59 protein-coding genes and 3 pseudogenes (1 of these 62 cut by a window edge) are annotated in these 56,152 nt (G+C 58.4%); 31 read left to right on the plus strand and 31 right to left on the minus strand.

Annotation, left to right across the window (positions count from 1 at the left end; genetic code table 11):
* Positions 1 to 1,506: 1,506 nt before the first annotated feature.
* Positions 1,507 to 1,839: a DUF982 domain-containing protein gene (locus CPY51_RS33990; RefSeq protein ID WP_420820672.1), complete on the plus strand. Its 333-nt coding sequence runs from the start codon at positions 1,507 to 1,509 to the stop codon at positions 1,837 to 1,839.
* On the opposite strand, the pseudogene CPY51_RS33995 reads toward CPY51_RS33990, so the two are convergent.
* The 8 genes and pseudogenes from CPY51_RS33995 to CPY51_RS05870 form a co-directional block, all read right to left on the minus strand.
* Positions 1,826 to 1,964 (minus strand): annotated as a pseudogene (locus tag CPY51_RS33995) (IS6 family transposase); the annotation flags it as partial. The gene CPY51_RS33990 and the pseudogene CPY51_RS33995 overlap by 14 nt on opposite strands.
* Positions 1,965 to 2,555: 591 nt before the next feature.
* Positions 2,556 to 2,792 carry a YjiS-like domain-containing protein gene (locus CPY51_RS05840; RefSeq protein ID WP_111159302.1) on the minus strand — a complete coding sequence of 79 codons (237 nt, stop codon included), beginning with the start codon at positions 2,790 to 2,792 and terminating at the stop codon, positions 2,556 to 2,558.
* A gap of 537 nt (positions 2,793 to 3,329) precedes the next feature.
* Positions 3,330 to 4,112: a glucose 1-dehydrogenase gene (locus CPY51_RS05845; protein ID WP_111159304.1), complete on the minus strand. Its 783-nt coding sequence runs from the start codon at positions 4,110 to 4,112 to the stop codon at positions 3,330 to 3,332.
* Positions 4,113 to 4,287: 175 nt separating this feature from the next.
* Positions 4,288 to 4,782 (minus strand): triose-phosphate isomerase family protein, encoded by a 495-nt coding sequence (locus CPY51_RS05850; protein WP_244598477.1) that lies wholly within the window; start codon positions 4,780 to 4,782, stop codon positions 4,288 to 4,290.
* Between the two features lie 5 nt (positions 4,783 to 4,787).
* Positions 4,788 to 5,576, minus strand: a complete 789-nt coding sequence (locus CPY51_RS05855; protein WP_111159306.1) for an SDR family oxidoreductase — start codon at positions 5,574 to 5,576, stop codon at positions 4,788 to 4,790.
* A 22-nt stretch (positions 5,577 to 5,598) separates the two neighbouring features.
* A complete protein-coding gene (locus CPY51_RS05860) occupies positions 5,599 to 7,077 on the minus strand; it encodes a sugar ABC transporter ATP-binding protein (RefSeq protein ID WP_111159308.1) in 1,479 nt (492 codons plus the stop codon).
* Positions 7,078 to 7,097: 20 nt separating this feature from the next.
* Complete coding sequence (locus tag CPY51_RS05865; protein ID WP_111159310.1) at positions 7,098 to 8,027, minus strand: sugar ABC transporter substrate-binding protein; 930 nt, start codon at positions 8,025 to 8,027, stop codon at positions 7,098 to 7,100.
* A 113-nt stretch (positions 8,028 to 8,140) separates the two neighbouring features.
* A complete protein-coding gene (locus CPY51_RS05870; RefSeq protein ID WP_111159312.1) occupies positions 8,141 to 9,124 on the minus strand; it encodes an ABC transporter permease in 984 nt (327 codons plus the stop codon).
* 216 nt (positions 9,125 to 9,340) lie between these two features.
* On the opposite strand from CPY51_RS05870, the gene CPY51_RS05875 reads away from it, so the two are divergent.
* From CPY51_RS05875 to CPY51_RS05890, 4 genes are all read left to right on the plus strand, one after another.
* The gene (locus CPY51_RS05875; protein WP_111159314.1) at positions 9,341 to 10,150 is read left to right on the plus strand and encodes a transketolase; all 810 of its coding nucleotides are present in this window, start codon (positions 9,341 to 9,343) and stop codon (positions 10,148 to 10,150) included.
* Positions 10,150 to 11,106 (plus strand): transketolase family protein, encoded by a 957-nt coding sequence (locus CPY51_RS05880; RefSeq protein ID WP_111159316.1) that lies wholly within the window; start codon positions 10,150 to 10,152, stop codon positions 11,104 to 11,106. The genes CPY51_RS05875 and CPY51_RS05880 overlap by 1 nt, the downstream gene beginning before the upstream one ends.
* Positions 11,107 to 11,172: 66 nt before the next feature.
* On the plus strand, positions 11,173 to 12,639 hold the full coding sequence (locus CPY51_RS05885) for an FGGY family carbohydrate kinase (RefSeq protein ID WP_111159434.1): 1,467 nt from the start codon (positions 11,173 to 11,175) through the stop codon (positions 12,637 to 12,639).
* A 19-nt stretch (positions 12,640 to 12,658) separates the two neighbouring features.
* A complete protein-coding gene (locus CPY51_RS05890) occupies positions 12,659 to 13,612 on the plus strand; it encodes a sugar-binding transcriptional regulator (protein ID WP_111159318.1) in 954 nt (317 codons plus the stop codon).
* Between the two features lie 431 nt (positions 13,613 to 14,043).
* Here the strand turns inward: CPY51_RS05890 and CPY51_RS05895 are convergent, their stop codons facing one another.
* The 5 genes from CPY51_RS05895 to CPY51_RS05915 are packed head-to-tail and all read right to left on the minus strand — an operon-like array spanning position 14,044 to position 17,723.
* On the minus strand, positions 14,044 to 14,766 hold the full coding sequence (locus CPY51_RS05895) for an amino acid ABC transporter permease (RefSeq protein WP_111159320.1): 723 nt from the start codon (positions 14,764 to 14,766) through the stop codon (positions 14,044 to 14,046).
* On the minus strand, positions 14,763 to 15,413 hold the full coding sequence (locus CPY51_RS05900) for an amino acid ABC transporter permease (RefSeq protein WP_111159322.1): 651 nt from the start codon (positions 15,411 to 15,413) through the stop codon (positions 14,763 to 14,765). The genes CPY51_RS05895 and CPY51_RS05900 overlap by 4 nt, the downstream gene beginning before the upstream one ends.
* A complete protein-coding gene (locus CPY51_RS05905) occupies positions 15,406 to 16,185 on the minus strand; it encodes an amino acid ABC transporter ATP-binding protein (protein ID WP_111159324.1) in 780 nt (259 codons plus the stop codon). Before CPY51_RS05905 ends, CPY51_RS05900 begins: the two co-directional genes overlap by 8 nt.
* Positions 16,186 to 16,243: 58 nt before the next feature.
* Entirely contained in the window at positions 16,244 to 17,125 is an 882-nt protein-coding gene (locus CPY51_RS05910; RefSeq protein WP_111159326.1) for a substrate-binding periplasmic protein, read from the minus strand.
* A gap of 28 nt (positions 17,126 to 17,153) precedes the next feature.
* Complete coding sequence (locus CPY51_RS05915) at positions 17,154 to 17,723, minus strand: NAD(P)/FAD-dependent oxidoreductase (RefSeq protein ID WP_338049408.1); 570 nt, start codon at positions 17,721 to 17,723, stop codon at positions 17,154 to 17,156.
* A 106-nt stretch (positions 17,724 to 17,829) separates the two neighbouring features.
* Here CPY51_RS05915 and CPY51_RS05920 point away from each other — a divergent pair, with 106 nt between their 5' ends.
* The gene (locus CPY51_RS05920) at positions 17,830 to 18,276 is read left to right on the plus strand and encodes a helix-turn-helix domain-containing protein (protein WP_111159328.1); all 447 of its coding nucleotides are present in this window, start codon (positions 17,830 to 17,832) and stop codon (positions 18,274 to 18,276) included.
* 129 nt (positions 18,277 to 18,405) lie between these two features.
* Here CPY51_RS05920 and CPY51_RS05925 read toward each other — a convergent pair whose 3' ends face one another.
* Positions 18,406 to 18,612, minus strand: coding sequence for a hypothetical protein (locus tag CPY51_RS05925; protein ID WP_111159330.1), 207 nt, complete (start codon positions 18,610 to 18,612; stop codon positions 18,406 to 18,408).
* Positions 18,613 to 18,858: 246 nt separating this feature from the next.
* Between CPY51_RS05925 and CPY51_RS05930 the strand changes: the two genes are divergently transcribed.
* Positions 18,859 to 19,188: a hypothetical protein gene (locus CPY51_RS05930; RefSeq protein WP_111159332.1), complete on the plus strand. Its 330-nt coding sequence runs from the start codon at positions 18,859 to 18,861 to the stop codon at positions 19,186 to 19,188.
* Here CPY51_RS05930 and CPY51_RS05935 read toward each other — a convergent pair.
* From CPY51_RS05935 to CPY51_RS05955, 5 genes are all read right to left on the minus strand, one after another.
* Positions 19,169 to 19,687, minus strand: coding sequence for a helix-turn-helix domain-containing protein (locus CPY51_RS05935; RefSeq protein ID WP_111159334.1), 519 nt, complete (start codon positions 19,685 to 19,687; stop codon positions 19,169 to 19,171). The genes CPY51_RS05930 and CPY51_RS05935 overlap by 20 nt on opposite strands.
* A gap of 128 nt (positions 19,688 to 19,815) precedes the next feature.
* Entirely contained in the window at positions 19,816 to 20,367 is a 552-nt protein-coding gene (locus tag CPY51_RS05940; RefSeq protein ID WP_244598479.1) for a hypothetical protein, read from the minus strand.
* A gap of 26 nt (positions 20,368 to 20,393) precedes the next feature.
* Positions 20,394 to 21,065, minus strand: a complete 672-nt coding sequence (locus CPY51_RS05945) for a thermonuclease family protein (protein ID WP_111159338.1) — start codon at positions 21,063 to 21,065, stop codon at positions 20,394 to 20,396.
* Positions 21,062 to 21,601: a thermonuclease family protein gene (locus CPY51_RS05950; RefSeq protein ID WP_111159340.1), complete on the minus strand. Its 540-nt coding sequence runs from the start codon at positions 21,599 to 21,601 to the stop codon at positions 21,062 to 21,064. Before CPY51_RS05950 ends, CPY51_RS05945 begins: the two co-directional genes overlap by 4 nt.
* Positions 21,598 to 22,230 (minus strand): hypothetical protein, encoded by a 633-nt coding sequence (locus CPY51_RS05955; RefSeq protein ID WP_111159435.1) that lies wholly within the window; start codon positions 22,228 to 22,230, stop codon positions 21,598 to 21,600. The genes CPY51_RS05950 and CPY51_RS05955 overlap by 4 nt, the downstream gene beginning before the upstream one ends.
* 169 nt (positions 22,231 to 22,399) lie before the next feature.
* Here CPY51_RS05955 and CPY51_RS05960 point away from each other — a divergent pair, with 169 nt between their 5' ends.
* The 15 genes and pseudogenes from CPY51_RS05960 to CPY51_RS06035 all read left to right on the plus strand — a co-directional run bounded on the left by CPY51_RS05960 (position 22,400) and on the right by CPY51_RS06035 (position 36,601).
* A complete protein-coding gene (locus CPY51_RS05960) occupies positions 22,400 to 23,314 on the plus strand; it encodes a lytic transglycosylase domain-containing protein (protein ID WP_244598481.1) in 915 nt (304 codons plus the stop codon).
* On the plus strand, positions 23,275 to 23,619 hold the full coding sequence (locus CPY51_RS05965; protein WP_111159436.1) for a TrbC/VirB2 family type IV secretion system protein: 345 nt from the start codon (positions 23,275 to 23,277) through the stop codon (positions 23,617 to 23,619). The genes CPY51_RS05960 and CPY51_RS05965 overlap by 40 nt, the downstream gene beginning before the upstream one ends.
* Entirely contained in the window at positions 23,616 to 23,915 is a 300-nt protein-coding gene (locus tag CPY51_RS05970; RefSeq protein ID WP_111159344.1) for a VirB3 family type IV secretion system protein, read from the plus strand. The genes CPY51_RS05965 and CPY51_RS05970 overlap by 4 nt, the downstream gene beginning before the upstream one ends.
* A 6-nt stretch (positions 23,916 to 23,921) precedes the next feature.
* Positions 23,922 to 26,336, plus strand: coding sequence for a VirB4 family type IV secretion/conjugal transfer ATPase (locus CPY51_RS05975; RefSeq protein WP_111159346.1), 2,415 nt, complete (start codon positions 23,922 to 23,924; stop codon positions 26,334 to 26,336).
* On the plus strand, positions 26,333 to 27,415 hold the full coding sequence (locus CPY51_RS05980) for a lytic transglycosylase domain-containing protein (protein ID WP_111159348.1): 1,083 nt from the start codon (positions 26,333 to 26,335) through the stop codon (positions 27,413 to 27,415). Before CPY51_RS05975 ends, CPY51_RS05980 begins: the two co-directional genes overlap by 4 nt.
* A gap of 9 nt (positions 27,416 to 27,424) precedes the next feature.
* The gene (locus CPY51_RS05985) at positions 27,425 to 28,126 is read left to right on the plus strand and encodes a type IV secretion system protein (RefSeq protein ID WP_111159350.1); all 702 of its coding nucleotides are present in this window, start codon (positions 27,425 to 27,427) and stop codon (positions 28,124 to 28,126) included.
* Positions 28,116 to 28,328 carry a hypothetical protein gene (locus CPY51_RS33175; protein WP_111159352.1) on the plus strand — a complete coding sequence of 71 codons (213 nt, stop codon included), beginning with the start codon at positions 28,116 to 28,118 and terminating at the stop codon, positions 28,326 to 28,328. Before CPY51_RS05985 ends, CPY51_RS33175 begins: the two co-directional genes overlap by 11 nt.
* Before the next feature lie 9 nt (positions 28,329 to 28,337).
* A complete protein-coding gene (locus CPY51_RS05995; protein ID WP_111159354.1) occupies positions 28,338 to 29,354 on the plus strand; it encodes a TrbL/VirB6 family protein in 1,017 nt (338 codons plus the stop codon).
* 34 nt (positions 29,355 to 29,388) lie between these two features.
* Entirely contained in the window at positions 29,389 to 30,081 is a 693-nt protein-coding gene (locus CPY51_RS06000; protein WP_111159356.1) for a VirB8 family type IV secretion system protein, read from the plus strand.
* Positions 30,081 to 30,890, plus strand: coding sequence for a TrbG/VirB9 family P-type conjugative transfer protein (locus tag CPY51_RS06005; protein ID WP_111159358.1), 810 nt, complete (start codon positions 30,081 to 30,083; stop codon positions 30,888 to 30,890). The genes CPY51_RS06000 and CPY51_RS06005 overlap by 1 nt, the downstream gene beginning before the upstream one ends.
* A pseudogene (gene virB10, locus CPY51_RS06010) lies at positions 30,890 to 32,141 on the plus strand (type IV secretion system protein VirB10). Before CPY51_RS06005 ends, virB10 begins: the two are co-directional and overlap by 1 nt.
* Entirely contained in the window at positions 32,107 to 33,135 is a 1,029-nt protein-coding gene (virB11, locus tag CPY51_RS06015) for a P-type DNA transfer ATPase VirB11 (RefSeq protein WP_111159360.1), read from the plus strand. Before virB10 ends, virB11 begins: the two are co-directional and overlap by 35 nt.
* Positions 33,132 to 35,159: a type IV secretory system conjugative DNA transfer family protein gene (locus CPY51_RS06020; protein WP_111159362.1), complete on the plus strand. Its 2,028-nt coding sequence runs from the start codon at positions 33,132 to 33,134 to the stop codon at positions 35,157 to 35,159. Before virB11 ends, CPY51_RS06020 begins: the two co-directional genes overlap by 4 nt.
* A 311-nt stretch (positions 35,160 to 35,470) precedes the next feature.
* The gene (locus CPY51_RS06030; RefSeq protein ID WP_111159366.1) at positions 35,471 to 36,079 is read left to right on the plus strand and encodes a carbonic anhydrase; all 609 of its coding nucleotides are present in this window, start codon (positions 35,471 to 35,473) and stop codon (positions 36,077 to 36,079) included.
* Between the two features lie 306 nt (positions 36,080 to 36,385).
* On the plus strand, positions 36,386 to 36,601 hold the full coding sequence (locus CPY51_RS06035; protein WP_111159368.1) for a hypervirulence associated TUDOR domain-containing protein: 216 nt from the start codon (positions 36,386 to 36,388) through the stop codon (positions 36,599 to 36,601).
* 682 nt (positions 36,602 to 37,283) lie between these two features.
* Here the strand turns inward: CPY51_RS06035 and pdxR are convergent.
* On the minus strand, positions 37,284 to 38,723 hold the full coding sequence (gene pdxR, locus CPY51_RS06040) for a MocR-like pyridoxine biosynthesis transcription factor PdxR (RefSeq protein WP_111159437.1): 1,440 nt from the start codon (positions 38,721 to 38,723) through the stop codon (positions 37,284 to 37,286).
* 90 nt (positions 38,724 to 38,813) lie between these two features.
* Here pdxR and CPY51_RS06045 point away from each other — a divergent pair, with 90 nt between their 5' ends.
* From CPY51_RS06045 to CPY51_RS06070, 6 genes are all read left to right on the plus strand, one after another.
* Complete coding sequence (locus tag CPY51_RS06045; RefSeq protein WP_111159370.1) at positions 38,814 to 39,233, plus strand: cupin domain-containing protein; 420 nt, start codon at positions 38,814 to 38,816, stop codon at positions 39,231 to 39,233.
* Positions 39,234 to 39,252: 19 nt separating this feature from the next.
* Positions 39,253 to 39,708, plus strand: a complete 456-nt coding sequence (locus tag CPY51_RS06050) for a carboxymuconolactone decarboxylase family protein (protein ID WP_111159371.1) — start codon at positions 39,253 to 39,255, stop codon at positions 39,706 to 39,708.
* A 52-nt stretch (positions 39,709 to 39,760) separates the two neighbouring features.
* Entirely contained in the window at positions 39,761 to 40,438 is a 678-nt protein-coding gene (locus tag CPY51_RS06055) for an HD domain-containing protein (protein ID WP_111159373.1), read from the plus strand.
* A gap of 17 nt (positions 40,439 to 40,455) precedes the next feature.
* Positions 40,456 to 41,100, plus strand: coding sequence for an HD domain-containing protein (locus CPY51_RS06060; protein ID WP_111159375.1), 645 nt, complete (start codon positions 40,456 to 40,458; stop codon positions 41,098 to 41,100).
* Between the two features lie 838 nt (positions 41,101 to 41,938).
* Positions 41,939 to 42,805, plus strand: coding sequence for an SDR family oxidoreductase (locus CPY51_RS06065; protein ID WP_195909436.1), 867 nt, complete (start codon positions 41,939 to 41,941; stop codon positions 42,803 to 42,805).
* Between the two features lie 12 nt (positions 42,806 to 42,817).
* Entirely contained in the window at positions 42,818 to 43,063 is a 246-nt protein-coding gene (locus tag CPY51_RS06070) for a hypothetical protein (RefSeq protein WP_338049409.1), read from the plus strand.
* A gap of 761 nt (positions 43,064 to 43,824) precedes the next feature.
* On the opposite strand, the gene CPY51_RS06075 is transcribed toward CPY51_RS06070, so the two are convergent.
* Positions 43,825 to 44,049, minus strand: coding sequence for a hypothetical protein (locus CPY51_RS06075; protein ID WP_111159379.1), 225 nt, complete (start codon positions 44,047 to 44,049; stop codon positions 43,825 to 43,827).
* A gap of 51 nt (positions 44,050 to 44,100) precedes the next feature.
* Positions 44,101 to 44,424, minus strand: a complete 324-nt coding sequence (locus CPY51_RS06080) for an oxidoreductase (RefSeq protein WP_111159381.1) — start codon at positions 44,422 to 44,424, stop codon at positions 44,101 to 44,103.
* 348 nt (positions 44,425 to 44,772) lie between these two features.
* On the opposite strand from CPY51_RS06080, the pseudogene CPY51_RS34000 reads away from it, so the two are divergent.
* Positions 44,773 to 44,935: pseudogene (locus CPY51_RS34000) on the plus strand (IS30 family transposase); the annotation flags it as partial.
* 429 nt (positions 44,936 to 45,364) lie between these two features.
* Here CPY51_RS34000 and CPY51_RS06090 read toward each other — a convergent pair.
* Complete coding sequence (locus tag CPY51_RS06090; RefSeq protein WP_111159383.1) at positions 45,365 to 45,577, minus strand: hypothetical protein; 213 nt, start codon at positions 45,575 to 45,577, stop codon at positions 45,365 to 45,367.
* 989 nt (positions 45,578 to 46,566) lie between these two features.
* A complete protein-coding gene (locus CPY51_RS06095; RefSeq protein WP_111159385.1) occupies positions 46,567 to 46,989 on the minus strand; it encodes a hypothetical protein in 423 nt (140 codons plus the stop codon).
* A 237-nt stretch (positions 46,990 to 47,226) separates the two neighbouring features.
* Between CPY51_RS06095 and CPY51_RS06100 the strand changes: the two genes are divergently transcribed.
* Positions 47,227 to 47,445, plus strand: coding sequence for a DUF982 domain-containing protein (locus tag CPY51_RS06100; RefSeq protein WP_420820671.1), 219 nt, complete (start codon positions 47,227 to 47,229; stop codon positions 47,443 to 47,445).
* A 493-nt stretch (positions 47,446 to 47,938) separates the two neighbouring features.
* On the opposite strand, the gene CPY51_RS06105 is transcribed toward CPY51_RS06100, so the two are convergent.
* From CPY51_RS06105 to CPY51_RS06120, 4 genes are all read right to left on the minus strand, one after another.
* Positions 47,939 to 48,991, minus strand: coding sequence for a zinc-binding alcohol dehydrogenase family protein (locus CPY51_RS06105; protein WP_111159389.1), 1,053 nt, complete (start codon positions 48,989 to 48,991; stop codon positions 47,939 to 47,941).
* Positions 48,992 to 49,089: 98 nt separating this feature from the next.
* Entirely contained in the window at positions 49,090 to 50,010 is a 921-nt protein-coding gene (locus tag CPY51_RS06110) for a sugar ABC transporter substrate-binding protein (protein WP_111159391.1), read from the minus strand.
* An 84-nt stretch (positions 50,011 to 50,094) separates the two neighbouring features.
* On the minus strand, positions 50,095 to 50,883 hold the full coding sequence (locus CPY51_RS06115; RefSeq protein WP_111159393.1) for an ATP-binding cassette domain-containing protein: 789 nt from the start codon (positions 50,881 to 50,883) through the stop codon (positions 50,095 to 50,097).
* On the minus strand, positions 50,880 to 51,812 hold the full coding sequence (locus CPY51_RS06120) for an ABC transporter permease (RefSeq protein WP_111159439.1): 933 nt from the start codon (positions 51,810 to 51,812) through the stop codon (positions 50,880 to 50,882). Before CPY51_RS06120 ends, CPY51_RS06115 begins: the two co-directional genes overlap by 4 nt.
* Positions 51,813 to 52,104: 292 nt before the next feature.
* Between CPY51_RS06120 and CPY51_RS06125 the strand changes: the two genes are divergently transcribed.
* Positions 52,105 to 52,998 carry a GntR family transcriptional regulator gene (locus CPY51_RS06125; protein WP_111159395.1) on the plus strand — a complete coding sequence of 298 codons (894 nt, stop codon included), beginning with the start codon at positions 52,105 to 52,107 and terminating at the stop codon, positions 52,996 to 52,998.
* A 114-nt stretch (positions 52,999 to 53,112) separates the two neighbouring features.
* On the opposite strand, the gene CPY51_RS06130 is transcribed toward CPY51_RS06125, so the two are convergent.
* From CPY51_RS06130 to CPY51_RS06140, 3 genes are all read right to left on the minus strand, one after another.
* Positions 53,113 to 53,748 (minus strand): TetR/AcrR family transcriptional regulator, encoded by a 636-nt coding sequence (locus CPY51_RS06130; protein ID WP_111159397.1) that lies wholly within the window; start codon positions 53,746 to 53,748, stop codon positions 53,113 to 53,115.
* Positions 53,749 to 53,809: 61 nt separating this feature from the next.
* Positions 53,810 to 55,057 (minus strand): alpha/beta hydrolase, encoded by a 1,248-nt coding sequence (locus tag CPY51_RS06135; RefSeq protein ID WP_111159399.1) that lies wholly within the window; start codon positions 55,055 to 55,057, stop codon positions 53,810 to 53,812.
* Position 55,058: 1 nt separating this feature from the next.
* Positions 55,059 to 56,152, minus strand: partial view of an efflux RND transporter permease subunit gene (locus CPY51_RS06140; RefSeq protein ID WP_111159401.1) — the final stretch only. 1,960 nt of this gene lie beyond the right edge of the window; 1,094 of the gene's 3,054 nt are visible here — the last part of the coding sequence; the start codon falls outside the window, past its right edge; its stop codon occupies positions 55,059 to 55,061.

Here is a 56,152-nt window from a genome sequence, read left to right on the forward strand (position 1 = left end):
GGCAATCCTGAAGCGCTCGAACTGGGTCGATCCGGTAGAGCGTCGCAACGCGTACACCGCGCAGGGCTGGTCGAAGTTCGACGACACGCTCGATCCGTACGGCCCTGAGCAGATTGCCCAGGAACGCAACCGATATCGCCAGCCGGGCGTTTAACCGGTCGAGGCTCCACATCGGTCGGTTTGGAGCCTCATCTTCACGCGAGAATTTGATGCGTCGCGGCATTCTTCCGCGGCTTTTCGGCATTCCGATTCCGATCATTATCCTGATCATGCTCTTTGCCCGATAGGAGAGCATCATGTCCGCAACCCGTCGGACGTAGGGCGCTCGAAGCCAGCGGTTCGCACGTCGAGCCAGCACTGCGAGAGGTAAACTGCACGGAAGCCTCACTTTGAAGAGCAGCGTCCGGCACTCGAAACTAGAAAAGCTGCCAGCGACAGCGAATCCGACCAGAATAACTGGCAAACAATTGGCTACAAAGATGCCGCCTAGCGCCGCGAGGACCGCCGTACCCATTACGCGACCATGCGAGCCGGTGCGGAGACGGATGCCACCAAATTGTTCAAACGCCTCGCATCGTATCACCGCCTGCGTATACGCAGCGAGACGTGCGCGAAGGGGTTCGTCTTTACACATCGGCTCGATCTAGTCAGCCGACGGCGCGCATTGTTGCTGGCCGAACACCATGTTCAACATCGTTGCCGCTCTGGCCGCTCCTTGCCCGATTTTCACGAAGTGGTTCCTCTGTATGGCCAAATGAGAAAGGACTGACCAGACCTGCCAGTGGCCAGCTAGCAAATGCAAGAGCACCGAATGATATTGTAATTTATGTTCTAGGGCCGCGACACTCACCCTTTGCGGAGCGGCTTGCTTGAATTCAATGATCGCGCCAACCGCCTCTTCTGCTTGACTTAAGTAATTGCAGGCGACGACGTCGCTAGGCTTGGCCCCTTTTTGCCAGCCGATCGCCGTGTTGGCCGAGTATCGTCAGACTTTCTCGAACGACGCCATTTGACCCTTTGGCTGGTCCGGCTACCAAAGTTCGCGACATCATCGACTTCGGCAAATTCGCCGGCGGCGTTACGGTTCGGCACCAAGTCTGTCTGTGTGCTCGCTTCGCGTAGTAAAGCGGCGGCGGCCACCTGCTTAGCTCCTTGTAGACTAGAAGCGCAACGTGCTGGGCGTCGTCCGCATCGATGTCATGATGCGTGATGACCGTGAACTTTGCCATTCAAATCCTGGCTCTTATGCTCCGCCGTTCTTACTTTGTGGCGATTTCCGTTGCGGCGTCGACTGCCGAAAATTCTGCAATCTCTGAAGTAACTGGTTAAATCCGCTTAACGTTCAACATAATTAGCATCGAAAGTTCGAATTATGTCGATATGGGCATTTCTGACAAGTATCTCATCGACAGACCTTGAGACAGCCAGCAGCACTTGCTTGAAAAAGCCATTCTCTCCAGCTTCGGCCAAGCAAACTTTGGCAAGGATATTTTCGATTGGAGCGATATGACTAATTCTCTTTGGAACAGACCCGTCAAAATTCGGCTTAAAGGGTGGGAGGCGATATGCATCCGTACCACTGCGGAAGCGGCGCGATGCCTGATCAACGACTGGCCAGCAAAAAAAGACAATATCTATCGTTTGGCAGTTGTCTCCTGCACAAACGCCTTGAGAGGCAGGTTGCCGGACATCGCGGCACGGATCCACTTCATTGCTGCCGCGCAGGCCGTAGATCTCGATCCAGTCATTTGCCCCGATATTAGGGAACCCGATCAATTCGTGGCAGACCTTTGCGAAACATGTGGCAGTTCAATATTTTCGCCTATCTGCGGCTCTTGACCGGAACGTCGAGGACGAAGCCATGCTCATCGACGGCGTGCCACGACCACTTTCCTTCCCTCAATGGTGATCACCATCTCGCCGAGGTACCGTTTGTCAAAGAGCCTGCCGGCTGAACGCTTGCGTTCTGTATGGCTAGTTTCGATTCCGCGCGGAGGAGCTCAGATGAAATGCGTGGACCCTACCGAAGCACGGAAGGCCAGAGACGTCGAAGACCGCGAGATAAAGGGCGCGTCTCCTAAACAGAACAACGCAAAGGGGTTTGCCAAATCTGCCTTGAAGAGGCTGCCGGTAAGGGCAAACACGGGCCGATGAAAACAAACGAGGCAGGCTACAAAGCTGCTGCTTTGCCCCTAAACGAGAGAAGTAGAGCAGTAGAACGCTGCAATATCACCGAATCCTGGCCGCCTGCTCCCGATCGGGAGCTGAGACGCGCAACCACGCTCAATCTAAAACGCTTGTAAGGCCACCAACAGCTTCAGCTTTGGCACAAAAAGGTCAGAAGCTTCTGGCCAAAGAACAGGAACTGCGATGAAATCGATGGGCAATGGAACGCTTTCCCGCTGCCCAGTCCGTATTGTCCGGGGTCGCGCCCGGAATCATCAGGGTGCGAACACCCCGACGGTCCCGTGCGCCACGGTAATCGCTGCCGGCAACGACCGAGCCGCGCTGCGAACGGCCTCTCGCCATGGCCGCCGCCTAGCGTCGACGGCATCCTAAAGCCGGATATCCCAAAGAGAAAATCTGACTTCCAAGAGCACGTCCTCCCTCTCCGGAAGGCCGATATCGCGACGCATGCGATTTGACAGTTCCGTGATCTGGTTCTTCGTTTGACGGTGCCGCCAGGCAGCCCGAAGCAGCGCACGCGCAGTCTTCCAGACACCGAATTTGAGGCACAGTTCATCCAACGTTGCCGCAGGCGTATCAACAGCTATAGATTGAATATCGCGCATGATTTCCTGTCCCGGCGCAACCAAGCAACCAGGTCCTCTTGAAGGTCAAAACGACGGGCGGACGCGGACGATGAAATACGAACAGTCGTCCGATCAGCCGGTCACGTCAGGTCAAGTGGGAAAATGCCAAATGGCAAAAATCCGGGACTTAGAAGCCTCGGTAGCAAATTCGGCCTGGGATAGATGCGCTTCGCATCGATGCCACAATAGCCGTCCCGCCAGAGAGGCGCAAAAACACTTGAATGGAATCCATGTCACGCCTCCTCTGATTTGAATTGCGAGCAACGCCAAAATACACGAGGCCGATTGATCGGCAAGTACACAATTTCGGCTTGCAGAAATCCAACGGGATTCGTTGCAACAGAGCAACACTCCGTTGCTGACCCCTCGACGTCGCACTGAAATGTTGTGCGTCAATGTCACTTCGTTTCGGAGGATCAACGCCATCCTTCGCACCTCGCAGCACGATGGTGCGGACGCCAATGCAAAGGCGTGCTCGGCAAGCGGAGGATCGACCTAAACGGCTGAACAGTCTGTTTATGACATGATCAGACCGCCATCGACATTGATGGTTTGCCCGGTGATATAGGCAGCGTCGTTGCTGGCAAGGAAGGTGACGAGGCCGGCGACGTCTTCCCCCGATCCTGCTCGCTTCATCGGAATTCCCGCGACCCATTCGCTCATCAGTTCTCCCGGAGCGTAATTGCCGAGCAATTTCCCCCAGACCTGATCATTATAGGCCCACATGTCGGTTTCGATGATGCCGGGGCAGAACGCATTGACTGTAATGCCGTCGGTCGCGACTTCCTTTGCCAGACTCTGGGTGATGCCGACGACGCCCATCTTGGAGGCGGCGTAATGCGGTGTGAAGATGAACCCGTCACGCGCCTGGCCGGAAGCGGTGTTGATGATGCGGCCACCGCGGCCGTGCTTGCGCATGCGCGCGATCGCTTCCTGGGCGCAGAGGAACACACCCTTGGTGTTGACGGCCATGACTTTGTCCCACTCGTCTTCCGTCATATCCTCGATGCGAGCGATGGTGATCACGCCGGCATTCTGGATCGAGACATCGACACTGCCGAAAGCCCCTTCAGCTGCATCATAGAGCGCCTTGACGCTCGCCTTGTCGGTAACGTCGCCGACAAAAGAAATGGCTTTTCCACCATCGGCCCTGATCTTCTCCGCGACGCCATGCACGAGCTCTTCATTGGCGGAGACCACGAGATTGGCCCCCTCGCGCGCAAAGCGCCTGGCGATCGCAGCACCGATACCGCGGCTTGCGCCGGTGATGACCACAGTCTTCGTTTCAAAGCGTTCCATTGTCGTCTCCTTTCAAGGGCGGGCCGCAGCGCTGGCCATTCCAATTTCAAACGGCTGCAGAAATGATAGCGGCAAACTCCGATGCCTCAGGGACGCGCCACCGACGAGCGCTCCGTTCACATCGCGGACCCCGAACATCGCTTTCGCGTTCGATGCCCAGTCCCGTCCCGATTGCTCAGACCGGTTCATCGGCAATGGCGAGGTTGCCGCAGGTCGCACCTGTCGGGATTGAACCTAGACGCTGTTCATCGACGACTTCAATCGCTCGACCTTCGTCCCGCTCACCTCCTGTCTCGCCCACGCACACGATCGGCACCAGGCCAGCACGATGGGCGGCAGCCACTTTTCTGGCGATCATTTCACCATCTTCGCCATGAGATGTGCGTCGCTCGGAATGTCCGAGGATAACATATCGAGCGCCGATTTCCGCGAGCATGTCGGCTGACACGTCTCCCGTGTAGGCGCCTTCAACCTCGGGATGGCAATCCTGCGCACCGATCGTGATCGTCGAGCCCTTGGAACATTCCATTGCCCTTCCAACCAGCGTCAAGGGCCGGCAGACGACGATGTCGCACGTCGTCTCGCCCGCCAGCCCCTTCAGCGCCTCGATCTCAGCCCGGGAGGAAGCGAGACCATTCATTTTCCAGTTGCCGGCGATCAGTTTGCGCATAGATCTCACCAGCAGCAGAAGCCACCGTCGACCAGGAGGTCGACGCCTGTCACGAAACTTGCGGCACCTGACAGCAGAAAGACGGCAGGTCCGACCATTTCGTCGACATCAGCCATGCGCTGCATCGGCGTCTGCTCTTCAAACAGTTTCGTCTGGTGGACCATCTCGGGGCGCGTATTCATCGGTGTGGCCGTGTATCCCGGGGAGATCGTGTTGACCCTGATACCGCGGCCGACCCACTCCATGGCGAGCGACTTCGTCATATGGATCACGCCCGCCTTGGAGGCATTGTAGTGGGCCTGGTTGAGCCCCCTGTTGACGATGACGCCCGACATGGACGCGATGTTGACAATAGCGCCGCGCCCGTTCTTCAGCATGGCACGCGCTTCTGCTTGGCAGGATAGGAAGACGCCCTTCAGATTGATGTCCATCAAAGTCTGATATTGGTCCTCATCCATTTCCTCGGCAGGATTGGCGTTGGCGATGCCGGCCGCGTTGACCGCAAGTGAAAGAGCGCCGAGCTCGGCTTCTGTGTGGGCCACGGCATCTGCAAGTGACGATTTGCTGGTGACGTCGGCGGCAATCTGGAGGGACCTTCGTCCCGCGGCGCGGATATGCCCGGCAGTATCGGCCAGACCGGTGTCGCTTCGGCGGTCGAGAAGCGCGACGTCGGCGCCGCACTGAGCAAGTCCGATGGCGATCCTCTGTCCGATGCCGCTGCCGGCGCCCGTGACAATGGCGACCTGGCCACTGAGATCGAATAGTTTCGGTGCGTTGAGAGAAATGTCGGACACCGCTCTGCCTTTCTATCTTTGCCTAGATTGTCGCCAATTCCATGACCGAGACATCATTGGCCTCGCCACGGGTCAAAATGCCTGCTTGCCTGCCTTGCGCCAGCACGAGGATGCGGTTCGAAACGCCGAGCACTTCCTCAAGGTCAGAGCTTACGACGATGACCGCCACCCCCTGTTTGGCGAGGTTGACGATGATGTCGTATATGCCGGCACGGGCGCCCACATCGATGCCGCGCGTCGGCTCGTCGAGCACCACCACCTTCGGTTCGCGCATCAGCCATTTGGCGATCACGACCTTCTGCTGGTTGCCGCCGGAGAGGTCCGAGGCATATTGCTCCGCACGGCCCTTGACGCCAAATTTGGCGACGGCCTTTTCCGCAAAGACGCGCTTCATACCCGCAGTGATCCAGCGCCCCCCCAGCTTGTCGAGATTGGCGTAGACGATGTTCTCGCTGATGCGATGTCCGACGACGAGACCCTGGTCCTTGCGGTCTTCCGGCACCATCACAATGCCCTTGGCGATGGCATCGGAAGGCGCCCGAAGCTTCAGTTCCATACCTTCCAGCCTGATCGAGCCGGCGCTGATCGGATCGGCGCCGGAAATCGCCCGCACAAGTTCCGTTCGGCCGGCGCCGACAAGCCCGGCAATCCCAAAAATCTCGCCGGCGTGAACCTCGAAGGTCACATCCCGGAAAGAACCGTCCGGCGATGAAAGTCCAGACACCTGAAGCACGGCTCGGCTGCTGGGCTCGGGGAGCGCGGGGAACATACGGTCAAGCGACCGACCGACCATGCTTTCGACTATCGTGCGCACGGGCGTCGAACTGTCGGCGAACTCGTGGACCCGTTCGCCGTCGCGCAAGACGACGATCCTGTCGGTGATTTTTCTGATCTCTTCCATGCGATGGGAGATATAGATGATGCCAACACCCTGCGAGCGCAGTTTGCGCACCTGCTCGAAGAGAGCTTCGGTTTCTGCTCCCCCAAGTGCAGCCGTGGGTTCATCAAGGATCAGCAGCCTTGCTTTGAGTGCCAGTGCTTTGGCAATCTCGATAAGCTGCTGATTGGCCGTCGAAAGGCCGGCGACTTTTCGGGTCGCCGGTATGTGGAGGTTCAGTCGTGCAAGCTGTTCCTGGGCGCGATGAACCATCTGCGCGCGATCAATCATGCCATTCTTCATCGGCCAGCGTCCGATGAAGACATTCTCAGCGATGGAAAGGTGCGGTAGAAGCTGCAGTTCCTGATGGATCAGCACGACGCCTTTGTCGATCGCGTCGCGTGGAGCGGCTGGGGCATAGGGCTGCCCCAGCCATGTCATCGTGCCGTCGGAGGGTGCGCGCGATCCGGCAATAATGCCGGAAAGCGTCGATTTTCCGGCGCCGTTTTCGCCGAGAAGAGCCACGACTTCGCCAGGATAGACGTCCAGGTCCACATTTTTCAGAACCTGGAGCGGTCCGTAACGCTTGGATATGCCCCTCAGGGATAGAACCGGCTCGGTCACTGCACACCTCCTCGACGTGACTACGGGTGATTGGCGATGAAGCCCGCCACGTTGTCCTTCGTTGTTAGCGTCGCGTCGAGAAGCTGAACTGGCGGCACCTTATCGCCCGAGGCAAGCTTGACGGCGTTTGCGACCGCTTCACGGCCCATCTTCTGCGTCTGTTGGGTCGCGGTCACATCGAATACGCCCTTGCTGAGCGCCTCAAGTGCTGCCGTGTCGCCATCGAAGCCGCCGAGCACAATCTTTTGCTGGGGGTTGGCGACCTTGATCGCTTGGGCAGCACCGAGCGCGAGGGCGTCAGCTTGTGCAAAGACGATCGTAACATCGGGATTGGCCTGAAGCATGTTCTGCATGATCTGGAAGCCTTCGTCCTGGGCCCAGATGTTCGAATACTGCTCGGCAACGACCTTGACGCCGGGATTGGCTTTTAGGGATTCTCCGCAACCCTTACTGCGGTCGACTTCCGGGGTGGTGCCCTTCTGGCCATGGATAATGACCATCTTGCCCTTGCCGCCGGCCTGCTTGAGGATGTAATCGCAAACAGCCTTCGCTGAGGCTACGGAATCGGTTGCAAGGAAGGTGTCGCCAGGAGCGCCATCGGCGTTCCGGTCGACGTTGACAACGGGGACGCCCGCGCTCTTTGCGAGCTTGACGGGCACAGATGCCGCAGCAGCACCTGCCGGGATATAGATAAGGGCATCGATGCTTTGGGTCAGAAGGTCCTGGATCTGATTGACCTGCGTCGGCCCGTCGCCCTTGGCATCGACGGTGACGACCTGAATGCCACGCTTCTTGGCTTCATCCTCGACTGACTGCTTGATCTGATTGAAGAAGTTTGCCTGTAGGTTGGCGACTGCAAGGCCGATTTTCTTGACTTCTTTTGCCTGAACCGAGCCCAGTGACATCGAGAGCACGGCAGCTGAAGCCAGAAGAATACGCGCGAAATTCATTTCAAATCCTCCGTTTTTGAGGCCCTTGGGTATTCCTCCCCCTCGGGCAGTTGTCCGCTCCAAACCTCTCGGAGAGGAATTCATGGCGGTCCGCGCCAGCGGACCCGTTGTTCTCAAGCTACCCTGCGCTTGCGGATGGTCTCCGCGCCGACGGCCAGGACGATGACAATGCCGATGATGACCTGCTGAAGGAAAGGCGAGACGTTGACAAGGTTCAGACCATTGCGCAACACGCCGATGATCAGCACACCGATCAAGGTTCCGCCGATGCCGCCGGCACCGCCCGAGAGCGACGTGCCGCCGATCACGACCGCCGCGATGGTGTCGAGTTCGTAGCCGAGGCCGCTCGACGGCTGCACGGAATCAAGGCGGGCGGCAAGCACGATGCCGGCAAGGCCCGCCAGAACACCGCTGGCCACATAGACAAGCACAGTCACCAATTGAACCTTGATGCCGGCAAGTCGGGCGACTTCGGGGTTGCCACCGATGGCATAGAGCATGCGGCCCTCAGACCTGAAATGCAGGAAAAGCCAGGCAACCGCGACCACTGCCAGCATCAGAAATACGGTGGCTGTCAGCACACCGAAATGGCGGTCGATCGCGAGCATCGTGAACCAGTCGGGAAAGCCGACAATCTGCTGACCGTCGGTGATCATGTTGGCCACACCGCGCACAGCTGACATCATCGCAAGTGTTGCGATAAATGCCGGGACCCGAAACATAGTGACCATCAAACCGACGATCAGGCCGCTGAGGCCCGACGCAATCAGGGCAAAGACGATGCCGACCCCGATGGGAAGACCCGCGATGTTCGCCGTCCAACCCATCACCATCATTGCCAGCGCGAGCACGGAACCGACCGAGAGGTCGATACCACCGATCAGGATCACGAACGTCATTCCGACCGCCATGATGCCGAGCACTGTGATTTGATCGAGGATGTTGAGGCCATTGCGCAGCGACAGAAAAGTATCGGTGCTGATCGTCAGAAAAATGCACAGTGCCAGAAGTCCGACGAGTGGGCCGGTCGCGCCAGTCAGCTTGCTTCGCCACGTCGTAGACGGGCGGCTTTGCTCATGAATGTCGATCGCCACCATCATTCCTCCCTGGAGACTAAGGGTCGCTATTGCCATATTCCTTCAGGCGAGAATAAATATGCACTCCTGCCGAAAAATTCATTAACAACTTGGAGAAAGGCTGTCAACTGGCCTTGTCTGGCTGCCTGGGCCAACGAGGGACGGGTGGGGGCTTGACTAATCCGGCGGCTGTGCAAAAATATCAGTACATGAATAAATATGCATTGTGAGGAAGCGATGGAAATTTCGGACCTTGAACGTATCGCTCGTGATATACGTCGACGCGATATTCAGGCCGTCTACGAGGCAGGCGCGGGTCACGTTGGAGGCGAGATGTCGGTCATCGACCTTCTTGCGGCGTTGTACTTTCATGTCCTGCGGATTTGGCCCGACCAGCCAAAGCATCCAGATCGGGACCGCTTCGTGCTGTCGAAAGGGCATACGGCCTGCGCGCTCTATGTCGTTCTCGCGGAACGGGGCTTCATTCCCGAAGATGAGATCTCGACCTTCCTGCAACCATACTCGCGGTTGAATGGCCATCCCAATTGCAACAAAGTGCCTGGCGTCGAAACCAATACCGGCCCTTTGGGTCACGGACTTCCGGTCGCCGTCGGCATGGCGAAAGCGGCCAAACTGTCGAGCGCGAACTACCACACCTACGTCATCACCGGCGATGGCGAAATGCAAGAAGGCTCCAACTGGGAAGCCATCATGGCAGCCGCACAATTCAAGCTCGACAATTTGACATTGATCATCGATCACAATCGCTTCCAGCAGGGGGCCTCGCTGTCGGAGACCAACGACGTGGCGCCGTTCCGGCCGAAGCTGGAAGCCTTCGGCTGGGAGGTCACCGAGATCAACGGCAACGCCATGGCCGAGATCGTTCCGGCCTTGGAGCACAGGGGTGGCCGTCCTCACTGTATCGTCGCCCATACCAACAAGGGCCACGGCATCTCCTTCATGCAGGACCGCGTCGACTGGCACCACAAGGTTCCGAGCAAGGAACAGTACGAACTCGCATTGGCTGAATTGTCGGAGGCACTTTAATGAACGCGCCAGTCAACACCCGGAAGCTTTACGACTGCCGTGATGCGTTCGCCGCAACGCTGGAGCGCCTGGCTGCGGAGAATGAAACGATCGTCGCCGTTTGCAACGACTCAGTCGGCTCATCGAAGCTGAACGGTTTCAAGGCGAAATTCCCTGATCGCCTTGTCAATGTCGGCATTGCTGAGCAGAATATGGTGGGCGTCGGCGCCGGTCTCGCCAACGGCGGACGGCTGCCTTACGTTTGCGGTGCAGCGCCGTTCCTGACAGGCAGGTCGCTCGAGCAGATCAAGGCCGACATTGCCTATTCCAATGCCAACGTCAAGCTTGTCGGCATCTCGTCTGGAATGGCCTATGGAGAACTCGGCCCGACACACCATTCGATCGAGGACTTCGCCTGGATGCGGGTACTGCCGAACCTTCCCGTGATTGCACCTTGCGACCGGATCGAGACCGCCGCAGCCGTCGAATGGGCCGCAAGCTACAATGGCCCCTGTTTCCTGCGCCTGTCGCGCGTCGGCGTTCCGGATCTGCTCCCGGAAGGTCATAGGTTCGAAGTCGGCAAGGCAAACCTGCTGCGCGAAGGCTCCGATGTCACGCTGATTGCCAACGGCACGCTGACCCATCGCATGGTCAAGGCTGCCGAGATCCTGGCCGAGCGCGGCATCAAGGCCCGCGTACTGAACATGGCGACCGTTCGTCCGATCGATGAGACCGCCATCATTGCCGCCGCCAACGAGACCGGAGCAATCGTGACGGCGGAGGAGCACTCTATCTTCGGTGGCTTAGGCTCAGCTGTCGCCGAAGTGGTCGTTGACAACGCCCCCGTGCCGATGAAGCGTCTTGGCGTTCCAGGCATCTTCGCACCCACCGGCTCCGCCGAATTCCTCCTGGACGAGTTCGGTATGGCACCGGCAGCGATCGCCGATGCCGCGGCGACGCTTATCAAGCGTAAATAGTCTGGTACCAAATATTTCCGACCGGGGTGCGCATCCGCCCCGGCCTATCGTTTCGAGGAGGCGATGATGCGGGCTATTCTGGCGATCGACCAGGGCACCACGAATTCCAAGGCTGTGCTTGTCTCGGAACGGGGAGATATCGTTGCAAGGGGCTCTGCCGCTGTCGGTATTTCCTATCCGAAGCCCGGCTGGGTGGAGCAGGACCCCAATCGCATCTATGCCTCAGTCTGCGAGGCGATTGACGCCTGCCTGGTCGATGTCGCCGATGTCGTGGTCGAAGCGGTGGCCATCTCAAACCAGCGTGAATCCGTAACCGTCTGGGACGCAGAAAGCGGCCAGGCGCTTGGCCCTGTATTGAGTTGGCAGTGCCGTCGAACGGCGGCCGATTGCGAGCAGCTCATCGTTGAAGGCCATCTGGAGCGTGTGCAGGCATTGACCGGCCTTCCTCTCGATCCGATGTTCCCGGGCTCGAAATTCCGTTGGCTGATCGATCGGGCTCCCGCCGGGCGCCGCCTGCGTCTCGGCACGATCGATAGTTGGCTGATCCATTGCCTGACAGATGGGGAGCGTCACGTCTGCGATGCTTCCAATGCGGCTCGCAGCCAGTTGTTCGATCTTCAGGCGCAGCGCTGGAGCGCCGAACTCGGCGACATCTTCGGTGTCGATGTTGGACTTCTTCCCGCAGTGCTCGACAGCTCCGCAGACTTCGGGACCACGCGGGGCGTCGCGGGCATTCCAGATGGTACGCCGATCCGCTCGGCCATCGGCGACAGCCATGCTGCGCTCTTCGGCCATGGTGCTTTCAGGCCGGGGGATGGGAAGGTGACGTTCGGCACGGGCTCGTCGGTCATGACCACCTTGCCGCACTTCATCGCTCCATTGGAAGGCATCACAACGACGGTCGCATGGCGTCTCGCCGGAACCCCGACCTTTGCCTTCGAAGGCAATATTCTTGTTTCGGCAGCAAGTCTTCCCTGGATGGCGAACATCCTGGGCCTGCCTGATGTCGCGGCCCTCGTCGACCTTGCGGCGACCGCTGAGCCGGGCGCACCGGGATTCGTGCCGGCCTTCGTCGGCCTCGGCGCTCCTCACTGGGATTCCGATGCCCGCGCGTTGTTTTCCCAGATTAATTTCAATACGACCCGTGCGCAGATGGCCCGCTCGGTTACGGATTCGATTGCCTGCCAGGTCCATGACGTCATCATGGCCATACGTGCCCACAGCGGCGCGGAACTCGGTGCCCTCTACGTCGACGGCGGCCCGAGCCAGAATCTGTTCCTCATGCAGTGCGTCGCAAACCTCATCCAACACCCGGTTATTCAATGTGAGGCCCCAGAGGCATCCGCGCTCGGCGCCGCTTATCTTGCGGGACTGTCACTTGGCATATGGACGGATCTTGCCGAGATCGCCGGCCTGCCCCGCGGCAGGCACATTATTCCGCCACAGCCCTCGGAGAGGCTCGCGCTGTTGACAGCGTGGAATGACGCGCTCTTTCGCTCGACGTCACGCCCGACACCAGCTAGATGTGAATAAAAATTCAACTGGAAAAGACATGGCCCGCCTGCACGAACTCCGCCTCATATCGAGAGTTGCTCAGATGTATCACATCGAGAAGCGGCGTCAGGCGGAAATCGCTCAGCATCTGCGCCTGTCTCAGGCGACCGTGTCGCGAATGCTGAAGCGCGCCGAAGCAGAGGATATCGTCCGCACAAGCGTCATCCCGCCGGTCGGTACCTATAGCGAATTGGAAGGCGCGCTCCGCACAAAATACGATCTACCTGAAGCGATTGTGGTCGAGTGTACCGAAGACCGCGACGCCGCGATCATGGCCCGCATCGGCGAGGCGGCGGCCCACCTGCTTGAGGTGACCCTCGCACCCGGTGAGATCATCGGGGTGTCGAGCTGGAGCCAGACGATCTTCAAAATGGTCGAGAACATTCATCCACAAAAAAGTGCACAGGTGAAATATGTCGTCCAGACCCTTGGCGGGATGGGCGACCCGTCGGTCCAGACCCATGCAACGCAATTGACGACACGGCTTGCGCGATTGACCGGGGCAGAACCGAAACTGCTGTCCGTCCAGGGGCTGGCAAGTTCACGGGAGGCCAAACTCCTGATGCTCGCCGACCCATTCGTCCGCGAAACCATGGATCTCTTCGGTTCCATCACCCTGGCGATCGTCGGAATAGGTGCGGTCGAACCGTCCGAGTTGCTCGCCCGGTCCGGCAACATCTTTTCGACAGGGGAACTTGCCGATCTTGCCGAAGCCGGAGCGGTCGGCGACATCTCGCTGCGGTTCTTCGACGCAAGGGGGCGGCCGGTCCGGACGCCCCTCGACGAGCGCGTCATCGGCCTTCCCCTGGAGAGCCTAGAGCGTGTCGATCGGGTGATTGCCCTTGCAGGCGGAGCGAAGAAAACAGCGGCCATAGCCGGCGCCTTGAGAGTGGGTGTCATCGACACGCTGATAACCGACAAATTCACAGCTGAGCGGCTCATCGGTCTTTGAGCATTGCCTGCTGCTTGGGGACTGCTAGGAAACAGCGTTGGTGCGGGGGATCGGGGTGCTTTCGGACTTCATTCTTTGATCCCGTCCTCAACCGAATGCTGGCACGCCACTTGGGTTAGCTTCTCCAAACAAAGTTGGAGTGTCCTGTTTCTGCAAACGTTGGAATGTCACGCTCCCCCCGTCTGAGTGGCGTCTGGGAGATTGCAGATGGGATTGATAACGATGAGCGAGCGCGACCGGCAGCGAATCGAGATTTTGTCGAAGGTCGTTGATGGCTGCATGACGCGAATGTTGACGGCGCATGTTCAGAACTGTTGGCGCGCGACCCAGCGAGCCTAAATGTCGTTCAATTTCTTCGCATCTACTCCCCTTTTGCTCGTATCCGTATCGTTTGAGCGGCTCCAGTTCCCAGGCAGGTTTGCGCAAGCCCTTCACTGCGCCGGGGCCGCTTCAGCCGCCAGCCCTGTTGACCTCGAGGTGGCCTGTTTCAAGGAACTTTGGGTAAGGCGGCGCTCGATCGCCCGGGAAATCAGAGAAGCCGGCCATGCCAAGGAAAAGTAGAAAATTGCAGTCAACACGAATACCTGCAGCGGCAGGAAGCTTTCTGCCATGATTTCCCGGGACACCAGCGTCAATTCCGGCACTGCAATCAGGGCACAGATCGAACTGTCCTTGAGAAGTGAAATCAGATTAATCAAGAGAGGCGCTAGGGTGTACCTGAGTGCCTGCGGCAGCAGAATGATGCGGAATGTTTGGAACGGCGTCAGTCCACTGGAAAGCGCGGCCTCGCGTTGACCATCCGCAACTGCATTCAGACCGCCACGAAAGACTTCGGCGAGATAGGCGGCATATACCAAGGCCAGGCCAATTGTCCCGGCAAGCTGCGCTGGAAGGGTGATGCCGGCCCCAGGCAAGGCGAAATAGAGCACATAGAGGATCACCAGGATGGGCACGCCGCGGGCGATCGCGAGATAGAGGCGAGCAAACAATCGCGGCAGCCAAAAGCGACGGGATCGAAGATATTCGACAATCAGCGCCAGCAGGAACGCTAGGCTAAATCCCCCCGCGGTCAGGGCAAGGGTCAACCGCATGCCCGCAAGCATGCGAGGTGCCCAGTCGTTGCTGTGAGCGGCTATGGTTTGAACGAACATCATGCGATCTCCAGCCGGCGCTCGATGAGAGACACAGTCTGCGTCACGGCCATCGTCAAAATCAGGTAAAGAATGGCCGCCGCGCCATAGATCGCGGCAGTTTGAAATGTCTCATTCACCAGCTGCCTTGCGTTGAACATCACCTCCGGTGCCGCGATTGCCGCGACAAGCGAGGTATCCTTGACGAGGGCGACCGCATAGTTGCCAAGCGATGGCAAGGCAAGCCGCAGCCCCTGCGGAAGGATAATCAAGCGAAAGACCTTGAATGGCGTCAGCCCCACCGCAGCTGCCGCTTCGCTTTGTCCTGAGGGGACTGACTGAAAACCGGAGCAAAAAATATCAACCGCGACCGCGCCACCGATCATGCCGAGTCCGACAATGGCAGCACACATGGACGAGAGCCGCAGCCCAAGCGCCGCCAGCCCGAAATATAGGAGAAAGAGGAAGGTAAGGCTTGGCACGTTCCGCAGCGCCTCCACATACGCACGAACGAGCAGGGCGACAACTGGGCTACGGTTGAGATAAGTGGTTGTCGCAAGACCAAGTCCGATAAGAACGGCCATTGTCAGCGCACCGGACGTCACTTGGACCGTGACACAGGCGCCCGACAGCAACGCCGTGACGATTGCCTCTAGCAGTGAACTATCCATCGCGGCGCTCCCTCTCCGACAAGCTTGCGAGAAACTGTTTCAGCCGGGGAGCCTGGGGATTATCGAGGACCATCCTTGCCGGGCCTTCCTCGATGATCCGGCCGCCATCCATGAAGACAATGCGGTCGGCCACTTCTCGCGCGAAGGCGATCTCATGGGTGACCAGAACCATTGCCCTGCCCTCGGCTGCGAGCGCCTTGATGACTGTCAGAACCTCACCAACAAGTTCGGGATCAAGCGCCGAGGTCGGCTCGTCGAAGAGAAGTAACTTTGGCCGCTGCGCAAGAGCGCGAGCAATCGCCACACGCTGCTGCTGGCCGCCAGACAGGCGATGCGGCATTTCGTTGGCTTTGTGTCCGAGGTGAACTTTGGTCAAGAGCGATAGAGCAAGCTCCGCCGCCTCGGCCTTCGTTAAACCACGGACCTTGCGTGGTTGCAGCGCAATATTGTCTCTCGCACTGAGATGCGGCCACAAGTGAAAGTGCTGAAACACCATCCCGATCTCTGCACGCTGCGGGGCAAGTTCGCGATCGGTCATCCGTCGTCCATCCAGGCATCGGCCGATCACCTGTCCCTCCAGCCGAACTTCGCCAGCTGTCGGCGGAGCCAGATAATTGATTGCTCGAAGACAGGTGGATTTCCCAGAGCCGCTCGGCCCGATCAGTGCGATGCGTTCGCCGCGCTGCAAGGTGAATGAGACATTTTTTAGAACGTCAAGATTGCCGTAAGATTTGCCGAGGTTGGCGACATCAAGAAGAATATCGGCGGTCATAGCTGCCTCCGTGCATCAAGGAATGAGTGCGGCCGGATACGCCGGCCGCGACGGGTAACTAGCGACCGCACACGGGTGGTTTCCAGTCGGAAGCCCGATCCACGCCGGCTCTGTAGTTCTCCGCCGACGGGACGTAGTTGGCCTCGTTCAGGTTGCCGTAACGTTGACCGATGACCTTGACCTCGCACGAGGTCCAGAGCTTGCGGATTTGAGCACTGAGTGCGTTGGCAAGCGCAGTATTGTCTTTTGACAAACCGAAGACGTACTGACGTCCAACGCCGGTTAGAAGCGGATAATCCGGATTGTTGTCACTGAACGGCAAGTTCACGAGGCCCCAGCTCTCATTCCTGGACAAGGCATAGTCGATCACGGGAGGGTCGCCGACGAGGGCATCGATGCGGCCGGCAAGCAGGTCGCGCAAAGCCGCATCGGAACTGTCGTAGAGCGACAGCTCCAGACCTTTGATCCTTCTAAGCTCGGGCAGGAACGAAAAGCCCGTCATCGAGCCGACTTTCCGGTTCTCAAGGTCCTTTAATGTATGCCATCCGGAGCTCTTCTTCGACGTGATTCCGTTAAGAAAATAACCGCTTGGATCGGTCAGAGACAATGTCTCGGCACGCTGTTGCGTCCAGGCGACGTTGCCGCCAATGATGTCGACGCGTCCGGTTTGCACGGCCGCGATGGCTCCTGACCACTCCATCGTCACCGGCTTGATGGTCAGCCCAAGTCGCTCTGCGGCGATCTGCAGAATGTCACCGTCGTAGCCGGTAAGCTTGCCGTCCCGCGCCACCAGTCCGGGCATGTCGCCAGTGATGGCAACGGAAAGCACGCCGGGTTCGCTTAACTTGTAGGCCGGATCGGTCGCTCCTGCCCACGCGGGATGGAGCCCGGCAGCAATTCCGATGATACTTGCGAGAAATTTGCAGATGAGCTGTTGCATGTCTGTTCCCTTTGTTGTGGTGACCGTTTCAGGAATGGTCGGCGGACCGATCAGCGCCGCCGGTCGTCTCGCACTGCGCAAACCGGGAAATGGAGAGCCCTTTGAGAGATGTCGGAGAAGAGCCATCGAGGCAGAGCTCGGCAAGCACGGCTCCCACGGCAGGCCCCAGTTGGAAGCCGTGACCGGAAAAGCCAAAAGCGTGAAAGAGCCCGGCAATTCTATCGCTCGGTCCGACGACCGGCAGACCGTCGGACATCCGTCCCTCGATGCCAGTCCAGCTGCGCAATAGGAGGACGTTTGCCAGCTCAGGCACCAAGTTGATCGCTGCTCTTGCAGCGTCCATCGTCACATCCGCCTTCGGCCGCGCTCGAAGGCGTTCCCGGTCAGCGTCACCAAGTCCGCTCCCGAAAATGACGCTGCCATGCGCTGTCTGACGAATGTAAATGCCGCCACCGCATATGCCGAGATTCGGCCCGATCAATGGAGCGATCGGCTCCGTGACGCACACGACTTTGGTCGTCTTGGGGCGTCGAACCCCCATTTTGGTTGTGCTTTCTAAAGCAACATCTTCGCGGCCAGCATTGGTCGGGGAGCTCATGGTCTATGAAAGAGGCGTTCGCGCTAAAGTCCATGGGGGCTGTACCAACGGCTGTTCGAACTCCCCGGCTTCTGACTATCAGACCATTTGGTCGGGGGAGCGCGTCATGCAGCACAAGATCTCAACCGTCGTTGCTTTTGCCGAAGGGCATTCGGCGGAAGACACGGATTTCAATCGGAGCGTGGATGAGGAGGTTGGCAAGCGCATCAAAAGGCGCCGTCAGCAGCTGAGGATATCGCAGACCGCGCTTGGCGCCGCCGTGGGCGTTTCTTTCCAGCAAATTCAAAAATATGAGCGCGGCGCCAACCGCGTGAGTTCATCGGTTCTTTATGGAATTGCGCAGACTCTAGACGTGGTGATTACGTATTTTTTTGAAAACTTGCCGAAGTCCGCCGGCGCGGACAATGCGGAATTAAATCAAAAGGCGGTCGTGCGCGAAGAGTTCGTCGCGACCGAAGAAGGCCAGCGCTTGGTCGATGCCTTCATGGCGGTACCAAAGAAGATGCGGCCGAAGTTTATTTCCTTGCTGGCGACATTTGGAAACGACATCTGACAATGGAACAAGCGACTTCGCGCCGCTGATGGTTCTGGTCGACGGCCCTACGCGATCAAGGTATAGGACGCGGCGTGGGTTTGCGAAAAATCGGAAACCCCTGCGGCGGGAAGCCTTTTCCGCGAGGGTCTAGCGGTTCTGGCCAAGCCGAAGATGAGGCTGACCGGAAGGGCAAGACATTCCAGAAAATTCAAATGTCGCCATCGACTGGCGCAGCTCGTCACCCTGCCAGCGATGAAGACGGCACAAACCATCGCGGCGCGCATCGCCGGCTGTCGGCAAAAGCGAAACGTCGATCATCTTGCCCAGCGAAACCTCAACTTCGGACGCCGACATTCCACCGGTTCCTTGCCTTCAGTATCTGGAATTGGGTTAGAGCATATCGCCCTGGATCAATCCCCCTCACAATGGCGACCTTTATGATCGGTGTGTTTCCGTCTGTGCTCTGGGTTCGATCCGGTGCCAGGGGCGGTCGCAAGTACCCAACCCTCAAGCTTGCGAAGGAAATCGATTGCTTTCCATCAAAGGAAGGTCGTTCGTCACTCACTTTCAGAAGTCACCAGGCTGAATCGCGAGAAAAAAATGTTGGACACAAAATACCGAAGACAGTTGAGGAACGATAATCTTGATAATGACTTTCTGGCCCTTGCCGGATTTCACGCAAAGACCGTCCAAAATGCTGAAGACCCTAGTCAATCACCGGATGATAACGACACCGATCGTGCTTTAGCGCACGCGATTGAGGAAGAACGAAGTGCTCGCGCAGCAATCATCCGCTTTGAACCTTCATCAAGGGTCGAAGCGCAGACAAAGCTTCTCTATCTCGTGTTTTTCCTTGCAAGTACGAAAGCATCATTGGACTCAAGTGAGATGACGGCCGTAATGGCGTCGATCAGTCATCTGCAAAATTGAGTGACCGCTTCGTAGTGGTTCTATGACCCTCAGATTCAGGTCCATTTTGAAGAACTGATACCGCCTCGAGCAATGTCACGATGGAGGCCATCGTCTCAGCTGGCAGCTCCTCGATCAATTTCATCATGCGGAATCGCGTCTCAGCTTCTTTTTCATCCTTCCCCCAAAGGTGGGGGGCCGTAGCAAAGAGCATGGCCAACGGTGACACATCAAGAATTTCGCTAAGATGTATCAATCTGCTGACCTGCATCTTAGAAGAGCTGCGTTCATATCGGCCATAAACCTGTTCACTCAGGCCGACGAGAGTGGCAATCCCCGCCCTGCTTAGATCTTTGTCTTGTCGACAGACCCGCAATTCTTCACCTAGCTTGCTGTCAAGCTCCTCAAACGTGGATATTCCATCGAAGCCTTCCCGTCGATAAACAGGTTTTTCATTTTCAGGATCGCTGGTTTTGACCAGGCCGAGCTCGGCAATGTGATCGTCTAAGTTTTTACTCATATTTTAATGACCCAAAGCGTGATCCGTAAATCATACATCACGTTGCGGGCGAATAGCTACGGACTTTGTTGAACGAGATAGCCTGCCTCCCCGCCCGATTTTCTGCCGATGCGGCCGAAAAAACGTCATTATTTTTCCAGGTTGAACCAAAGCCGGTTCGTCTGCATTGTCGAATCGTCCTTCATATCGAAGAAATACGGATCAGCCCTCGACGGTCTCAGCATGTACTCAGTGTAGAGACAGGTGTTTCTCCCGGAATAATCGCGCGTGACGCCGTTTGCCGTTGTTCCGGTACCGTGGCCTCCCGCTGAAGGGGTAACGGTCTGTCTGCCGTCACATTGTTCGACCCTGCGCATGCAGCGCGACTGCTCGCCTGAACCTCGCTGGCCCTGACTATTCCCGCCGTCTGTCGGCGTCCACCCGGCGGGGCAGTCAGCATATCTCTCGTAGCCAGGTTTGCCCGCACCTCCTTCCGGGCATGTGGGCCAAGAAAACCCGGGCTTCTTCATTTCCGAGATTAACTTTTCCATGGGCGGATGGCAGGTCTCGACAGCGTGCCATGACGGATTGGAAGAGGCCGCGCAAAGGAGAACTTCGCAGCCCCAGTCGCTGGCTTCCGATGGCGTCGCCACAAATTTGGCGAGCATGAGTGAAAGGATCATGACGACGCAGTGTTTCACGGTTTCTCCTATTGCTCGATGAGGGATTATTGATCGCGCCAGACTGGCTGGCGGCGTGCGTCGGCGAACGGCGGGGAAATCTCACTTTGCCGCCTTGACAGGAGATTGAGATCGGCCTGCGGCGTGCGCGCGAGGGTCTTGTCGATTGCCCTGCGGCGCCACTCTTCCATGTCGAGGACGTAGGTCGCCCACATCCCATAGCGCGCGGCGATCGCATTTTGCTGCGCCTCGACGTAGAGTTGGTCGCTTGGAAACGGGGCGCTTAGTTTTGCCCATCCAACCCGAAGCATTTCCAGCGCCAGATCTCGGCTGCCCACCCGACATATTCCGGTACCCTCGTTCGGATTGTCGAAAGCAGAGATGCTACAGCTAACGACTTTGCTGCCGACCACTCTCTTGAGCCAGGCTTTCGCTAGTGCCCCACAGGCCAAGGGAGCTAGCGGCTCAGCTGCGGTGACCTTCGGATCCAAGGCCCATTGCGGCAGTTCGCAGCTATCGATCCCAGCCAAGCGGACGAGGGTCCGGCGCTTACCAAACCAAAGCGACCGTCCGTAGATGACAGCGACCTGCCCGGAAAGCACCGACCTCGGAGAAAAATCTTGAGGGGCCGCCGGGGTCTCTCGGATATAATCAGCCGCCTTCGATTGAATGGGAAGCCACGTCAGGACCGCGAGCGCCAGAACCACCCTTTTTCTCACGGCGAACCCCTCGCGCTTTTTGCTGCTTGGCTGAGGAGAATCGCCGGATGTCGGACGTCTTTGAATTGCCAAAGACCTTTCCTTGCCGCGCGCGCGTTTTGCTCGGCGACCGCGTAGGGCGGGTAGATGGGAATTCCTTTGCCATCGAGGCTGGCAAAACCAAATCCCTCGGTGATCATCATCATCGCAAGATCGAGCCTCTGACCCGCAACGATCGCGTAGCAGACGGCGAATGTGATGCCGGACTGCTCGACAACGGGCGCGCAGAACGGCTTGGTATCCTTGACAAACGCAGCCAGGACGGCGATCGACGCATTACCACAATCACGTTTGTTTGCCGATGCATCCGTGTAGAAGGTGCCGCGCAGACAGGACTGTAGTCCGTAGAGGCGATATCGTTTTCCTGCCGATGCCCAGGTATCGCCCGTCTCAAAAACCGTTCCCGTCGCGAACTCGAAATAGCCCGCTGGCGCGGCGACCGCCGCAAGCGAAAAGGAACACGCCAACGCCAGGGCGAAAACGATCCCGGACCTCATTGCTTTTGCACTCCCGGATCAGCCCACATGCCAAAGCCGCTCCTGCCCGTCTTCTCCGCGTCAAGAAGATCCGGACGCATCGGCGAGCCATCCTGCTTTTTTTCAAGCCGGAGCGCCCCGAGCGACAGAAGCTGCTCTTCGAAATTATCGACCGTGTCGAGTGATCCTGGATAATTATGATATCCAAAGCAGGTGGCGTCCTGCAGCGGCGCGTCACGCTCGGTCAAAAAGGCCCGGCAGAAGATGACCTTCGCCGACTTCACCAAAATTTCGAGTTGCTGGCGGGCATAGTCGACGCAGGATCCGGCGAACCCTTCCTTCTGGTTGACCATGTCACCCTTGCAGGGTTCCAGCCCGTAAAGATGCATCCCAACTTTAGGATCCACGACGATTTCGCCCGGTGATTTAACCGTGAATCCGGTCGAGGAAGCAAAGCCCTTCCGGTCGATGACTTTGCCACCTGCGTCATAATACTCGATCACCAATACAGTCTTCCCAGGGGCGGCCAGCGACTTCACGTAAGCCGCATCGATCGTGCCGCCTGCCCAGCTTGGCGTGCTCGCAACCGCGGCCGCAAATGCAACGACGACGCGCCGTATGCTGACGCTGGTTACCGTCTTTGTTATCATCGATTGTCGCCTCGAAGTGCATTTTTCGCTTTTCGACTCAAATTTTTCGATATAAGATTGAACATAATCGGTAATCATTCCGACTCGACAATTACGTGTTTCCGTCGGAAAAAGCAACCCACTTCTAGCCCGTTTGGTCGTTCACGAACAAAAACCGGAGCTCACTGCGTTGAACAAAGTTTTGGTGACCGTCGCTGCTGCCGTGTCCGTAAAGTGCGCGAGTGTCGCCTATTCCTTCGATCAATCGCGCTTTTATGGCGACGCCACGATCGAAGCGACCACGTCTAACATCAAGGCCCTGCAGTATACTGACGGCTTCGAACTCGACCCATCAGGAAAGATCACGAAAACTATCGGTTCTGCTTTGGTGAACACAAATGGTGTGTTTAATTCTAGCAATGGAAATGGTCATGCGCAGCCGTCAGCACAGCTGGCCATCCGTGTTCGAACCACAGACACGAACACATCTTATTCATTTCCGGCAGCAGAACGACACGTGGCGGCGGCATGCGGCCTGTCTCCACTTACCGCCTTCGAAATCGAAAAGCTCGTTGATGTCAGTGCGCAAGCCCATGGCGTCGATCCTGGATTGGCGAAAGCCATCGCCTGGACTGAAAGCCGGTTCGACCAAAATCGAACCAGTGCCAAGGGCGCTCGCGGCGCAATGCAACTGATGCCGGATACCGCCAAGGAGCTTGGTGTCCGAGACATCTGCGATGCCGCTTCCAACATTGACGGCGGCATCCGTCATCTCAAGAACTTGGTCGACGAGTTCCAAAACCCGATCCTGGCTGCGGCCGCCTATAATGCCGGCGCGCAAGCCGTCTTTGAGGCCGGCGGAGTTCCAGCCTTCGGCGAAACCGTTCGCTATGTAGCGTCGGTCACAAATTACCAGATCGGCTTGCAGCTACCACGCAGGCCTTCGAGCGACGGCGCGATCACGCATCGCCCCAGCCCGACCGAGCAAGTCAGCGATGTCATCGGTGCACAGGGCGGCCGGTTCGTCAAAGGTGTCATGCAGTTCAAAACACAAAGGAGAGCGAAATGCCTATCACCACGTCCTCTAGACAGAAGAGTTTGTTGAAGGCCGCTATGATTGCTGGAGCGATCGTCGCCTCACAAATTGTCGCGTCCGACATTGCCATGGCGCAGGCAACCAATCAGGCCTTCGCACCGCTCCAGACTGTCGTTCAGGCCGTTGTCGATTTCATCACGGGGCCTTTCGGTCGCCTCGTCGCAATCATCGCCGTTATCGGCCTCGGTTTTCTGGCATTCGCAGGCCGCTTGAGCTGGTTCACTGCCGGCGCCGTCGTTCTTGGCATAGGCCTTGTGTTCGGGGCGCCGGCGATCGTCGATCAATTGATGTCGACGGTCGGAAGCAACAAATGAACGGCGTCGGTGACGACAAGCCGATCTTGACGCCCCTGGTCATCGGTCTGACGCGATCGCCGACACTTTGGGGCGTGCCCTACATGGCAATCGTCGTGATCATTGGGCTGACCATCATCGCCTGGCTGGCGACAAATTCCATCTGGGCCCTGCTCACGGCGCCGGCCGCCTATCTCGTCCTCTTCACGCTCTGCACCTGGGATAGCAGGATCCTCGACGTGTTGCAGGTTGCGACCCGAATGACTCCAAAGACGCCCAACAAACCCTTCTGGGGCGCCAACTCCTACGGACCGTGAACCGTCATGCTGAAACTCATCCGCGAAGAACTTGGCTTTGGGAAAACCGCCGGACGCGAAAAGCCGATGGCAAGGCATATCCCCTATACCCGACACGTCGCTGACACAGTCGTCAGGCTCGAGAGTGGCGCCTTGCTCTCGATCATCAGGCTTGATGGGCTGTTTTTCCAGACGGAAGATCAGGCCGAGCTCAACATGCGATCGGTTGTCCAAAACACCATGATCAGGGCGCTGGGGTCGAGCCGTTTCTCGCTCTGGTCCACGGTGATCCGCAGGCAAGTCGACACCGATCTCGAAGGCGCATTCGACGACCCCTTCTGCGCCCTGCTCGATCGCCGCTACATGGCGCAATTGAGCGAAAAGCGCATGTTCACCAACGAACTCTACATCAGTGTCCTGCGCTCGGGGATACGAGGGGCGCTCGCCATCGGCGACAAGGCGAGCCGGCTTGTCGACAGGGCGGGCTCACGGGAGGTGGCCGACGACCGGTTGCGCGAGTCCGTCGGCGAGCTCGAAGAGCTGGTTGGCAGCATCTGCCGCGATCTTCAAAAATACGGAGCCCGACCGCTCGGCATCGTTTATCGCGATGACGAGCCCTATTCCGAGCCCTGCGAGTTCCTGCACAGGCTTCTCAGTTGCGGTATCCCTCGCAAGATGCGCCTGCCCCGCATGAGCATCGCCAATTACGTCGGAAGCTCCCGCCTGCATTTCTCCAGGCGAACGATGCAGGCACAGGCTCCTGTCAAAGCAGATGACCGTTTTGGCGCGATGCTGTCGATCAAGGAATATCCACCCTTTACAGGTCCCGGGATGCTGGACGGGCTGCTGCAAGTCAACCACGAATTCATTCTGACGCAGTCCTTCACGATCACCGACAAGCCAATCGCTCAAGAACGGATCTCTCGCCTCAGGCGGCAGATCGCAGCCTCCGACGAAGCAGGTAGCGATGTCGAAAATGATATCGAATTCGCACTCAACAGCCTGATGAACCAGGAAGCTGTGTTCGGCCTCCATCATATGACGCTGCTGTGCCTGTCGCGCGATCTGGATGGTGTCAACAGGGCCGTCTCCGATCTTGGCGCATGCCTCACCGACATGAACATCAACTGGCTTCGTGAGGACCTCAACCTCGAGGCGGGGTTCTGGGCGCAGCTTCCGGGAAACCATGCCTACATCGCTCGTAAGGCGCTTTTATCCAGCGCGAATTATGCCGGTCTGTCCTCGATGCATAATTTCGCCACCGGCCATTCAGAGACCACCCATTGGGGAACGCCGATCACCATCCTTGAGACCAGCAGCCAGACGCCATACTGGTTCAATTTCCATCGACGTGATATCGGCCATTTCCTGGTCACCGGCCCGACGGGATCCGGAAAGACTGTCGCGCTTACCTTCCTGCTCGCACAAGCATTTCGCGTCCAGCCGGCGCCAAAGGCGGTTTTCTTCGACAAGGATCGAGGTGGCGAGATCTTCGTTCGTGCCATGAACGGCGCCTACGAGGTCCTGACGCATGGAACATCGACGGGCTTCAATCCACTGCAGCTCGATAACACCGGTCCTAACCGCGAATTTCTCCTACGGCTGCTGAAAGTGATGCTCGGTCGCGCCGACGGCAGCGATTTCGACCAGGAAGAAGAAGACATTCTCGAACGGGCCTTGCTACGCCTGATGCAGGAACCGGCTGCCCAGCGAAACCTTGCAAATCTCTCCGGCCTCCTGATCGGCCGATTGCGCGCAGGCCCCAACGACCTGAGCGCACGCCTGCGTCCCTGGATCGACGGGGAAAAAGCCTGGCTGTTCAACGCCGAGCACGATGTGCTTTCCCTGTCCGACCACCGCGTCTTCGGCTTCGACATGACAAGCATCCTCGATAACGAGGAACTGAGAACACCGGCGCTGATGTATATCTTCCATCGGCTGGACGAGCTTCTGGACGGCACGCCCGTGATGATCTTCATGGATGAGGGCTGGCGTCTGTTGCGGGATGCGACCTTCAGCGACTTCATCGTCGATAAGATGAAGACGATCCGCAAGCTGAACGGCATCGTCGGCTTTGGAACACAGTCGGCAGCCGATATCGCCAGGGCGCCGGCATCGCACACGCTGATCGAACAATCGGCGACGAACATCCATTTTCCCAATCCGCGCGCGGACGAGGAGAGCTATATCAGGCGCTTCGGCCTGACCGTGAAGGAATTCAGCTTCATTCGCACGACACCGCCGGAAAAGCGCAGCTTCCTGATCAAACACGGCAATGACAGCGTGATTGCCAGGCTCGACCTCACTGCCATGCCGGATATGATCAAGGTTCTGTCCGGCCGCAGGGAGACCATCGAGGAATGCGCGCGACTGCGCCATGATCTTGGCGATAAACCATCGGCCTGGCTTCCATCCTTTTGCGGATGGGAGGGCTGGCCATGAGACCGCTCTGCCTCCCCTTGGTCGCCGTCGCACTCTCTCAGTCAGCAAACGTCGCCTTTGCCGACGTTCCGGTGATCGATCAGACGACGCTTAAGCAGGATACAGCCCGCGATGCGACGACCAGCGATATCGAAACCACCGATCAGGATCGCCATAGCATCAGCACGTCGGTGACCTGCTCGATGTACCGGCCCTCGGCGCCCAATGATCCAGTCGGCGCCGCAAACCAGAATTCCGAGATTTCAGGCCTGGTGCGCCGCGTCGCGCGCGAAGAGGGTGTCGACGAAAACCAGTTCCTCTCCCTCGTCTACCAGGAGAGCCGCTTCAATCCCTGCGCCAAGTCCGGCGCTGGTGCAACGGGCCTGACACAGCTGATGCCTGGCACCGCAAACCAACTCGGTGTCAACGAAAACAATATCGAGGATAATCTGCGAGGCGGCGCGACGTACTACAACCAGCAACTGCGCCGCTACGATGGCAACGTCTCGCTGGCGCTTGCCGCCTACAATTCAGGCCCCGGAAGTGTCAACAAATATGGCGGCATTCCACCGTTCAAGGAAACTCAAGGCTATGTCCGCAGCATCACACAGGACTGGCTGCCAGCCTTTGGCGGTTCCGACAAATCGGGAATTCCGCTGAACTATGGTGGCGGCGAAACCGCCTATACCGGCATGAGGGATTCCACGCTGAATGCGATGGGCACGACCAAGGCCACATCGGAGAGCCTGTCGAATGTCGGGAGTTGGTATCGGCAACTGGCGGAATTGCAGACCGGAACCATCCAGGACAGTTGGGACCACAATTCGACCGTCCGCAATGCCAACCTTGAAATGCTGTACGAAGTCATCAAGCTCGGCGGTTCAATGGCTGAGCTGATCAATTCCCGCAATGCCGTCGCGCTATCCAGTGTCTCGAGTTCATCGCAATCAACGGCAAGCCGGAGCGAACGGAACCAGCCGCGCGACACGACGGGATTTTGCGATCCGACGCTCGACCTTGTTTGGGACCCCGAACAAAAGGCATGTGTCGCAAAACGGCAGGACGCCGCCAGCATCCAGCTCATGCTGCAACCTCAATAGGAGCCGATGATGAAGCTTTTCATGATAGCCGCCGGGTTTGCCGCTTTGACGTCGAGCCTTGCTCATGCCGATGTACCGGTGATCGACAAGAAGAACTATGAGATCGCCAAGCAGACCGCCGACACGACCGATCATATCCTCGACACCAACAAGAACATCCTGACGACGGTCGAAGATACCCTAAAGGCCGTCACCGGTGATCGAGGAAGCACGTCCCAGACACTGCAGAACCTGGCGATCGGCCAGGGCTTCAGCGTGTCCGCCATGCCCTCTCTCGATAGCCTGATCAAAGGCGGCGTCCCTGACTTTGGCAACATGAGCGGTGACGTGTCGAAAGTGGCGACCGCCTTCATCAACGGCCTGCAACTGGTCAAATCGCTTTCCGGCAAGGACAACAGCGGTCTTGCCAGCGACAAATCCTATGAGCAGTTGGTCAATACCGTTCTTGGTGTATCCGCATTGATCAATGGCGCCCAAAAAGCCACCGAGACCAGACGAAACGCTTTTGAAGCCGCCGGTCAGCAGATCGGCAAGGCCGAGGATATCAAGGGCTCGATCGACCAGAACACCCAATTGCAAGTCCAGTCCGGGCTAACCTTGAACGAGATGATCGGCGTGATGAACGGGGCGGTGACATCACTCCAGGCGGACAACCAGAGACGGCTGACCGATATTTCCAACAGCAAAAAAGCGCTGAGCTATGGCAACTGAGGTCCTGCAAACCCTGGTGCGCCTGGCGATAGCCGTCATCGTCGCAGGTTTATCGGCTTGCGGCACCGTCAAGGAAAAAACCGCTCCGTGTAAGCGTCCGGCCGAACTGAGCTCCTACGCGGAAGATCCGCGTCAAAGCTGCGGGCCGATGCATGCCGTCAATGATCCTGCCGCAGCGTTTGCGGCTATCGGAATGAACTGAGGTCTGGCGATGGAAGATTTTCTCGGCGATTTGCTGAAGCGTATCGAGAACTCCGGAACAACGTTTTCGGAAAAGGCCTACGGCGTCGTCGGCCAGGAGATCATGCCGCTGCTGCAGATCATGCTCGTGGTCTACGTCGCCTATTATGGGCTGCAGCTCTTTCTCGGCACCGCTCGCGTCAGCGTCTCCGAAATCGTCAGCCGCATCGTCCGGATGATGATCATCCTCGCCCTTGTCGGATCATGGTCAAATTTCAACAACCTGTTCTATCACTGGATCAACGATACGCCCGAAGACGTTGGCCGGGCCATCCTTGCAGCATCCGGGACTGGAATTACGGAGCCGACGAATGGACTGTCGCAGATCTGGAAGACCGCCAACCAGGCTGCCTCCGCCTTTGCCGAACAATCCGGATATTTCTCGATCCTTCCGAGCGCGGTCGGCGTGTTGATCATGGTCGGCGCCGGCATCTTCATCGCCGTCGCGCTGGCGATCCTGATCCTTGCGAAAGTCATGCTGTGGGTGTTGATCGGCACCGCGCCGATCTTCATCGCCTGCATGCTGTTCGAGCGAACGCGAGGCTACGGCGTCGGGTGGTTCAACCAGGTCCTCACCTACGCGCTGATCCCTTTGTTCATCTACGTCGTTGCGTCTTTCCTGATCGCTGCAATGAACCCGGAACTGACCAAGATCAACGCCGCCACCGGCACGAGAACCCTGACGCTTGCCGACATCGCTGGCTTCACGCTTCTCTGCGCCGCTGGCGCCTTCGTCATGCTTTATATCCAGTCGATCGGCCAAGGCATTGCCGGCGGCATCAGTGCCGGGATCGGGTCCGCTGCCAGCCGAGCGACACAGGCGGTTGGTTTTGGAATTTTGCGAGGGACGACAACCGCGGGGCGTACGGCAAACCGCGCGGGCCGAGCGCTTCGTGATCGATCGAGAAACGGCGACGAAGATGGCGATAGTTCAGGCGCCAGGGCAGCGATGCAAACGAAAATCACCCAGAACAGTACCCCCGCCTGAATAGGCCTAAGACGTTTAAAAGGCATGAATTGCGATGGCAGATACGAATGATGAGCGGCTGCGGACCTATTATCAGAGCGGGGATATTTGGGAGCAGGAGGTTGTCGGACGAGCGAGACGGTCACGCGCGCTCGCCTGGTTTGTCACCAGCATCTTTGGCGCGATCACGCTCGTCAGCTTGGTAACGCTTGCCATGCTCGTGCCTTTGAAGAGCTTCGAGCCCTATATCGTCGAGGTCGACAAGAACACTGGTTACATCGAGGTCAAGACCGGGCTCACGAGGCCAGCAAGCCTGACAGAGCAGCAGGCCATCACCCAGGCCAACATCGTTCGCTACATCCGCTCTCGGGAAGGCTATGATCCTTATGCGATCGAGGAGAATTTCGGGATCGCGGCACTTCTGTCGACCGGCAATGCGGCGCGCGCCTTGCAGGACCTCTATAGTGCGGCCAATGTCCAAAACCCGGCCAGGGTCTATGGCCGAAACAAGCGCGTCACGACCGAAATCGCCTCGGTGACCTTCCCGAATGCCAGTACCGGCATTGTTCGGTTCTCGACGGTCGAGCAGTCCGATGCGGAAACCATCCCCAGGCATTGGATCGCTGTCGTCCGCTATCGTTATACCGACACCCCCGCGACCAATGAATGGCGTTTCGAAAACCCACTCGGTTTCCAAGTCTACGATTATCGCCGGGACCAGGAAACGGTCACCGAGGGGAGTCCTTGATGATACGGCGTACTTTCCTTGCCGCGGCGATGTTGCTTGGCCCTCTTACCCCTGCTTATTCTGCCGAAACGCCAGCCTCCGGCCGCCTCGATCCGCGTGTCACCAGCGTTGTCTACCAGCCCAACAATGTCGTGCGCGTATTTGCGACCTACGGCATTTCGACGATGATCATCTTCGACGAAGACGAGAAGTTCGAGACTGTTGCGCTCGGCGATACCGACAGTTGGGATGTCGTCCCGACGGACAAAGGCAATATTCTCTTCGTAAAGCCCAGGGCAAAGAACGTCACTACCAATATGAACGTGGTGACCACCAAGCGCATCTATTACCTCGAGCTCAACGATAACGCGCCTGAGGACGGGATAAAGGTCTTCGGCATCCGCTTCGTCTATCCCGAAAAGGACCTCAATGCCTCCTTGCGCAAGGAGGCAGAGGCCCGTGCCGCCAATCCGAACATGGCCGGTATCGACAAGGCCAACGTCAACATCGACTATTCGTTTTCTGGCGACGGTAAATTGAAGCCGTTGATGGTGTTTGACGACGGCAAGAAGACGTTCTTCAAGTTTGGCGCCAAGGTGCCAGCTATGTTCGCGGTGAATAGCGACTTTACCGAGACATTACGAAACTTCCGACGGGAGGGCGACTATATCGTCGTCGACGGCACGGCAACCCAATATACCCTGCGCGACGGCGACCAGTGGACCTGCATCTTCAATTTGAGGAAGCCGGACTTTGGTGCACCCGACCCAAACGTGATGGGTGCGAAACTTGATGACCAGGCAACGACGCGCCGAAGGAGTGGAAACTGATGCAGCGGTCTCCAGAACTGGAAGCGATGCTCGCCGGCGACGAGGTTGCCATCCGGGACCAGCGAGTCCGACGAAAGCAATTGCTTGGGGCAGCCGCTCTTATATTCGGCGGAGCAGCACTGGCATATGTTGTCGTCTTTGCGCCCCAGAAACGCGCGCCGGAAAATCTTGAAGGGGAAGAAGAGTTCACGACGACGACCTTCCGGCCACCCTCGTTTCTACGGGATAGCGACAAGCAGCCGGAAAAATCACCTGACCCGGTTATCAAGCTCCCGGATCCACCCTCAGCAAAGCAAGATGACGCGTCCGATACGACAAAATTCGATGTTCCGCCTCCGCCTGGCGTGGTGGTTGAAGGCAATCAGACAACGCCCGTGCCGCCGGAAAAGATCGACGAGTTTCCAAAGCGTTTCCTGTCGAAGCAGGTGGTGATCGACAGCAGCAAATCCGACATCGGCCAGGGATCGCTAGGGCCTGGCAGCACGGAGGGCGGACCGACTGTTGCAGGCGAAGATCGCAACAGCAAGTTCCTCGCCACCGCCACCTCCATTGGCGATCGCTCCGCCAAGGCCCGGCAAATCGATCGCATCGACGCGATGATACCGGAAGGAACGCTCATTCCCGGAATTCTCGAGACCGCCATCAACAGCGATCTGCCGGGGCAAATCCGCGCCATCACCTCGCAGGACGTCTATTCTTTCGACGGACGCCGCGTCCTCATACCGACCGGCACTCGTCTCATCGGAGAATATCAGTCGGACATCACCCGCGGCCAGAAGCGCATCTTTGTCATTTGGACAAGATTGCTGCGCGATGACGGCGTGTCCGTACGCCTGAACAGCATCGGCACTGACAGTCTTGGCAGATCTGGTCTCACCGGCATCGTCGACAACAAATGGCGTGAGCGCTTTGGCTCGGCCATCCTGCTTTCCATCGTCGGCGCCGGTTCGTCTTATCTGACCGGATATGGCGGCAGCCAGAGCAACTCGAGCAGCAGCGGCGGTGAAACAGACGCCGACCGCGCTGCCGAGCTTGCGCGCGACACCATCGCCCAGACCTTCTCCAACATGGCCAATCAGGCGCTTGGAGAATCTGAAGATCCCGCCGACGATCAGCGTTCACCAAGGCGAGCGCATTTTCGTCTATGTCCGCCAGGACCTCGATTTTTCCGCCATGTACCCGGATCCGGTCGAGGAAGCACTGAAGGAAATCAAGCATGAACGAGGCCTTCGCCAAAATCAAAGCCGTTGACAACAGCCCCTATTATTTTCTCGGACGTGCTCTCGACCCGCTCCGGATCTTTTTGACTGACCCCGAGGTTGTCGAGATCTCGGTCAATCGACCGGGCCACGTCTATGTCGAGCGTCTCGGCGCCGATGCGATGGAACACCATGAGGCACCGGCACTGACCGCGTCCGAAATCGAAAATATCGGCGAGCGGGTCGCGGGTGCAACGCATCAGTTCATCAGTCGCGCCAATCCGATCCTGAGCGCGGCGTTGCCGACGGGAGAGCGTATCCAGATCGTGCTGCCGCCTGCCGCCGCTGATGGCGGGGCCATCTCCATTCGTAAACAGGTGACCAGCAATTTCACGCTTGAGGAATATCGTGACAACGGATCGCTGGAGGGGGTTTCGGTCGCAGTCGGTGGCCTGAGTGAGGCAGAGCGAGCGCTGATCGAGCATCTGAAAGCCGAGCGAATCTATGACTTCATTGACACCGCAATCCGGCAGCGGATATCGATCCTGATCAGCGGAGGCACATCGACCGGCAAGACCACGTTTTTGAATGCATGCCTGAAGACAATCGACCCCTCCGAGCGCATCTTGACGTTAGAGGATACGCGGGAACTCTTTCCGCCGCAGAAAAACGTCGTCCATCTCCTGGCGTCCCGTGGCGATCAGGGCACCGCGCAAGTCACCATCCAGTCGCTGCTCGAAGCATCACTGCGCATGCGACCGGACCGCCTGTTCGTGGGAGAAATCAGGGGCGCGGAAGCCTTCGCCTTTTTGCGGGCCATCAACACCGGCCACCCCGGCAGCATGTCGACGGTTCACGCCGATACGCCGCTCGGCGCCTATGAGCAGCTAGCGATGATGATGCAACAAGCCGGGATGTCATCGGGCTACTCGAAGCGAGATCTCATGTCGTATATCAAGATGGTCATCCCCGTCGTCATTCAGTTGCGCCGCGAGGGCGGCCGCCGCGGCGTTTCCGAGATCTATTTCGCCAGGCATGCGCAATGAGCAGGACTTACCTCGCGGGCTACCTGTTGTTTTGCGGATTGATCGCCGTCGCCGTTTGGGCGATCGGCTATGCGCTAATCTTGCAGTTTCTTTACAAGGACGGCCGAATTCTCCACCTGATGGTGACGGCCAATCCGCTTGCCCCGTTGCTACAATTTTGGGCCTATTCGGGCAATCGCGCACTGCGGATTGCAGCCCTCGGCGCGCTCGTTCCCGCACTGGCGATGGCGGCAGCGGCAGGCGCCTTTGGTCTGCGGCGACCTTCCAACCCGCTGGGCGATGCGGCATTCCAGGACATCGCCTCGATCCGACGCGGAAAATGGCTTCGCAAGGATGGCCATATTTTTGGATTGATCGGGCGCAGCATCCTGCGACGCCGGGATGATCGGCATCATCTTGTCATCGGTCCGACCCGATCGGGAAAGGGCGTCGGCTATGTCATCCCGAATGCTTTGATGTTTCCGGGCTCGATGATCGTGACCGACCTCAAAGGCGAGATCTTTCAGCAAACCGCCGGCTACCGGAAAGCCAACGGACATCAGGTCTTTCTGTTCTCACCCGGCGCCCAGAAAACGCATCGGTGGAACCCATTGGACTTTGTCCGTCAGGACCGCGGCAACCGTACCATCGATATCCAGAATATGGCCAACATCCTCATCCCCGAAACGAGTGGATCTGATAACGCTGTGTGGCAAGGGGCAGCTCAGCAGGTCATCGCTGGCGTCATCAGCTACGTGTTGGAGAGCAGCCACTACAAGAACCGCCGCAACTTTGGCGAGGTGAACAGCATATTCAATTCAGGCGTCGATCTGCAGGTGCTGATGAAGACGATCAAGGAGAATGAAACCGATCTCTCCCGCTTTACGACCGACAGCTTCAACGCCTATATCTCGCTCAGTGAGCGTGCGGCGCGATCGGCGCTTCTGGACATTCAAAGGGCAATGCAGCCGTTCCGTAACGAGCGGGTCATTGCCGCGACCCACGTGACCGACATCGACCTCGCCTCGATGCGCCGGCGCCCGGTAACAATCTACCTCGCGCCCAACATCAGCGACGTGACGATCCTGCGGCCATTGCTGACGCTGTTCGTACAGCAGAGCATGGATCTCCTGACCCGGGATTTCAATCCAGCCGCCCTGCCCGCTTACTTCCTGCTCGACGAATTCAGGCAGCTGAAGAAGATGGACGAGATCATGAACAAGCTTCCCTACGTCGCCGGCTACAACATCAAAATGGCCTTCATCATTCAGGACCTGAAGAACCTCGACGAGATCTACGGTGAGACATCCAGGCATTCCTTGCTTGGAAATTGCGGCCTGCAGCTCATTCTCGGCGCCAATGATCAGGCGACGGCCGAGTATGCGTCCCGTGCGCTCGGCAAGAAGACGATCCGATACAAATCCGAATCCCGCACCTTGGAACTGATGGGCCTTCCGCGGCGAACCAAGGTCGAGCAGATCCGCGAGCGCGATCTGATGATGCCTCAGGAGGTCCGTCAGATGCCGGAAGATCGGATAATCCTGCTCGTTGAGGGCCAGAGACCTATCTTCGGAAAAAGACTTCGGTACCATCAGGTTGCTCATCTCAATCAGGCAGCGCGCGCTTCCAGGGAAAACCAACCCGTCGTTCCGGATGCTGATTTCGTCACCCTGCTTCGGGTTCCCGCGCTCGATGAGAGTTATGGGGGCGTTTTGCAACCGAAAGAAACAGAAGAATTGCCTGATCCGACCGGACACCGATTGGCAGAGGTGCCTCTTGCTGTGGCTAGAACACTGCCGCCGGGGCGCGGTACAAATGCCGCCGCAAGGGACAGGTTTGCGGCCGAGCCGAGCCCCGCTGAGGTGAAAGACGAACGGGTCGCGGCCATTGAGGCTCGGCTGAAGCCAAGTGCGGATCGGTTGGTCGAGATCATTCACTCGAAATGCGACAAGGATGGAAGTCTCTCAATGCGAAGCAGACCTAGCATCGCCGAAGTCTTGAAGCAGACCATCCCTGATCCTGCCGATTTCGGATTGGCGCCCTAGTTGCTTCGCTCAACGCTTGTTTGAGACTTTCGCCTCACAAGCTTGTCCGCGATGCACTTCCGATTTGATTGCGCTGTGGCGGCGCGCCTCAACGCTCCGGTTGAAAAGCGAGGAATCGCAGTTAACGCATATCAGCTCTCTTCTCTCCTGACGAACTTCCTGGGGTTAGGCATTGACTTCGAGCTAGCCGAGCTAAATGGTTCTGATCAGTCAGCGTCGGAGATGGGCATGTTCGAGCGTATTGTGAAGTGCAGGGCAGAAGACGCCCTTGCGGATGCGAAATTGGCCTTGATCGTGGAGCCACTGCACAAATGATCGCCAAACTGCTTTCCAACAACAAGGTCTGGGCCGCCCAAAAAACCAGCGCGAACCCAAACTACTTTCGCGATCTTTCGGCTATCCAGAAGCCTGATTATCTGTGGATCGGTTGCTCAGATAGCCGCGTGCCGGCGAATGTCATCACGGGCCTTGAACCGGGAGAGGTTTTTGTCCAGCGGAACGTGGCAAATCTTGTGCATCCCACTGATCTCAATCTGTTGTCGGTGGTCGAGTTCGCCGTTGAGGTGCTCGGTGTCCGGCAGATCATCGTCTGCGGTCATTATGGCTGTGGCGGCATACGCGCGGCAATGGATGGTGAAAGTCATGGCATCATAGACCATTGGTTACAGCCGATCCGGGATGTTGCCGACAGTAACTTTAGCTGTCTTGAACATATTGAGAATGAGGACAAACGCCTTGAACGGCTCTGTGAACTCTCTGTCATTGCGCAGGTGGACCGCTTGGCCCGAACGCCGATCATTCGCTCGGCGTGGCGAGCAAACAAGCAAATTGTTATTCACGGCTGGATCTATGGCCTGACAGATGGATTGCTCACAGACCTTCGCTGCAGTATCGGGCCAGAGATCCGATTGCGATCATAGGTCTAAATTCACCGAAGCGGTAAAATCCTTGGACTGATTAACTTTCATGCCACCGCGAAAAATCGCGCGGTAGAATGCCTCGATCTCACGCTCAAACGATCAATTGCTGCGAAGACCCACGGTTCCTATCCTCCATCAGCGACGGCAGAGTGGCGCTGCCTGTGAAGTCTGAGCGTGAAGCACGATGAGTGGATCGAATTGCCGACCAAATCGTTGTTACGGACGCAGGTTTAGGCGCATGATCGATGCAGGCGCGGGGCTGCAATACTTCGGCGAACCGCCGCGCCTAATTTAGAGCGAAATGCGATGGGGAACGACTTCAAGATTGGCGATCATGTGAGCTGGAATTCGGAGGCCGGCCGCGTCAGCGGCATGATCATTCGCATCCATACTCGCGATTTCAACGTCAACAGCTACACGCATCATGCCAGCGCCGAAGCACCGCAATACGAGATCAAGAGCAGCAAGACCGAACACATCGCCTTTCACAAAGGTTCAGCGCTCACCAAGATTTGCGGCTGACGCTCCCGTCAGGCGCAATCAATGGCAGAAGGCGATCGCCAATATCCACAAGTCCACAATCTCCGCCGCCCGAGCCGCTTCGCACCAGGCTCCGCGATGCGGGCGATCGCATCCGCTCAATCACTGGATGCCACCCCAGCACGGGATTGTTCCACGCATTAGAATTGGTCAGCGTTGGATCAATACACTGTCGTCCCTCCCCATCGCAGCGGCCGCGTTACTCTGTCTGATATAGCCCTGACAACGTCTGCACGAACTGCCTTCTGTCGCAGGTTTCACCCGGAACCATCTTTTGATCGCACAGTCGGCGCCGTCGGTTGATTCCAACTTTCCCTGGTGGCTCCAGCTCCAGCACTTCCTGAACATGTTTTTCATGCTGTTTATCATGCGGGCCGGGCCGCAAATTCTGGCCGATCACCCACGGCTTCATTGGAGACGGGATTGCATGCCGGGAACCGGTCGGTTCCGGCTTCAGGTGCCCGTGCCAAAGGATCGCAGTTCGATAAGGCGCGGCCCATTCGCGCGAGACCGTCAGGGGAGAATAGCTTGCTCGCGCATATCCAGCCGGCTGTCTCAATGCATGATCTCGCCCTGTTCATGACCGCCCAACCCGCGCGTAGTCGCCTTGTGCAGCAGCCCCGGCTTGCGCTCGTCCGACGCGTTACTCGGATTGCTTGGTGCTTTAACCGCGCACGAGCATCGAAGCCGGACAGCCGAGCCGACGGATTGCCTCGAAAAGCTGTTCGCAGGATCGAACAAGATTTTTCGTCGGGGCAGTTGCGACACCAAGGAGAAGCCCCTGCTCGGCGCTTTCTGGCGTCACATACCAGGCTGAAAGCGGCGACGGAGACATGCCGAACGCCGAGACTTCGCGCGCGATGGCTAAGTCCGCGGTTCCCCTCGGCAAATTCAGCAACACGGCCAGCCCGGGGGCGGCGAGGCGTTCGGCGCCGACGAATGCTTGAAGACACTCCAGCAGCGCCTGCCGCTTAGCTGCATATGCGCGCTTGGTGCGCCGTAGATGGCGCATGTAGTGTCCCTCATGCATGAACTCGGCGGTTGCCATTTGCACGGCTGGACCAGGTGGCGGCGCGAGACACGCCGCCACCTCCGCGAACCGGGAGACCAGGTCGGGAGGTGCTATCAGAAAGCCAAGCCGAATGGTCGGACTGATGGTCTTGCTGAATGAGCCGATGTGAATAACCCGTCCGGCCCGGTCGAGCGACGCGAGCGCAGGCGCAGCCCTTCCGGCCAGTTGCAACTCGCTCAGATAGTCGTCCTCGATCACCCAAACCCTGTTCGCGGCTGCCCACTCGAGCAGTCGGAGACGTCGCTCAAGCGACAAGGTGGAACCGAGGGGCGCGTGCTGACCGGGGGTCACGACGACGAGTTTCGCATCAGGATGGTGGCGTAGGCCATGATCGATATCGATACCGTCGGCATCAACCGGAATGGGAGCGAGGGACAGGCGTGCGAGTGCAAGTCCTTTCCTGGACCACGGAAAGCCGGGGTTCTCGACCCAGGCATTATGCCCGCCAAGGCCAAGAACGCTGAGGGTCAAACCGAGCCCGGCGCTGAAGCCCCCGGTGATAATGATCTGCGACGGCGCGCAATGGATGCCGCGAGCGACGGCAAGGTAACCCGCGATCTCCCGCCGCAGCTCGGGCTCGCCGCGAGGATCCGGATAGAGGGGCGGCGCACTCGCCTCGGCGCGAACCGCGTGCGCATGAATGCGTGCGAACAATGTTGCCGGAAAGGTCTCGATTCCGGGCACCCCCATCTGAAAGAGCGCAGGTCCCTGCGTCATCTCGCGATAGATTTCCATGAACGAACCTGCGTCGGCCGGATGCTTGCTCTTCGCGACGGCCCGAGGACGTTGGGCAACGCGCGTCCCAGTCGCCCGTGACGCCTCGATCAACTGGGCGGCCGCCAACTTCTCATACGCTGTCCGCACAGTACCGCGCGCGACACCAAGTTGGGCAGCGAGATCCTGCCAAGAGGGCAGGCGCGCACCGGGCTCCAACACTCCATTCTCGATGGCCGTGGTAAACCCCCTTCGGATCTGCTCCGACAATGGTATCTTTGCCGTGCGGTCAAGATTAAGCTCAAGCGGCCTGTTCATGCTGTCGTGGTACATGATTTATTCGCGTTCTTGGTTCTTTTTTCTGGCGCATGATAGGCCCATTTTGGGGATGACAGAAGGAGAAAGTCCATGAAAGTCCACACCATCGTTGCCGCCACCTGCGCAGCACTTGCCTTCGCGATTGCCGAACCCGCCCCGGCGCATGACGGTCAGACCGAAACCGTCAAGCCCATGTTCAACCAAGTAATTCCGAATATCCCCGGCAAGTCGCTCGTCGTTGTGGAAGTCGATTATGCACCCGGTGCGGCTTCCCCGCCGCACACACACGCCAAGTCAGCCTTCATCTACGCCTATGTGATCTCAGGTGAAATCGAGTCGAAGGTGAACGATGGTGAGACGCGCATCTACAAGGCGGGTGAGAGTTGGTCCGAACCACCGAACGCCAGCCATTCAATCAGCCGCAATGCAAGCAAGACAAAGCCAGCCAAGTTGCTCGCGGTCTTCGTCGTCGACTCTGACGACAAGGCGCTCACCACCCCCGTCAAATAGGACCGAAGAGATTAAACCGATGACCAAGAGGCTCGACTACAACCAGATCGCTCCCAACGGCGCCAAGGCGCTCGGCGGGGTCTATGGCTATGTCATGCAAAGCGATCTGCCTGGCGAACTGGTGGACCTTGTCTATCTGCGCGTCTCGCAGATCAACAACTGCGCCTATTGCCTTGATATGCACACACGCGACCTCCTCAAGAAGGGAATGAAGGTCGAAAAGCTCGCGCTGGTGCAAGCGTGGGAAGAAGGTGGTAGTCTCTTCAGCGAGACCGAACGCGCAGCGCTTGCCTGGGCCGAGAGCGTGACGCGTGTCGCCGAGACCGGCGTGCCGGATAGCGCTTATAAAGCCGCACGCGGTGTTTTCGACGAAAAACAGCTCGTCGACCTCACGATCGCGATCAGCCTGATGAACAGCTACAATCGCATGGCCATCAGCTTCCGGAACACGCCGCAGGCGGTCCTTGAAAATTAGGTCACAGCTCCGCAGATCCTGCATATCGTAAGTTGCTATGGAGTGAAAAATCATGACCGCCAGCGAAACTGCGGACATAAAAATTCCCGACAGCCCATTGGCTCGCCAGGCGACGCAGTTCATTCGAGATACCGAAAGTGATCTTCTGTTTCAACACTCCCAACGCGTCTATGTTTGGGGCGCCTTGGCTGGGAAGCGTAGGGATCTGAGGTTTGATCCGGAACTTTTCTACACGGCGGCCATGTTTCATGATCTCGGCCTGACAACCGGCTTTCGGGAAAGCCAGTTGCGCTTCGAAGTCGATGGCGCGAACGCAGCGCGCGATTTCTTGCGGAGCCACGGCATTTCGGAAGATGACATCGAAAGGGTCTGGCTTGCGATCGCGCTGCACACGACGCCGGGAATTTCCGCGCATCTCAACCCCATCGCTGCACTGACTGCCGAAGGGGTAATGATGGATCTGGTGGGCCTCGGCTATGATGAATTCACCGATCTCCAGCGCAACGCTGTTGAAGAGAAGTATCCGCGTTCATCACGATTCTCGGAGGACGTTCTGCAAGCCCTTTACGACGGCTTGAAGCATCGCCCTCAGACCACACAAGGTACCGGCCTCGCCGATGTGATGGCAGATAAGGATCCGCATTTCCACCGCCGGGATTTCTGCAGTCTCATGCGAGATTCGCGATGGGCTTCCGGAAGTGACCGAGAGCAGCCTGCGGCGGCCAACTAACGATTAGGATAGAAACAATGACGCTTGAGCAAATATCGGGGGTGCGCATTCCCGACAGCAAAATTGCGCGAGAAGTGACGCAACTCATTCGAGATACCGAGAGCGATTTGCTTTTCCATCACTCGGCCCGGGTCTATGTCTGGGGAGCAATGACGGGCAACCGGATCGGGATGAATTTTGACCCGGAACTGCTCTACACCGCCGCCATGTTCCATGACCTTGGCCTGACTGCACGCTATGAAAACAGTCAGCTACGCTTCGAAGTGGATGGCGCGAATGCGGCGCGTGATTTTCTCCGGGGACACGGCATTTCCGCAAGCGATATCGAAACGGTTTGGAATGCCGTCGCTCTCCACACCACGCCTGGCATACCGGAGCATATGCGCCCGGAAATCGCACTGGTCCAAGCGGGAGCCGGCATGGATGTGGCAGGCCGCGGCTACGACCAATTCAGCGACGCGCAGCGCGAGGCAGTCCTCGCCGCCTTTCCGCGAGAAACCGACTTCAAGCAGGGGATCATCGATGCCTTTTATAGGGGCATGAAGCACCGCCCCGACAGTACCTTCGGAACCTTCAACGACGACGTCCTGGCGTTCAAAGATCCTCATTTCCGGCGGATCGATATGTGCAGCGTCATCCTCGCTTCAAGCTGGGATAGCTGAGATGTCACCGCTGTCGCTATAGTCCGTGCAGCAAAACTCTGTTCCATTTGTTCGATACTTTGAGACCCGAGTTGGCAGGCTCCTGGGTGCACCCGTTGGACAGCTTGTAGCGTGTCCATCTATCTCTGGACACTTCAGTTTTCGCAATTGGTCCAGGATGATTGACGACGACTAATCATCAAAACCTCGTCTGCTTTGTATCGAAAGAAGGTATGTCACCAAGCGATATCGAAATGCTGTCTGGGCTTTCGCGATCCACTATGTCCAGTCTTTTAGCCATCCGTCGCAGGGCTGGTCTGCTCAAGGCAACGAACCTTTGACAGCATCAACCGAAACGAAACAGTCATTGCGGAACGCTTGATGAAGGAGCTTTGAGACTCCGAGTATTGGCCTGGCGGACGTGCATGTGGCAGGCGGCTAAACCAATCGCGGGGATTGAATGCGGGCTTTGAAAGATGGCTCCTGTCTAACAGGATTTGGGTGTTGCAAACCGACCCTTCAGACAGGACCCAGATGGCGGAGCGCTCGGCGTCGCCGGATGATCGGGGACGTGACGGTCCAGGTCTTGCTTGCTATGCGTATCTTTCAACGACAGCGCGCTATACGCAGGTCCCACCGACACGGTCGACGGTTAGCCCCTCGACAGATTGCCACTGCGGTGATTCCGCTGCAACCGTAATCGGTTGCGCCCGACCCTCGAAGTTGCTGACATCTCTCGACAAAGCCTGGTATATAGCCCCGAAGGCGGAAGATTAAATCCCGTTTGCGACATGTTTCGCGGAACCGTTATCGATCGGCGATGTTTAGTTCTTGGCTACCAGAGCCTGGAGAATTGACAATGACCGAGGACGTTCGCCGACCCCTACCACCTTACCCCCCTCAGCACCAGGAACCGCCGGGCAAGACCAGGTCGATGCAGCCTGTCCCGGATCATGGAGAGCATTCCTACAAGGGTAGCGGCAAGCTGACAGGCAAAGTCGCCCTAGTCACCGGCGCGGATTCCGGCATTGGGAAAGCGGTGGCGATCGCTTTCGCCCGGGAAGGAGCGGACGTCGTCGTCTCCTACTTGAGCGAAGACGAGGATGCGCAAGACACCGTCAAATGGGTCGAGGACGCCGGTCGCAAGGCCATCGCCGTCGCCGGCGACATCAAGTCCGAGCAGCACTGCATCTTGCTTGTCAAGCGCACCGTTGAGGGTCTCGGTGGCATCGACATCCTTGTCAACAATGCCGCATTTCAGCGTACTTACGCCGACATCGCCGACATTACTGCCGAGGAGTGGGACGAGACCTTTCGAACCAACATCTACGCCCCTTTCTTCCTGGCGAAGGCCGCTGTCACGCACTTGAAGCCCGGCAGTGCCATTATCAACACGACCTCAATCCAGTCGCGACAGCCCTCACCGCAGCTCCTCGCTTACGCGTCCACAAAGGGAGCCATCTCGAACTTCACGGCAGGGCTTGCCGAAATGTTGGCCGAAAAGGGAATTCGCGTCAACGCCGTCGCGCCCGGGCCAATCTGGACGCCGCTCATTCCGTCGACGATGCCGGCCGAGAAGGCAGCCAAGTTCGGGCAGAACACCCTGATCGGGCGCGCGGGGCAACCCGCGGAACTGGCCGGGGCATATGTTCTGCTCGCTTCGGACCTCGGGAGCTACATGACTGGCGCCGTGGTGCCGGTCACCGGTGGCGAGATAATGATTTAGAGGAGAACGCGCTTGGCCAAGTCATTAGAATTTGACGTCCAGCATTACGCAGATTGTCTCGCAGTGATGGGCGACGACGAGCTTTTTGCAGCGATGGGAGACCTTGAGGGTGAGAGCGAAGCACTCAGTCCGGACAAGCGCGACGGTAGCGATGTGTTTGCCAGGATCGCATTGGTCGAGACCGCGATCGAGGATCGGTTTCCTGGCCAGCTTCTGACACCATATAAGGAATGGCAGAAACGCCAGAACGATATTTAAGCCTGAGGAGCGCCGGGCGAACCGTCGGAAACCAGTCATTCGTCTTTTTCAGGAACTCGACCAGGCCGTTTGTTACCACATCCCGCTTGATCGCATGTCGATATCATCTGCGCTAATCGGCTTTCGGCACTCTTGCGACGAAAGATGCAGCTCGCCTTTAGAAACGACAGCTTCTCCCTGGATTCCGTCCCTGCTCATGTCGACCCTTTTCTATCTGTGATCGCTTGGGATCATCCGTAACGATCGCGAAACTAACAACCACTCGAACGGCGCCGAGCTTGCCCGACAGTTCTTGGTGAGAACGCTCCATTAACGCTGGCAGCTGGGTACAACCACGAGCACGCGAATTCGGTAGCCAGCATTCTCGGCCGAACTCCGCACACAACGAACGTTCTGGGTTTTGAAGTGCCCTAGCTCGATCATCCCGCCGCCGCTCGCAGCTGCTTAGAGAGCGCTCGTTAACATCCGCGGGCCAAAAGGCCTCAACCCGGAAGCGGCACTGCCTGACATTCCCAGGCGATGTGTGCTTAAGCGCATTCAAACACTTCCATCGCGGCAGGTTAAGCCTGTTGGGGCAACTCGATCTGGAGGGTATTCCCAAAGACTGGAGTACAGCGACACGCCGCAGCGCCTGGCTAATCAGGTCCGCACGATGGGAGGCGGCCCGAAGATCAACCGATCACACGTCGAATTGTTCCGTGCAAGAGGTTCCCCTTAAGCTTCGCCGCCTTTTCTCGCGAGGTGGTCTACTTCGCGTGCGGTCAATCGGCATGCGGATAAGCACCATCCAGAGACTGGGCGAAGTGAGAACGGAAGGCGATTGCCGCCTCGTCGGCAGCTCTTCGGTCGCCGTGACAGCCGCGAATGAGGTCGGCAGCAACCGGGAATGTGAGGCCGTGGGCATCGGCGAAGTATTCGACGTGAACAATGGACGCGGCGTCGATCACCTGATCGTATGGGGAGGCTGGCAGGGGAGGTTTGGACATCGGCACCCCCGTGGGCAGGACAGCAGACGAACTGCTGCCCTGGGCAAGTCACTACTTGCAGTTTGAAGTGGCGGCCGGATTGGAGGCTTGCTCCTGCTTCGGCGCGGTCGTGTTCTTCGTCGTGACCATGGCGTTGCAGTCGCTGGCCTTACCGCCATCGCTGCTCGCGCCACTTCCACTGGCATTGCCATTGTTGCTACCGGAGTTGTCGGCGCTGCCGCCAGAGCCACTGTTGCCGTTGCTATTGCCGCTATCGGATCCCGACCCGGAACCTGTAGATCCTGCGCTTGATCCTGATCCGGTGCTGGAGGATTGGGCCATAGCCGAGGCAGCAAGGCCAATGGACAGAGCGGCTACGGTGAGAAGTTTCAGCATAATATTCTCCTTGGATGTTGTTCAGACCTACAACGAACCAGACAGAAAGGGGGGTGTTCCACTCTGTACGAAGAAATACAGTCTCGACCGGTCGGGAACAAACAAGCTCCTTGGACGTGCGGGTCGGAATATAGTGACTACGGGCGGGTCTCCCCCGGTATTGGTCGACGATGTCCGCCGTGCCGACAGGCTCTCTGCGAAGGATCCAGTCCATGGTGCAGGAAAAGCCTGCCCGCTGGGCACGAGGGCGGCTAAGGCTGGACTCGATGATGGTAATTACGGGCGAGCTCGTCGAGCCGAACGCGATGGTTGAGTTCTATCTGAGGACTGTGGCGCAAGCCAACGTTGGACGAGCTCAGACGCAATGTCTTCCAGCATCGTGAATGGCCGGAGCTGAGCGGCTATGACTGCGTGACCGCCAACGCGATTGCGCGCAAACGCCGCGCCAAGCTGCGCAAGCTGGCCCGGTTGGTTCTCACATCTGCGCCAATCGATAATCGAGCGCATCATGCCATTGGACTTTTGCCAAAAGGAGCCGCACAACGATGGCACCCTCGTCCACGGCCTACTGGCGTCGACCATCGTCGCCAGGAAGGGGAAGGCCGCGACAAGTAATGGCAACGCTGGGCGAACAAGGGCATCAGCATCGCGGGATCCTGCGGGCCGCTCCGACGGACGCGGACGCCCACGGGGATGGATTCCTGCCCTGACTGACGCTCAGAATGCAGGCTCGCCTGCAGGACTTCCAGGACGACTGTGCATTGGTCGGCAGCGATCGCACGCCACAATGCACGCGTGAAACAAATAAGGCGGGTTAAGTCGGGAGCGTGTCTTGCGTTAGTCGACCGGGCAACCGCGTCTGTTGGCAAAGGACATGCGGTCCGGACCGCCGTCATTCCAACCGTGCACGACAATGCGTCGTCCGTCGGGCAGGCGAACGCTAATTCAGCTTCGGGAGGCTGTTTCTGTGGGCAAGCTCGATCACGTATTCATCCGCCACGTCCGCAATAACGAGTGCGACCTCGGCCTCCCCCCACCCAGCCGAAACGGCGTCCAGCACCAGTTGACGGAAGGCTGACACAACGGCTGACTCGCAATCAAGCCAACGCTCCGGATAATCATCGTGCTGTTGTGGCGAAGCAATCTTTTCCACCTTGTCGTTCCTAGTTCCCTGCCGACCATAGACAATTGCATGTCGTGAGGCGATTTGGCTCCCGATCCTGCGGGCCGTGGCGACCAAACGAAGCTATACGCACGACGCCCGTGCTGAAATGGCGCAATCCATTCGTTGACGTCGGAAATGTCTTTGCCCGCGCCGCATCGGCTATGGGCAGATGTGGATCTCCCTGATTACGGTTCGGCCATGGCGATTTCCTCAACCGTCCTGAAGAAGCATCCCGTATGACGGTAGTGCAGACGATCCCTCCCGCGAATAGCCATCCCATTCGTGGCGCCCCGCCCGTCACCAGGGCCAATGAGGTCGCAGCAATACCGAGTAGTTTCATTTGCATGATGTCTCCACGTTCGCTGAACTCCACCGAAAGTCTCTTCAAGGAGTGGAAACGGTGGAGCTGGGGTTGGAACGTCAACTACATCAAGCCGTTCCAGCTTGAGGCTTCAGTCCAGCGAAGCCTCAGACTTTAGTCTGATTTCGCGCGGGCCAACATCGGCGTTAGGCCGCTGACGGCTGGAAGTCGGCTGCATCGTCAGTTAAGACATCGGCAATCACGGTCGCTACGACGCGATTTCATGGCAGACGGGAGGCGCAGTCCGCATTTCGATCATGAGATGAATATGGGCATCATCGAGTATCTTTTAGCTTCAGCAAACTGCTTAGTGGCGCCAGGGGCGCGTGCCTCGCCGTACTGTTTTGCTTTGGCGAGAACTTGCTCGGCGCAGCCTGGGCAGTCCTTCGCTGGGCCTGACTATGTTCAGACCATTAACACAACGCCTGGCCTGAGCGTCGCAGTGATCCGCACCGCGTCGTCCTTCGTGCCCCAATCACCTGGGATGACAAAACCCCCATCTCCAAAAGGACTCGTCTGACTTGTCCAGACGTCGAAACTTCGATCATCAACGCGACGAAAATTACGGCACGCGCCGTACCGGTTGTCCGAATTCGGTATCGATGAGCGCTGTAGCCTAGCCGCGCTCGTCGTCGGACAGATCGGAAGGGGTGGCGAGCTTGTCGATGAGCTGAAGGAGAACCTCGGCGCAAGCCTTTGTCGGCTCATCGTCCGCGCACTTGATGTCGATTTTCTTGTCGCCCTCTTCTATTCTGAAATGCGCCGCCTTGGATGCCGGGGACATCTGCCAGTGGTGGCGACGCATTCCCATATCCTGACGACTGGCGTCCTTCGGAGGCTCACCCAAGTGGTCACGCGGCCACATCTCGTCAGGGTGATCCATCGCGTCGCGGTGGTCGGGTTGGGGCGGCGGAGACGCGTGGTCTTGTGTAGGGGCTGGAGCTGCCTGCTGAGCTGGAGGAGGAGCAGGAGCCTGCTGTGCTAGCGCTACCGTCGCCATGGTCGCGAACGCCAGTCCAAAAACGATAAGTCTTTTCATGAAAACCTCCTTGGATGCGCGTCAATCGTTTCCAGAGAACTCTTCGTAGGTCATTTAGTTCACACAAGAGATGCGTTGTTCCCCCACGCGTCGTTGACAGGCTTTCGTCTTGCCTTCCGTCTTGAACGTTTCGGCGGCTGGTATGGCGATTGCAGGGTTACCAATGTTTTAAACTTGGTGAGGCCATTTATAATGAATCGGCACATATCGCATCAGTTTCCGGCTCTTAGGCTCGTTATGGACGGCCGGGAAAAATACAGAATTGTCCGAACAGTCATCGATGCAGCGGAAACGCTCATCAGCGCGTGGCCGTCCGACGACGGGGAAGAGTACATGGTCGCTGTTCAAACCTGCCTCGACGGCCTGTACGATATCGTGCCTGCTCAAGAGGTGAGGGCTGCGCTGATCCGTGCTGCCAACGAAGAACAGATTCCGCACTTTTCACTTGTCCGCTGAAAACACTGACGCGCCAGCGGGCTTAAAACGGTTCGGTGGATTCCAATTGTCCGGGAAGGGTAGTATCCCCGTCGAAAAGCCGGCCGTTCGTTGACGCAAAATGAGCCAAGTTCCGATTGCGAATTCACTGCTGTTCGGCTCATGAAGATGCCGTTTCCAATGATATCGGCGTCGACATGACCAGCATCCTCCGAACGACGGTTCCATGGCGACCCTCCAGACCTGCGCGGCGTGTCGCAGTTCCTGGGCAAGGGACGAGAACCAGTCAGCAGCGGCCTGCAGGTGGCAAAGGAATCGGACAACGCGGCATACTGGGCGATGTCGACGACCATGAAATCCGACATGGGCGCCGTCTCGGCTCAGGGCGCCCTTGGCCTCGGTGTCGCGAAGGCGGACCCGCCTATGCAGGGCTCGACAGCGCGCTCTTTGTGCACGCCAAATTCAAGGCGACGTTGGTCGGGGCCAAGGAACGAGGCGTCAAGCGGGCGAAAATTCATGACGCTCTCGACAACGGTTGCGCAGACGCCCCGCCATCAATGGCGATTACCGCCTTGATCAGGCCCAATTTTTCATGGGCCCAGCGGGCGATGTCGCGGGGGCTGTCTTCAAGGGTCGTGGAATGGGTGATGAGCGTCTTGATCGGAATCAAACCGCTCACGATCGACGCCGACACGTGCTTGAAATCCAGCCGCGTGGCATTGCGGCTGCTGATCAGCATCATCTCGCGTTTGTGGAATTCCGGGTCGGAGAACGTGATTTCGTCCTTGACAATGCTAACCATGACAAGGGCACCGCCGTGCGCGACGAGAGCGAAAGCCGCTTCGATTGATCTGGCGTTGCCGGTGGCATCGAAAACGACGTCGAACCCCTCCCCGGCGCTGCGCTCAAGAACCCTATCGCCCGCCGATCCGCGTGGGTCGTACACGACCGAAAATCCGAGCTCGCGCCGGGCAAAATCCAGTCGTTCCACGCTTACGTCGAGCAACGTGACGTCTTGTCCGGCAATTCGCGCAAACAGCGCCGTGCCCAGTCCGATCGGACCTGCGCCAATCACAAGACTGCGCGCTCCCTGCCCTGCAAGCGAGCGGCGCACCGCGTGGGCTCCGATAGCAAGGAATTCGACACCCGCGGCGTCGGCGAGCGACAATCCGTCGGCTGGATAAAGATTGGCCGCGGGAACCAGAAGTTCTTCACACATCGCGCCATCGCGATGAACGCCGAGAACCTCGATGGCGACACAACAGTTTGGCTTATCCTGCCGGCAGGCGACGCACGCACCACACGACAGGTATGGATTGACGATAACCTCCTGCCCAACAGACAGCGACACGCCCTCTCCAATTGACAGAATAGTTCCAGAAACCTCATGTCCCATCACCCTGGGATAGGCGAGGAATGGATGGTTGCCCTCGAAGATGTGGTAGTCCGTGCCGCAGATGCCGACATGGCTCACCTTTACGAGCGCCCAACCCGGTGCCGGCGAGCCTACCGTGGGCCGGTTCACAAGGGTCAAATTGCCGGGAGACACACACACGACCGCTTTCATTTGGTGCACCACTTGCCTATTGAGCCGATATCGCCGAACTGCTGCATTACGGGGGTTGGTCGGCCCGACAGCCGGAAGGAGTCGGGCCGAAAATCGCGCTATTCGAAGTCTTTGATGTTTTGGAGCGTCACAAGGCCGGCGCCGGTGTCGACGTTGGCTTGCACGGCCTCGCCGCGTATCGCCTTGGCAACGGTATCGATACCGAGTTCACCCATCTTGGCCGGGAACTGTGCGACGCTTGCAGTCTCCGCACCCGACTTGATCGCCTCGATTTCCCCGCAGCAGGCGTCGAAGCCGACAAGAATAATTTTGGACTTGGCCATACCAGCGTTGGCGATCGACTTGACCGCACCCGGCACCGGCGGACCGCACGCCGAATAGATCGCGACGACGTCCGGGTGAGCGGTCAATATATCCTCCGTGACGGATGTGCCGAGTTCGAGCGTACAGTTGGTCGTGCCTTTGTCGACGACCTCCACTTTCAGGTCGCCAAGGCCCTGCATCATCCCGGTCACACGCTCGTCTAACGCCGGAACGCCTGGAACGCCCTGAAGAACAGCGATCTTGTCGCCGGCTTTGAGCACGGTCTTCAAATATTCGCCGGCGATCTTGCCTCCGCTAAGATTGTTCGTCGACACCAGGGCCGTCTGGCCTTTCCAACCCGGTATGCTGTTGTCGACGAGCACGACCTTGATCCCCGCTGCAACCGCCTTATCCAGAGCGGGTGCGACCGTCGGATCCACCGGCGTAATCGCGAGCCCTTTGACCCCCTGGGAGATCATGGACTCGATCAGCGCTATCTGCCCCTCGATGTCCGTCGCGGCTTGTCCCTGCCCTGTAATAAGATCGATCTCTGGATGAGCGGCCGCATATTTCTTCGCGGCATCCTCCATGGTCGAGTAAAACGGCACCGGAAACTTCGTGATCAGGCCTATTTTCACTTTGTCCGCAGCAGCAGACGTGGTCGCGAATGCAATGGCGATGGCAAATCCCGCCAGTAGTCGTCCTCTGAATCCCATTTTTTCCTCCCTTGAGTTTGGAGTATCTTCCTGTGGAAGCCTCCAGGCTTTTGCGAACCGGGATAACGGGCCGCAAAACTCCGATCACGCCCCGACGATCAGCGAGACGAGCTCCTGTTTGTTGTCCTTGGTGGGCGCGAGTTCGCCGACCTTACGGCCTTGCCGCAGCACGACGGCGCGGCTTGCCAATTCGACGACGTGTTCCATATTGTGGGTGACAAGAATGACTGCATTGCCCTGATCACGTAGCGTTGCTACCAGATTGAGAACTTGACGTGACTCGCGAAGACCGAGTGCGGCGGTGGGTTCATCGAGGATCACGACCTTGCGGGCGAAAACAGTCGAACGTGCCACCGCAATCGCTTGTCTCTGACCACCCGACATCATTGCAACGACCGCATCGAGCCTATGAAGGACGACCCCGAGATGTCCCAACAGCGCCTTGGTCTCGTTGTCCATTTGCCGCTGTTTCAAGAAACGAAGCCCGAGCGGAAGCCATCTTGGTCCGGCAATCTCGCGACCGGCAAAGAAATTCTCAGACGGTGTAAGATTGTCGAAAAGCGCCAGATCCTGGTACACGGTTTCAATACCAGCGAAGCGCGCTTCCGCCGGTGACCTCAACACCGTCCGGACGCCATCGATATCTATCGCTCCCTCGTCAAGGTGATGCACGCCGGCGATGCACTTAATCAGAGTCGATTTTCCAGCTCCATTGTCTCCAAGAAGTGCCAATATCTCGCCGCGGCGCGCCGCGATGCTGACGTCGCGCAGCGCAACGATTGACCCGAAACGCTTCGTCGCATTCCGAACGGTCAGCACCGGATTTTCTTGACCGGTCGCGTCGATATCGTTGTGCGAGGCCGTCTGGGTCATTGGGCTCTTCCCGCCTGAAACACCCGGACCCTGCCCTCAAGATAGTTGCGAAGGACATCGGCCTCGACCGCGACAACGATAACAACCCCGATAACGATGAGCTGGAAGAAGATGTTGACGTTCAAAAGGTTCAACGCGTTGCGGATCACACCAATCATGATTGCGCCGATCAATGCGTTTCCAAGGTGGCCGCGGCCGCCGAGGAAGCTTGCGCCGCCAATGATCACCGCAGCGATCGTGTCGAGTTCGAGCAGGTTGCCGAATAGCGGCGAACCAGCATCTGTACGGCCTGCGAGTATGACGGCACCGACGCCGGCGCATGTGCCCGCGATGATGTAGGTTGAAACCAGAACCCAGGAAACCGGAATGCCCATCCGTACAGCTGCAATCGGCCCGCCGCCCACCGCATATATCCAGCGGCCCCAGACCATTGTCCGGGTGACAATAAATAAAATGGCGGCGACCCCAAGAACCACCAACACGGATCCCGGCAGTCCGGCAAAGGCATCCTGGCCAAGGGCACTTATCGCGGCTGGCATTCCAGGTATCGCCCTTCCGTCGGCGAGCTCAAGGGCAAGCCCCTTGGCGATGCTCAATGTGGCCAGCGTGATGATAAAGGGATGGGGAAGCCTGCCGAACACGTAGAAGCCACCATTGATCGCGCCGACCAGGGCTCCTGAGGCAACCATGACCGCGACGACCGCAAAGGAACCGCCTCCGGCATGGAAACAGAGCGCTCCAAGGACGGACGCCAGTGCCAGGTTGGACCCCACCGACAGATCGATGCCGCGGGTCAGAATGACGAGGTGCTGTCCCATCGCGACCACGGAAATTACGGCGGTCTGTGCGAGGATGTTGCTGACATTGCGCGCTGTGGCAAAATAGGGAGAAGAGAAACTGAGTGCCACGATCAGTAAGACCAGGATCAGCGCCGGACCAACGCTGAGCAGCTTCAGCGCCGTAGCCAGCGCCGCAAAACGTGGCTCGGCTACTGAAAGCGGCAGCGCCTGATCTCCGCTCGCGGCGGTGCCGCTCGAGTTCTTGATTGGATTGCGCAAGTCTTCCCCCGCCCGACGCTGCTTGCGTCGGTGCCAAAAACTGCTCTTCTTTGTGCTCGGATGTTGTTCTTATCGATAAAAAGCAGTATCAACCGCATTTCGTCAAGTTGTTTTTTATCGATAATAATTCAGATCAAAGGACAAGCCTGATGGGGAGGACGTCTTGAAAACCGATACTGTTTACAAGCAAGCGCTGAATCAAACACTGGCATTGCTTGCACAAGGCGCATATCAGGAACGCCTTCCCTCGGAAAACGAGCTCAGACGCAGGCTGGGCGTCAGCAGGACCACGATACGCAAGGTCTTGCAGGAATTGACGCACCGCTCGATTATCACGGGCGCGGGAAGGGTCCGAATAAACGGCAGGGGTGTCGACGACAGCGACTATTTTCCGGACGTTGAAACGACATCAAAGATGCAGCAGGTCGAACGCCAGTTCATGGAGTGGATGCTGCTGGGTGATACCGCTCCGGGTACGCTCATCAATGAACTAGAGCTAGCTCGGCAATTTGGGGTTGCAACCAACGGGATACGCGAGTTCCTGATTCACTTCAGTCGATTTGGATTGATCGAAAAGCGACCAAACTCAGGCTGGCTATTCAAGGGTTTCACGAGAGAATTTGCCTTGGAGCTTTTCGAGATTCGAGTGATGTTCGAGTTGCGGTCGGCCCGACTATTTGCCCAGTTGCCCGAAAGCTCTCCCCTGTTTAAAAAGCTGAGGGCACTCAGCAAGTTACACCGCGACCTGCTCGAAGGTATCGAGACCCGGTACCACGACTTTTCCGGTCTCGACAACCAGTTTCACCGCCTCGTTAACGAGGTCTCGCCGAACCGCTTCATCGATGATTTTTACGACGTTATCAGCTTCATATTCCACTACCACTATCAGTGGAACAAAAAAGACGAGCTGCAGCGGAACCGAGCAGCCGTACTCGAGCACCTCGTTTATATTGACGCACTTCTCAGTCGCAACTCCGATCGAATCGAGGAGGCCTGTCGGGATCACCTTAAATCGGCCAAGCAGACGTTGATCCAATCAATCATGGGTGCGGAGTGAACGGAGCAACGGCGCCCGCCCCCCACATCGATCACACAGTTTCGGGGAGACCTGTGAAGGATCGGCGATGCGCGGTTTCGCATGCGGGTTCAGCCGCGACCCTTCATCCCCCGCCTATGCCTCCTTGGCGTCCGTCTCGCCGACGTGATTGCGAAGTCCTGCCACTGCAAAGGACACGAGCGCATGAAGGGATATCTCGCAGGCGCTGGAAGCCGCCGCCCGAATGATCCGGGGATCCCACAACGAGATCACCGCGGCACAAAAGCAAGAAGCCGCAACGTCGACATTGCCCGCAGCAAATGCTCCGGTGGCCATGCCAGCGCGAACGAACTCGCCGACGTCGGCCTGAAGTCGCTGGAGGTGCTGGGCGAACGACGGCCAACTTTCCTGCGCAGCCAGAACAACAAGACTGAACATCTGGGGGTCGCGGTCACGTGCCTCCGACATCAACCGATGTTGACGGAGAGCGGCTTGCGTCAGGCTGAGTGCCGCATCGCGTCGTTCGCCAGTGGCGAACGCGGGGAAGCGCAGACTGGTCTCCAGGAAATTTCCGGCGATGGCATCCCATACCGCAGCCTTGGACGGAAAGATTTTATACACGCTCGCCGGGGACCTCCCAAGAAGCCGCGCGATGTCCGCGACGTTTGTCTTCGATGGCCCGTACAGCCGGCACGCAGCGGTGCCGGCTTCTACGATCCGGGAAACGTACTCAGCGCGTGGCCGATGTCTTGCAGTCGAGGTGATGTCCATCTTCCAATCCGAACACGTCCTTCCGGCCAAGGATTCACGCCGTCGCTTGAACGGCCAAGTTTCAGTACGAAATCCGCCCGTCCTTGATCGGCGCACCGTCGGAGGAGAGCTCCTCCTTCAGGATGTCTCGCGCCTCCGGGCTGATGACGGCAACTGGCGCCGCGACGGCAAAACGCGCGGCCGAGCCGGCGAAATTCGCCGCAATCACCCCAACCTGGTCCGCGACGCTTTCCTTGCCACCATCCATGCTCTGCCCGGCCAGCCGCCGCCCGAGCAGGCGCACCATATCGGGGCTGTCGGCGAAGGCGTTGTGACCGAGCGCGTCGTTGGTGGCGACGGCGCTGGTGTCGATGACGGAAACGCCGAGTTCGTCGAGAAGGGGCGCGTAGGGTCTGAGGTCCGATCCGCCGAGGCGGTTGACGCCGCCCGACAGCCAGCCGGAGACCTCCAGCGCCTTGTCGCGTGTCGACGTCAGGATCGTAAAGTGCGGCCGCTTCGGCCCCATCTCGGTGAACTGGCGACGGAACACGTCGATGTCGATGTCCGGCGATGCCAGAATGACGTTCTTGACCTTTGCCGGGATCGATTTTTCGCGCATGGCGACGCCGCGCAGGGCTTCGGCCGCGAGCCAACCGCCCATGGAGTGGGCCAGGATCGTGATATCGGAGACGTCGGGACTTTTCGCAGCCTGGAGGATCAGATCCTCCAGCGCACGGCGCGAATAGTTGGCGCTTTCCTTGTCATAGAGGTAGTCGAAGACACGTCCCCTCGAGGGCCAGGTGAAGAGGATAGGCGCGGCGTCTGTGCCCGAGTCATGGACGATCTGCGCGAAGCGGAAGACAGCGTCGGCATAGGTGTTGTTGAATCCATGGACGAAGATGATGACCTGATGCTTGGTGTTCCGGTTCTTTCGGTACCAGCTCAGGGCCTTGTCTTCGGTCTCCACCTTGGCGACCTGCGTGACTGCAAACTCCTTTTCCGGGTTGGGCGGCATGCGCGACGGCCACTGCACCTCGCCGATCTTGCGGTTCCGGTCGGGCGGAATGGACACGTCGACGCTGTTAAGCGAGATCGCCGTTCCGCGGTCGCCGGAATAGAGCTTGCCGGGATCCTCCGACGGTTTGCGGGTCGTGGCGACCAACATGGTGACCCGGCTTGTGCCGGTCGGGGCGACGGCAAGGGGCCGAAGGACGTCCTGCGCCCGGTTGGCGCAGCCCGATGTGATAAGAGACAGGGCGACAAGGACGGGCACGATCTTGAGGCCAAACCCCTGGGCAACGTGCCCAGAAAGAAAGAGCGACCTTGCCATCTCAGTGCTGCTCGACTTCGCGAGGAATCCGGAACCAGGCGACGTAGAGCGCCGGCAGGAAGAGAAGCGTCAGCGCCGTGCCGACGACGATCCCACCCATCATCGCATAGGCCATGGGACCCCAGAATATCTCGCGCGAGATCGGGATCAGGGCCAGGGTTGCGGCCGCGGCGGTGAGCATGATCGGTCGCATGCGGTGCTCGGTCGCCTCCACCACCGCCTTCCATGGCGACATTCCCTCCGCACGCAGCTCCTCGATCTGGACGATCAGGATCACCGAGTTGCGGATGAGGATTCCGACCAGCGCGAGCACGCCCAGAAGTGCGACGAAGCCAAGCGGCGAGTTGCTGGCGAGAAGCGCCACGACAACGCCGATAAGGGCCAGCGGCGCTACCGAGAAGACCAGGAGAAGCCGGTGGAAGCTCTGAAGCTGGATCATCAGCAGCGTCGCCATGATGACGAACATGGCCGGCGCCACCTTGGCGATCGGACCCTGCGACTTGGCGCTTTCCTCGACCGCGCCGCCGACCTTGACCGAATAGCCGACCGGCATCGTCTTCTCGAAAGCCGCGACCTTGTCGGAGAGCGCCTTTACGACGGTGGCTGGCTGCGTCGCATCGCCGATCCCGGCCTTGATCGTGATGGTCGGAACCCTGTCGCGCCGCCAGATGGTCGGCTGCTCGAGCTCGTAGTGGAAGGTCGCGACCGATGACAGCGGGACAGACTGGCCGCTGCTGCTCTGCAGTTGCAGGTCGAGCAGGGTGTCGATCGAGCCGCGCTCCTTTTCAGCGGCACGGCCGACGACGTCGACGAGATAGATGTCGTCCCGGACCTGCGTTACCGCATTCCCCTGTACGACCGTGTTGAGCGCCGTCGCGATGTCCTCAGACGACACCCCGAGCTGTCGGGCCTTGTCCTGCAGCACGTCAATCTTCACGACGCGGGCGGGCTCGTTCCAGTCGAAAGCAAGGTTCCGGAGCGAAGGATAGGTGCCGACGATCGAACCCAGCTTCTGCGCCAGGTCGCGCACCGTCTGCAGATTTTCGCCGGACACGCGGTACTGGACCGGCTTGCCAACCGGAGGTCCGATGTCCA

This window comes from Arminella tubonensis (assembly GCF_003240585.1).
Classification (GTDB): domain Bacteria; phylum Pseudomonadota; class Alphaproteobacteria; order Rhizobiales; family Rhizobiaceae; genus Rhizobium; species Rhizobium tubonense.

Coding starts and splice junctions, on each gene's coding strand:
- CPY51_RS33990 (WP_420820672.1), top strand. CDS start 1,507: ATGACTAATTCTCTTTGGAACAGACCCGTCAAAATTCGGCTTAAAGGG.
- CPY51_RS05840 (WP_111159302.1), bottom strand. CDS start 2,792: ATGCGCGATATTCAATCTATAGCTGTTGATACGCCTGCGGCAACGTTG.
- CPY51_RS05845 (WP_111159304.1), bottom strand. CDS start 4,112: ATGGAACGCTTTGAAACGAAGACTGTGGTCATCACCGGCGCAAGCCGC.
- CPY51_RS05850 (WP_244598477.1), bottom strand. CDS start 4,782: ATGCGCAAACTGATCGCCGGCAACTGGAAAATGAATGGTCTCGCTTCC.
- CPY51_RS05865 (WP_111159310.1), bottom strand. CDS start 8,027: ATGAATTTCGCGCGTATTCTTCTGGCTTCAGCTGCCGTGCTCTCGATG.
- CPY51_RS05870 (WP_111159312.1), bottom strand. CDS start 9,124: ATGGTGGCGATCGACATTCATGAGCAAAGCCGCCCGTCTACGACGTGG.
- CPY51_RS05875 (WP_111159314.1), top strand. CDS start 9,341: ATGGAAATTTCGGACCTTGAACGTATCGCTCGTGATATACGTCGACGC.
- CPY51_RS05880 (WP_111159316.1), top strand. CDS start 10,150: ATGAACGCGCCAGTCAACACCCGGAAGCTTTACGACTGCCGTGATGCG.
- CPY51_RS05885 (WP_111159434.1), top strand. CDS start 11,173: ATGCGGGCTATTCTGGCGATCGACCAGGGCACCACGAATTCCAAGGCT.
- CPY51_RS05890 (WP_111159318.1), top strand. CDS start 12,659: ATGGCCCGCCTGCACGAACTCCGCCTCATATCGAGAGTTGCTCAGATG.
- CPY51_RS05895 (WP_111159320.1), bottom strand. CDS start 14,766: ATGATGTTCGTTCAAACCATAGCCGCTCACAGCAACGACTGGGCACCT.
- CPY51_RS05900 (WP_111159322.1), bottom strand. CDS start 15,413: ATGGATAGTTCACTGCTAGAGGCAATCGTCACGGCGTTGCTGTCGGGC.
- CPY51_RS05905 (WP_111159324.1), bottom strand. CDS start 16,185: ATGACCGCCGATATTCTTCTTGATGTCGCCAACCTCGGCAAATCTTAC.
- CPY51_RS05910 (WP_111159326.1), bottom strand. CDS start 17,125: ATGCAACAGCTCATCTGCAAATTTCTCGCAAGTATCATCGGAATTGCT.
- CPY51_RS05915 (WP_338049408.1), bottom strand. CDS start 17,723: ATGAGCTCCCCGACCAATGCTGGCCGCGAAGATGTTGCTTTAGAAAGC.
- CPY51_RS05920 (WP_111159328.1), top strand. CDS start 17,830: ATGCAGCACAAGATCTCAACCGTCGTTGCTTTTGCCGAAGGGCATTCG.
- CPY51_RS05925 (WP_111159330.1), bottom strand. CDS start 18,612: ATGTCGGCGTCCGAAGTTGAGGTTTCGCTGGGCAAGATGATCGACGTT.
- CPY51_RS05930 (WP_111159332.1), top strand. CDS start 18,859: ATGTTGGACACAAAATACCGAAGACAGTTGAGGAACGATAATCTTGAT.
- CPY51_RS05935 (WP_111159334.1), bottom strand. CDS start 19,687: ATGAGTAAAAACTTAGACGATCACATTGCCGAGCTCGGCCTGGTCAAA.
- CPY51_RS05950 (WP_111159340.1), bottom strand. CDS start 21,601: ATGAGGTCCGGGATCGTTTTCGCCCTGGCGTTGGCGTGTTCCTTTTCG.
- CPY51_RS05955 (WP_111159435.1), bottom strand. CDS start 22,230: ATGATAACAAAGACGGTAACCAGCGTCAGCATACGGCGCGTCGTCGTT.
- CPY51_RS05965 (WP_111159436.1), top strand. CDS start 23,275: ATGCCTATCACCACGTCCTCTAGACAGAAGAGTTTGTTGAAGGCCGCT.
- CPY51_RS05970 (WP_111159344.1), top strand. CDS start 23,616: ATGAACGGCGTCGGTGACGACAAGCCGATCTTGACGCCCCTGGTCATC.
- CPY51_RS05975 (WP_111159346.1), top strand. CDS start 23,922: ATGCTGAAACTCATCCGCGAAGAACTTGGCTTTGGGAAAACCGCCGGA.
- CPY51_RS05980 (WP_111159348.1), top strand. CDS start 26,333: ATGAGACCGCTCTGCCTCCCCTTGGTCGCCGTCGCACTCTCTCAGTCA.
- CPY51_RS05985 (WP_111159350.1), top strand. CDS start 27,425: ATGAAGCTTTTCATGATAGCCGCCGGGTTTGCCGCTTTGACGTCGAGC.
- CPY51_RS33175 (WP_111159352.1), top strand. CDS start 28,116: ATGGCAACTGAGGTCCTGCAAACCCTGGTGCGCCTGGCGATAGCCGTC.
- CPY51_RS05995 (WP_111159354.1), top strand. CDS start 28,338: ATGGAAGATTTTCTCGGCGATTTGCTGAAGCGTATCGAGAACTCCGGA.
- CPY51_RS06000 (WP_111159356.1), top strand. CDS start 29,389: ATGGCAGATACGAATGATGAGCGGCTGCGGACCTATTATCAGAGCGGG.
- CPY51_RS06005 (WP_111159358.1), top strand. CDS start 30,081: ATGATACGGCGTACTTTCCTTGCCGCGGCGATGTTGCTTGGCCCTCTT.
- virB11 (WP_111159360.1), top strand. CDS start 32,107: ATGAACGAGGCCTTCGCCAAAATCAAAGCCGTTGACAACAGCCCCTAT.
- CPY51_RS06020 (WP_111159362.1), top strand. CDS start 33,132: ATGAGCAGGACTTACCTCGCGGGCTACCTGTTGTTTTGCGGATTGATC.
- CPY51_RS06030 (WP_111159366.1), top strand. CDS start 35,471: ATGATCGCCAAACTGCTTTCCAACAACAAGGTCTGGGCCGCCCAAAAA.
- CPY51_RS06035 (WP_111159368.1), top strand. CDS start 36,386: ATGGGGAACGACTTCAAGATTGGCGATCATGTGAGCTGGAATTCGGAG.
- pdxR (WP_111159437.1), bottom strand. CDS start 38,723: ATGAACAGGCCGCTTGAGCTTAATCTTGACCGCACGGCAAAGATACCA.
- CPY51_RS06045 (WP_111159370.1), top strand. CDS start 38,814: ATGAAAGTCCACACCATCGTTGCCGCCACCTGCGCAGCACTTGCCTTC.
- CPY51_RS06050 (WP_111159371.1), top strand. CDS start 39,253: ATGACCAAGAGGCTCGACTACAACCAGATCGCTCCCAACGGCGCCAAG.
- CPY51_RS06055 (WP_111159373.1), top strand. CDS start 39,761: ATGACCGCCAGCGAAACTGCGGACATAAAAATTCCCGACAGCCCATTG.
- CPY51_RS06060 (WP_111159375.1), top strand. CDS start 40,456: ATGACGCTTGAGCAAATATCGGGGGTGCGCATTCCCGACAGCAAAATT.
- CPY51_RS06065 (WP_195909436.1), top strand. CDS start 41,939: ATGACCGAGGACGTTCGCCGACCCCTACCACCTTACCCCCCTCAGCAC.
- CPY51_RS06075 (WP_111159379.1), bottom strand. CDS start 44,049: ATGTCCAAACCTCCCCTGCCAGCCTCCCCATACGATCAGGTGATCGAC.
- CPY51_RS06080 (WP_111159381.1), bottom strand. CDS start 44,424: ATGCTGAAACTTCTCACCGTAGCCGCTCTGTCCATTGGCCTTGCTGCC.
- CPY51_RS06095 (WP_111159385.1), bottom strand. CDS start 46,989: ATGAAAAGACTTATCGTTTTTGGACTGGCGTTCGCGACCATGGCGACG.
- CPY51_RS06100 (WP_420820671.1), top strand. CDS start 47,227: ATGGACGGCCGGGAAAAATACAGAATTGTCCGAACAGTCATCGATGCA.
- CPY51_RS06105 (WP_111159389.1), bottom strand. CDS start 48,991: ATGAAAGCGGTCGTGTGTGTGTCTCCCGGCAATTTGACCCTTGTGAAC.
- CPY51_RS06110 (WP_111159391.1), bottom strand. CDS start 50,010: ATGGGATTCAGAGGACGACTACTGGCGGGATTTGCCATCGCCATTGCA.
- CPY51_RS06115 (WP_111159393.1), bottom strand. CDS start 50,883: ATGACCCAGACGGCCTCGCACAACGATATCGACGCGACCGGTCAAGAA.
- CPY51_RS06130 (WP_111159397.1), bottom strand. CDS start 53,748: ATGGACATCACCTCGACTGCAAGACATCGGCCACGCGCTGAGTACGTT.
- CPY51_RS06135 (WP_111159399.1), bottom strand. CDS start 55,057: ATGGCAAGGTCGCTCTTTCTTTCTGGGCACGTTGCCCAGGGGTTTGGC.